Genomic DNA, 54,863 nt, shown 5'->3' with positions numbered 1-54,863 from the left:
CCTGGTTGAACGTGGTGCTTGCCCGGAGCGACGGCGGGCTCACGGTGAACTGGCAGGCTGCCTTCGCTGCCGCTTTCGCCGCTTGCTGCGGTCTCGTCGGCTGGGTCGTCGGCTTCGGGTTCCGTGTCCGCCCGCAGGCACTGGAAGACGAGGCCGATTGAAACGCTAGCGGGCCAGCAGGCGATCTCCCTCGCGGTGCAGGCGCTCGGCGGCGAAGTCGATGAAGCTGCGGATCTTGGCCGCCGCCCGACGGCCTTCGGCGTGGAGCAGGTGGATCGGCATCTCGGCTTCGTCGTGACCGGCCAGGAGTTCCACCAACTGCCCCTCGGCCAGGGCGTCGGCGACCTGGTAGGAGAGGGCACGGGTCACGCCCCAGCCCTCAAGCGCCGCGTCGATGGACGCCTGCATGGTGTTCACCGTCAGGGCCGGGGCCAGCCGCAGGTTTTGCTGATCATTGCCTTTCACAAAGCCCCAGACCGGCGCGTCGTCGACGCTGGCCGGGAAGATGACGCGGTGATCGCGCAGCGCCGCCGGCGCCGCCGGAGTTCCATGACGTTTCAGATAGTCCGGTGCCGCCACCACGACGCGCCGGACCGCGCCGACCCGCCGGGCGATCAGCGAGGAGTCCGGCAGGTCGCCAATGCGCAGCGCCACGTCCAGGCCTTCGTCCAGCAGGCTCACGTTGCGGTCCAGGAACAGCGCGCTTGCGGTGACGGCCGGATAGGCATCCAGAAAGGCGCGCAGGACGGGCGCGACGAAACGCTGGCCGAAGAGCACGGGCGCCGTCACCCGCAGGTGGCCGCTGGGCGCGGCCTGCGATCCCGCCACCGTGCTTTCCGCTTCCTCCAGATCGGCCAGGATGCGCTGGGCATCCTCGCGCAGGCGCTGGCCCGCCTCGGTCAGCGTCACCTTGCGGGTGGTGCGCGTCAGAAGCCGCGCGCCCAGGCGCGCCTCCAGACCGGTGATCAGCCGCGTGACGGCCGGCGGCGAACTGCCGAGGCGGCGTGCCGCCGCGTTGAAAGCCCCTTCCTCGGCCACGGCGACGAAGGCAGCGAGTTCTCGAAAGCGATCCATTATTCCAGCAATCGGAATTATATCTTCTGAATTTGAGATATTATTCTGAACTGAGGCAGATGTCATCTTCTCTGCACGGGCGGCGCCAACACCGTCCGGGAGATCCACGGGCCGCGGCACGGCGGCCTTCGCAAGAGGAGATGCACCATGGCCCGCGCTTTTGCAGAGATCGCTTTCACCGAGGCGGTGCGCGCCGAACAGACGCGCCAGGGCTCGGCCGCGAGCTATGCCAGGTTCCTCGAACCGGCGGCCGAAGGCGGCGACAGCCTGACCGCGCGGGAGGCGGACTTCATCGCCGCCCGCGACGGCTTCTTCCAGGCGACGGTCAGCGAGACCGGTTGGCCCTATGTCCAGTTTCGCGGCGGCCCCGCCGGTTTCCTGAAGGTGCTGGACGAGAAGACGGTTGCCTATGCCGATTTTCGCGGCAACCGGCAGTACCTCAGCGTCGGCAACCTGAAGGGCGACGACCGGGTCTCGCTGATCCTGGTCGACTACCCGAACCGCCGCCGGCTGAAGGTCTGGGGCCATGCCCGGATTGTGGAGCGCGCCGACGACCCGGCGCTGGTCGACAGCCTGCACGACGCCGCCTACCGGGCGAAGCCGGAGCGTGCGGTTGTGATCACGCTCGCCGCCTTCGACTGGAACTGCCCCCAGCACATTCCCCAGCGCTTCACCTTGGAGGAGCTGGAGCCGGTGCTCGCCCCGCTGAAGGAAGAGCTGCGCCGCCTGGAAGCGGAGAACGCCGCGTTACGCGCCGGGACGGGCGCCGTCGCTGAAACGGCCGGCTGACGGCGCCCCGTCGCGCACCCGAACCCATCCCTGAAAACCGAGATGAGAGATTCGAAAGGAGAGACCAATGCTTGACCGAGTCTATGGTTTTGCCAGTGCAACGGCTCTGACGCTCGCACTGACACTTGGATTGGCCGCTGCCTCCGCGGCCGACGACTCTACTTCAGCCACCACTGGACCCGCGGACGGCGTGCAGTTCGGCAAAGTCGTGATCGACGAGGTGGAGATCGCCTATCGCGAGGCCGGCGATCCCTCCAGGCCGACCGTGCTGCTGCTGCACGGCTTCCCGACCTCCTCCCACATGTTCCGCGACCTGATTCCGGTTCTGGGTGAGCGCTATCATGTGCTGGCCCCGGATTACCCGGGCTTCGGGGCCTCGGCCATGCCCTCGGTCGAGAACTTCGATTACAGCTTCGATCGACTGGCCGAGATGATGACCGCCTTCATCGACCGCAAGGGCGTCGGGCGCTACGCCGTCTACCTCATGGATTACGGCGCACCGGTGGGCTACCGCATGTTCGCCGACAATCCTGGGCGCGTCACCGGCTTCATCATCCAGAACGGCAATGCCTACGAAGAGGGGCTGCCGGAGTTCTGGGACCCCATCCGCGCCTACTGGGCCGACCGCTCGACGGAGAACGGCGACGCGCTGCGCGGCTTCCTGACGCTGGAAGCCACCAAGTGGCAGTTCCTCCACGGCACCCAAAACCCGGCGCAGATCAGCCCGGACAACTTCTGGCACGTGCAGTACCTGCTCGACCGGCCGGGCAACCAGGAAATCCAGCTTGCCCTGTTCTACGACTACCGCACGAACGTCGCGCTTTACCCTCAGTGGCAGGCCCTGTTCCGCGCGCATCAGCCGCCGGCCCTGCTGGTCTGGGGCAGGAACGACGAGATCTTCCCGGAAGCGGGGGCCCATCCCTACAAGCGCGACCTCAAGGACATCGAGTTTCATCTGCTCGATACCGGCCACTTCGCGCTGGAGGAGTACGGCGCCTTCATCGCCGAGCGTATGCTGGCCTTCCTCGACTGGGTCGCCCGATGAAGGCTGGACTCCAGCCCCGTAGTCCTCTGAGTGCCGCGTCACATCGCGTGTGACGCGGCACTTTGCTGCTGACGCCTCTGCATCGATTGACTAGCATTGCCGAATGGCTGAGATCGTCAATCTGCGGCAGGCGCGCAAGCGCCTGAAGCGTCAGGAGAAGGCCGAAAAGGCGACGGAGAACCGGACCCGCTTCGGCCGCAGCAAAGCGGAGCGCCGCAAAGCCGAAGCGGAGCGCGACAAGACGGCGCGGGACCTGGACGGCAAGAAACTCGACTGAACGCCGGCGCAAACTGCGAAGCTCTTGCGTCCTTCTGCAGCTCCCGATCATCATACAGCGAAAGATGACTTTGGACTCCCGGGCCGTATGTATCCGAAAGTCCGAGAGCTTTCCGCCGCGACCCTTCCAGGGGATATGAAGGGACCACACCGTCGATGAAGTCTTCGAACAGACAGGCGGCCGGGCCGTTGGTGGCGGCCCTGCTGCTGGCCTTCGCATCGGCCTGCTGGGGCGGCAACATCACCCTCGGCCGGGCGATCGCGACCGAGATCCCGCCGGTCGGGCTCAGTTTCTGGCGCTGGCTGCTGGCTTTCTGTGTGCTGCTGCCCTTCGTCTACGTCCGGCTGCGCGCCGACTGGCCGGCCGTGCGGCGGCACTGGCGCTTTCTGGCCCTGCTCGCTTTCTTCGGGATGGCCGCCTTCCACACCGCCCTCTATCTCTCGGTGAACTTCACCACGGCCACCAATGCGGCGCTGCTGGTGGCTATCTGCCCGGTGCTGGTGCCGGTGCTGTCCTGGGCCATCTACCGCGAGGCGGTGACCCTGCGGCTCGTGGTGGCGACGGTCGTCTCGCTGCTGGGCGTCGTGGTGGTCGTGACCCGCGGCGATGTCGAGCGCGTGCTGGCGATCAGCTTCAACACCGGCGACCTGACCATGCTGATCGCCGTATTCACCTGGTCTGTCTACACCGTGCTGGTGAAACGCCGGCCGCCGGAGCTGCACCCCCAGGTGCTGCTGGCCGTCACGATGCTCTTCGCCATTGCCATGCTGTTTCCAGTCTATCTCTGGGAGACCGCGACGCTGCGGGCGATGCCCGTGTCGACGGCTTCGGCGGTTACGCTCGCCTACGTGGTGGTCTTCGCCTCGCTCCTGGCCTTCCTCGCCTTCAACCGCGGCATCGAGGTTCTCGGTCCCAACATCGGCGGCCTGTTCATGCATCTGGTGCCGGTCTTCGGTGCCGTCTTTGCCTTCACCTTTCTGGGCGAGCGGTTGCAGGCCTTCCATGCGGTGGGGATTGCCGCCATCGTCGCCGGTATCGTCATGGCAAGCTGGCGCCGCCGCGCGCAGGCTCCGTCGCCCTCGGCGGGGGCATGAGGGTTCGCGATATGGGCCGTCAAGACGGCGAAGGCATGACTGCGGAGGACGTGACGGCTTTCTGTGCCGCGATGGCGGCACGGGGCATCGGCATCTGGCTTGACGGCGGCTGGGGTGTCGACGCTCTGCTGGGTCGTCAAACCCGCGCGCACAGCGATCTCGACATCGTCGTGGAGGAAAAGGACCTTCAGGACGTGGTCGGATTTCTGCAGGGGAGCGGCTATCGCGATCTGCCGCGCCCCGATACGCGCCCCTGGAACTTCGCCCTGGGCGACCAAACAGGCCGCATCGTCGACCTTCATGTGGTCGTGCTCGATGACCGGGGCAACGGACGCTACGGCCCGCCGGAAGCGGGCGAGGGGTGCTATCCGGCCGAAGCCCTGGAAGGGCGGGGCGAGGTGAACGGCCGGGCGGTGCGCTGCACGTCGGCGGCGTTCCAGGTCCAGTCCCACAGCGGTTATGCCCTGACCGACAAGGACCACCGCGATGTCACGGCGCTGGCCGAGGCCTTCGATCTCGAACTGCCGGCCGCGTTCCGCGACCGGCCGCGCTAAACCGCGATCACCTTGCCCGGATTCATGAGGTTTTGAGGATCGAGGGCCGTCTTCACCCGGCGCATCATCTCGATTTCGAGGGGCGCCTTGAAGCGTGCGTTCTCCGCCACCTTCATATAGCCGATGCCGTGCTCGGCGGAGATCGAACCGCCCATCTCGACCACCAGGCTGTGCACGGCCTGGTTCACCTCGTCCCAGCGCGCCAGATAGGCTTCCCGGTCGGCATCCTCCGGCTGCGACAGGTTGAAGTGGATGTTGCCGTCGCCCAGGTGGCCGAAGGCCACGGGACGGATGCCGGGCACCATCTCCCCGACGAGGGCCAGGGCGCGCTCCAGGAAGGCCGGCACCTTGGAAACGGGAACCGAAACATCATGCTTGATGGAGCCGCCCTCGAACTTCTGACCTTCGACCAGTCCTTCGCGGATGCGCCAGAAAGCGGTGGCCTGGCGTTCGTTGGCTGCCAGCGCCGCATCGATGACCAGCGACCCCTCATGAGCGTCGGCCAACAGGTCTTCCAGTACGCCTGCAAGTCCACCATCAGACTGGCCGGCAGCCAGTTCCATCAGCACGTACCAGTCATGGCGTTCCGCCAGCGGGTCTTCGATCCCATCCACATGGCGCATGGCAAAGTCGAGGCCGATGCGGGGGATCAGCTCGAAGGCGGTCACCCGGTCGCCGGAGGCGCTGCGGGTACGGGCCAGCAGGTCGATGGCGGCCTCCGGGTCCGGGATCGCGACGAAGGCGACGGCGGTTTCCCGCGGCCGGGGAAAGAGCTTCAGGGTTGCCGCGGTGATGATCCCCAGGGTCCCTTCCGCACCGATGAAGAGATGCTTCAGATCGTAGCCGGTGTTGTCCTTCCGCAGGGCGGTGAGCCCGTCCCAGACGCTGCCGTCCGCCAGCACCACCTCCAGACCCAGCACGAGGTCGCGGGCATTGCCGTAGCGCAGGACGTGAATGCCGCCGGCATTGGTGGAGAGATTGCCGCCGATCTGGCAGGAGCCTTCGGCGCCGAGACTGAGGGGGAACAGCCGGTCGACGCCTTCGGCGGCGGCCTGGACGTCTTGCAGGATGCAGCCGGCCTCTACCGTGATGCTGTAGTCGGTCGGGTCGAGATTGCGCACGCGCGCCATCCGCCCCAGGTTGATCAGGACCGCATCGTCCCCGGCGAAGGGCACCGCACCGGCGACGAGGCCGGTGTTGCCGCCTTGCGGCACCATCGGCACCCCGGCCTCGGCGCAGAGCGCCACGGCCTTGGACACCTCCTCCGTGCTTGCCGGGCGGATCATGAAGGGCGTCTGTCCCTCATAGCGGCCGCGCTGTTCTTTCAGGAAGGGGGCGAGGGCCTCGGCATCGCCGACAACGCCTTTTTCGCCCAGCAGCGCGGTCAGCTTCGCGCGCAGGTCATCATAGTCAGCGGTCTTGGGGCTCGCAGCGTCCATAGCCGGAGTCTAATACCCTCCCGATGTTCTGACCAGCATGTGCGGAACCTAGGTCAGACTGTGCTCTCAAGTATGGCTGCGGGGCGCGGCGGCACGGCGCAGGCGGTCGTTGATGGCAACGCCAAGATCATGGTCGGGAACCGGCATCGCGGCAATCGCCCGGGCCCCGCTCATATCCAGGGTGTGGAGATGGGCGAAGAGGTTGGCTGCGGCCTCGGCAAGATCGCCCGCCTCACTGAGGTTCAAGGTCATCATCGCACCTTGGAGAACCTGGGGCCCGAAGGCCAGCAGGGCCTCGTCGGCCTCCACACTCTCGGCGGCGAGGCGCAGCGGTTTGGCGGGGGCATAGTGACTGAGCAGCATGCCCGGCGCCTTCACCGCCGCGTCATGGCCGGGATCGGCGACCGGCCCCAGAACCGATTCCAGGTCTTCCGCCGTCACCGCGCCCGGGCGCAGGATCGTCGGCTGCGGGACGGAGAGATCCAGCACGGTCGACTCCAGGCCGACGGCGCAGGGTCCGCCGTCCAGGATCACGGCGACACGCGCACCCAGGGACCGGGCCACGTGTTCGGCGCAGGTCGGGCTGATTCGGCCCGAGGCATTTGCGCTGGGGGCGGCCAGGGGCAGTCCGGCCTCGCTCAGCAGGCGCTGGGCGACCGGGTGGGCGGGCACGCGCACCGCCTGGGTCTGCAGGCCGGCGCTGCAGAGTAAAGAGAGGGCGCTTTCCCGACGGCGCGGCAACACCAGCGTCAGGGGGCCGGGCCAGAACTGCCGCGCCACGCTCTCAGCCCTGGTGTCGAAGACAACCTCCCTGGCCGCCCCCTCCGCATCACGGAAATGCACGATCAGGGGATTGAACTGCGGGCGCTTCTTGGCTGCGAAGATGCCGGCGACGGCGCGGTCGCTGGTCGCATCGGCGCCGAGGCCGTAAACCGTCTCGGTCGGAAAGGCGACGAGACCGCCGGCCTGCAGGACTTCTGCGGCCTTCCGGAACCCCGCATCGTCCGCTGCCCTGATGTTCGCGCTGTCCAGCTGCATGGCGGCGCAGTCTAACGACGGGCAGCGCAAAGAAAACCCTCGTTGGATGCAGGGGAGAGCGCGGTTGGAGGAATGAGAACCCAACAGGCGGAGTACTGAAAGGCCCCAAACGACGAGACCGGGGCATTTAGCCCCGGTCCTTTGCTCTCGTCAGTCCAGGATCGGTTCCTACCGCGGTTTGGGGAACCTCCTGTCGAGTCACCGCACAGGCTTTGCGGCGGCTATATCGTCACCGGTTTTCCGGCCACGTGCGTATAGCTTGCGACTCATCGAGTGGTCTGGTCAAGAGCCCAATTGTGGAAAAGTCCAGCCCGAACCTGCCTTGCACCGACGATTTTGCATGTGCAAACTCGATGCAAATCGCTATTCGCGCGGGTGGGCAGCATGGCCGCAAAGATTCTTACCGTGGCGCAGCAAAAAGGCGGCGCCGGCAAGACGACCTTGGCGGCCAATCTTGCGGTTGCGTATGCCCAGGCGAAGATGCGTGTTGCGGTTGCCGACATCGACCCGCAGCAGTCGCTGACCATGTGGAATGCGCTGCGCGCGAAGCTGCACGGCGATACTGCGGGCCTCACCATCAGTTCCGTCGGCGGCTGGAAGCTGGCCGGGGAGATCGACCGCCTGAAGCGCGATCACGACGTGGTCATCGTCGACTCCCCGCCCCATGCGGAAACCGAAGCCAAGATCGCGGTGCGCCACGCCCACCTCGTCATCGTGCCGATTCAGCCCTCGCCGATGGACGTCTGGGCGACGGAGCCGACGCTGGATCTGGCGCAGAAGGAAAGGGCACAGGTGCTGCTGGTGCTCAACCGCGTGCCGCCGCGCGCCAACCTGACCGACGAGATGCTGGCGGAGATCAAGGACTACGGCGCCAAGGTGGCGCGCAGCCGCATCGGCAACCGGGTCGGCTTCGGCGGCGCCATGCTGCAGGGCCAGGGCGTCACGGAGTTCCAGAAAAGCAGCCGCGCCGCCCAGGAAATCCGCGCCCTCTCCAAAGAGGTGCTGAAAGCGGCGACTTAGGAGACTCGCTTCACCCCGCCGCCGGCTCCCCGGAGGCGTAGAAGAAGGGGTTCTCGAAGCCGGGCTTGCCGTAGTCCAGCGGTTCGTCGTCCAGGGTGTAAACCTGCCCGCCGGCGGCCAGCAGCACTGCGTGGCCGGCAGCCGTATCCCACTCCATGGTGCGCCCGAAGCGCGGGTAGAGATCGGCGCGGCCGGATGCGACGAGGCAGAACTTCAGGGAACTGCCGGCGGAGACCGTTTCGGCGACCTTGTAGCTGCTCAGGAAGTTCTCCAGGTCTTCGCCTTGGCCATGACGCCGGCTCGCCACGACGACGGCACCTTCTTCGGGGCGTTTGCGCACACGGATGTCCATCAGCGGCTGGTCGGTGTTCGCGAAGACCGCCCGGCCGGCCCCCTTGCCGCCGGCCTCCGTCTCGCCGCAGATTCCGGCCCAGGTCATTGCCATGGCCGGCGCGTGGACGACGCCGGCCACCGGCTGACCGTCCTCGATGAGGGCGATGTTCACGGTGAACTCGCCGTTGCGCGAGATGAACTCCTTGGTGCCGTCCAGCGGATCGACCAGCCAGAAGCGGTTGCCCTCGATGACCGGTACCTCGCCGCCGGCGACAGCCTCCTCGGCGACCACCGGGATGTCCGGCGTCAGGGTGTTCAGGGCGCCGAGAATGAAGGTCTCCGCCGCCTCGTCCGCCTCGGTCACCGGCGAGGCATCGTCCTTGTGGCGCACTTCGATGTCCTCACCTTCGACGTAGTAGGCGAGGATGATCTTGCCGGCCCGCTCGGCGATCAGCTTCAGGGTGGCGAGGATGTCCTCCTCGTTCATCTCCCCGTTCAAGTCCTCGTTCATCTCCGCGGCCGTTTCCGCCAGGGCGCCGTTTTCCGTGCTCAAACCTTACTCCGCTGCTTGACTTTGCTGGGCGTCCTGGATGGCGCGCCAGACCTTCTCCGGCGTTGCCGGCATGTCAATGTGACGGATGCCGAGGGGCGAAAGTGCGTCAACCAGCGCATTGATGACCGCCGGGCAGGCGCCGATGGCCCCCGCCTCGCCGGCGCCTTTCACGCCCATCGGGTTGGTCTCGCAGGGCATATCCTCCACCATGGTAAGCTCGATGGAGGGCAGATCGTCGGCCCGGGGCATGCAGTAGTCCATGAAGGACCCGGTCAGCAATTGGCCGTTCTCGTCGTAGACGGTGCGCTCCAGCAGCGCCTGGCCGATGCCCTGAACCGTGCCGCCGTGCACCTGGCCGGCAGCCATCATGGGGTTTACCAGGGTTCCGAAGTCGTCAACGACGACATAGCGCTGCAGGCGCACCACGCCGGTCTCCGGATCGACCTCCAGCTCGCAGAGGTGACAGCCGTTGGGGTAGGTCTGCTTGCCGGCGACGATGTGGTGCTGTTCGTCGGGCGTCTCGCGCAGGTCCTCCGGCAGGCTGTCCCCCTGGGTCGCCTTGGCGACGTCGGCCAGGCTCACCCGCCGGTCCGTGCCGGCGACGGTGAAGATGCCTTCCGCGAACTCGATATCCGCTTCGGCGGCCTCCAGCAGGTGGCCGGCGATCTTGCGGCTGCGTTCGATCACCTTGTCCGCCGCGCCGTCCAGAGCCATGCCGCCCATCAGCAGCGAGCGCGAACCGCCGGTGCCGCCGCCTTGCGGCAGATCCCAGGAGTCGCCCTGATGAATCTCGACCTGCTCGGGCTCCAGTCCCAGCTTGTCGGCGAGTAGCTGTGTGTAGGCGGTGAAGTGCCCCTGGCCGTTGGACTGTGTGCCGATCCACAGGGTGACGCCGCCGTCCTCGCGCAGTTTCAGGCGCGCGGTTTCCTCGCCGTTGGAGCCGCAGACCTCGCCGTAGCTCGCCAGGCCCAGGCCGCGCAGCTTGCCGCGGCTGGATGCCTCCCTGCGGCGTTCGGCAAAGCCCGCCCAGTCCGCCGCCGCAATGCCGCGCTCCATGATCTCGGCGAAGTTGCCGCTGTCGTAGGTTTCGCCGAAGGCGGTGGTGAAGGGCAGGGCCTCCGGCGCGATGAAGTTGCGCCGCCGCAGATCGTCGGGGCTGAGCCCCATGTCGCGGGCCGCGGCGTCCATCAGCCGCTCGATCATGTAGGCTGCCTCCGGCCGGCCGGCGCCGCGGTAGGCATCGACCGGAACGGTGTTCGTGAACACACAGGTGACTTCCGTGTAGCCCACAGGAATGGTGTAGAGACCGCTCAGCATCGGGCCGTAGCACCCGGTCGGAATGAAAGGCGCAAAGTTGGACAGGTAGGCGCCCATGTTGGCGGTGGTGGTAACCCGCAGGCCGAGCGCCTTGCCGCTGGAGTCCAGCGCCAGTTCGGCCAGGGTGACGTGGTCGCGGCCCTGGGTGTCGCTGAGGAAGCCTTCGCTGCGCTCGGAAATCCAGCGCACCGGCCGGCCCAGACGCCGCGCCGCAAAGAGCACCAGCACGGTTTCCGGGTAGACGAAGATCTTCATGCCGAACCCGCCGCCGACGTCGGGCGAGATGACGCGCAGCTTCTCCTGCGGCACCTGGAAGATGCCGCTGAGCGGCCCCAGCATGCGGTGGGAGCCCTGATTGCCTGTGTGCAGCGTGAAGGTCCCGCTGGCCGCGTCGTAGTCGCCGATGGTGGCGCGCGGCTCCATCGCGTTGACGACGACGCGGTTGTTGACGAACTCCAGCCGCGTCACGTGGTCGGCCTTGTCGAAGGCCGCGCGCGTGCCCGCCTCGTCGCCCATCTCCCAGACCAGACTGGTGTTGGCGGGGGCCTCCTCCCAGATCTGCGGCTGGCCGGGCGCGGCGGCGGTCCGGGTCTCGGTCACCGCGGGCAACTCGTCGTAGTCGACCATCACCAGTTCGGCGGCATCGCGTGCTTCTGCCACGCTTTCCGCCACCACCAGTACGACCGGATCGCCGACATGGCGCACCCGCCCGCGGGCCAGTGCCGGGTGTGGCGGCATCACGGTCTTGCCGCCGTTCTTGCCGGGCATGGGCACCAGGCAGGGGATGTCGCCGACGCCGTCGGCGCTCAGGTCCTCAGCGGTGAAGACCCCCAGCACGCCGGGCGCCGCCCTGGCGTCGCCGAGATCGATGCCGGTGATCTCTGCATGTGCAAAGGGGCTGCGCACCAAGACGGCGTAGCTCTGCCCCTCCAGTTTGATATCGTCGCTATAACGGCCCTGGCCGGTCAGGAAGCGTACGTCTTCCACCCGGCGCAGGCCCTGGCCAACGCCAAATCGCCCCATGGGTCCTAAGGTCTCCGTGAAGAAGGGATGTCGGAAGAATTACCCGGAATGATAGGCGAGACCGGCGGCGGCGACCAAGAGGAAAGTCATGACAGTTCTGCATGGCTGCTGCCCAGCGTGCCGTTCCGCATTGGCAGGAGATTGTTCGTTGGCCCCTGGTTTAGGCTCCGGGCCCGCATGATAACCGGTCGAAAACAGGAGCGATGCAGATGGAGCAGCGGCTTTCTATGGTGACCCTGGGCGTACGCGATATGGCGCGCGCCCGCGCCTTCTATGAAGAGGGATTGGGCTGGACCCTCGGCGACGGTGTCGAGGGCCGCGTCGCCTTCTATCAGCTGGGCGGCATGCTGCTGGGCCTCTACGGGCTGGAGGCTCTCGCCGAGGACGCAGAGCTGCCGCTGGCCGGCTTGAAGCCCGGCGCCAACTTCGGCGGCACGACGCTGGCCTACAACGTCCGCGACAAAGCCGCAGTGGATGCGACTCTGCAGGAGGCCGAGGCCGCCGGCGCGAAGATCGTCAAGCCGGCGCAGGAGGTTTTCTGGGGCGGCTACTCCGGCTACTTTGCCGACCCCGACGGCCACCTCTGGGAGGTTGCCTTCAATCCCTTTTGGACGCTGAATGACGACGGCAGCGTCACGCTGCCGGCAAAGGCGTGACCGACAAAGACTTGAGATGAGGGGAGCGTGTCGGGCCTATGGCCTTGGAGCATGACGGCCTGCTGACGATGCTGATGCGGGTGAATCGCGCCCGTCTCGGCCTGGCGAGGGACGATGAAGCCGTGGAAGACGTCATCGAGATGCTCTTCAGGCCCTCGGAGAAGCTCGCCATCTACGGCACCCTGGCGCCGGGGGAGGCGAACCACCACCAGATCGCCGGGCTCGGCGGCCGCTGGACGGAAGCGACGCTGCAAGGCGTGCTCGACCGTGTCGGCCAGGGCGAGCACCAGGGCCTGCCGGCGCTGCGCCTGGACCCCAAAGGCCAGGCCGTTTCGGCGAGGCTGCTGGAGAGCCCCAGGCTGCCCGGCGCCTGGGATCGCCTGGACGCCTTCGAAAGCCGGGAAATGCAGCGCCTGTTGGCGCCAGTGCAGCACAACGGCCGCCTGCTCGCCGTCGCCAACGTCTACACCCTCACGAGCGCCATGAAGGTGGTGCTGGCCTGAGCGCCGCGCCTGTCTTCGGGCATGACCCTCGGGTCGTGCCTAAGCAGGGAGCGCGGCGGTCGCGGCTACTGCTTCGACGCCACTCAAAGCATCGCGACAGAGCGGGAAACAATCGCTAAGATTGAATCCGGGATGGAGCGTTGGACGGGGCGGCATGGGCAGGTTTTGGCGTCAGGTTTTTTGGGCATCGCGTTGGAAGAGCCTTTCGGGCCTTGCTTGCGCTTCCATGGCCATCTTGCTTCTGGCTTCGGGTGCGCCCGTCGCCATCGCCGCCGAGCCCGATGCGCGCCTCAAGCAGGCGGCGCAGCACTTCGCCGATCTGGAGGACGACGCGGCCAAGGCGATCCTCGACGAATTGAGCGCTGAAGGACTTGCCGACGCCGATGTCCTGCTCGGCTACCTCTACGCCGATCCGCTTTATGAGGCGCGAGACGACGAGACTGCCATGTCTCACTTCGAGCGCGCTGCTCAGCGAGATCACCCGGAGGCCATCTTTCAGTTAGCCGAATCTGCTTACTGGGCGGGCTACCTCCATCCGCAACGTGGTGCGCCCACGCAAATCCTGGGGCTGGGAAATGGGGAGACCTACGCGCTATTGAAGCGTGCCATCGCGTTGAAGCACGGCGGCGCGGTGTTTCGGCTGGCGCTGCTCTGCATCTTCGAGGACTACGATTGCACCGACGATGAGGTCGAGATGTCGCTGAATGTGCGCTGGACCGCAGTGCGTGGCGGTGTCAGGTATCTAACGGACCCTTTCTCCGCACTGCGATTGCTTGAGAAGGAAGAGGAGTCCTTTGAGCGCTCGCAGAGTTTCCACAATTACCTCGAGGTTGGGCTCTCCTTCGTCAATCCGCTTGTCGCGACAGTTTGGGGAGGCGGATGGCAGCATGTTACTGAGCGTAATCGTTGCCCCAGTGTGCATCATCCCAGTGCGGTCAACCGCATGTTTGCAAAGATGAACGGAGTGAAGCGTTCCTTCTCAGGCAGCTTGTCTTTGGAGGACTGCTATAGCACCGAGGAGTTGGAGGCCCTTGACGACAAGGTCTTCAATATGCTGGACGGCATTGTGACCCTGCATGGAACGTTTCAGGTAAGCCACATCCGTTGGTGCTTCGAGAACCTCAAGGGACGCGCCTCGGCTGCTTGCCTCGCCAACGCTGCTTTCGATCACCAGTTCGCTTGCTCAAAGCTGTCGATGGCTCCATACCTTTACGGCATGGATGTACCTTATGTCGGATCGCCGCGTTATCTGCGTTGCCGTGAGCACATGCTGGGTGCTCGGGGGCGGTAAGAGAAAGCCGAATCTCCGGTCCCGGTACTGTATGTCCGTTGCGGACCGTGCCGGACCCGCTACCTTGGCTGGGTTAGCGATCGCCGCGCTGCCACAGCTTCGTTTGCAGTTGAACGCTGTCTCGGAAGGGAAGCCATGCGAAAGATCTGTTTGGCGCAGGCGGTCCTGGCGACTGTTGCTGTCTCTTTGGCACTTGCCGCTGCGTTACCGGCCCTGGCCGACGGAGTGAAGGACAACGTCTTCGGCGGACGGACCTACTACCACCTGACGCTGGAACTGACGCGCGACAGGCTGGTGGAGATCGGCGCCATCGGCAATCCGGACCTGGAGTATCGCTTCAGCGACGGCGGCCAGTTCGAGGTCTACCTGCAGGGGGACCTGCCGGGCATCGCCGCGCCGGGCTGCCAGGGGGTCACCCTGCGCATGCCCTGGACCGACCCGCGCAGTGACGGGGCGGATGAGAAGATCGCGGGCAAGCGGGCGCTCTTCGACCGCATTCAGAGCCTGATCCGCTGGCATGAGATCGACAGCCTGGACGTGGTCGTCGAACTCAATCCCTACGTGGAGCAGGCGACGGACGGAAGCCTGCGCCTCACCCGGTGTCTCGCTTTCTTCCGCCAGGCCTTCGGCGCCTACGTGGCGCACGACGGGCCCTTGAGCGACAAGTGAGGTCCTTCAGAGCGGTCGACAGACCGTCCTTCGGCAGTCCACCCTTCGAGACGCTTGCTGCGCAAGCTCCTCAGGATGAGGCGTCAAGACAAGTCCTTACCCTGAGGAGCGCCCGGGAGGGGGCGTTTCGAAGGGTGAAGACGATGCCCTCCTAGTCGAAGGCCTCTTCCCAGGACCCCCGGGTCGCCGCCTTGGAGTACTCGGTGGCGCGGTTTTCGAAGAAGTTCACGTGCTCGACGCCGTTGAGGATCGCGTCCAGCCAGGGCAGGGGGTTCTTCTCCGTGCGGTAGATCGGCTGCAGGCCGAGCTGGGTGAGGCGGCGGTCGGCGATGTAGCGGATGTAGGTCTTCACCTCCTCCGCCTCGAGCCCTTCGATGCCGCCCTGTTCGAAGGCGAGATCGATGAAGGCGTCCTCGTGGGTGACGATGGTCTCGCAGGCCCGGTAGAGATCCTTTTCGAAGGCCTCGGTCCAGATTTCCGGATTCTCTTCGATGAAGGTCTTGAACAGCCGGATCGCCGACTGGGTGTGCAGGGTCTCGTCGCGCACCGACCAGGTGACGATCTGGCCCATGCCCTTCATCTTGTTGAAGCGCGGGAAGTTCAGCAGGATCGCGAAGCTGGCGAAGAGCTGCAGGCCCTCGGTGAAGGCGCCGAAGACGGCCAGGGTCTTGGCGATCTCCTCCTTCGTGTCGCAGCCGAACTCGTGCATGTAGTCGTACTTGTCCTTCATCGCCTTGTAATGCAGGAAGGCGGAATATTCGGACTCCGGCATGCCGATGGTGTCCAGCAGGTGCGAGTAGGCGGCGATGTGCACCGTCTCCATGTTGGAGAAGGCGGCCAGCATCATCTGCACCTCGGTCGGCTGGAAGACCCGGCTGTAGTGCTTCATGTAGCAGTTGTTCACTTCCACGTCGGACTGGGTGAAGAAGCGGAAGATCTGGGTCAGCAGGTTGCGCTCGGCGCCCGTCAGGTTGCGGTTCCAGTCCTTCACGTCGTCGGCCAGCGGCACCTCTTCCGGCAGCCAGTGGATGCGCTGCTGCATCAGCCAGGCGTCATAGGCCCAGGGGTAGCGGAAGGGTTTGTAGACCGGGCTGGCGTCGAGCAGGGACATGGCGTCTTGGTTCTCCCACGGCAGGGTTTTTTGGGTGCTGAGGCCGGCGGTCCCCCCGAACCGCCGGCCTCGGGCCTCCGAAGTATCCCCTACACACACTTGAAATCTTCGGAAGGCATTGCTTGGGCGGCCGCCTGCGTCGGAAAAGGCCGGGGCCGCCTGATCGTTTAAGGCGCGCCTACTGGCAGGCGAGGCACTCCTCGTAGTCGGTGGTGCTGGCGGCCGCCAGGGCCGGCGTCTCCTTGGAGGAGATCTTGCCCAGGTGCGGCACGGCTGCGGTGGTGCCGGCACCTTCCGCCGATTCCGCCCGTTGGATCGATTTGGAGCGGCAGTAGTAGAGGCTCTTCACGCCCTTCTTCCAGGCCTGATAGTGGATCTGGTGCAGGTCGCGCTTGTGCACGTCGGCGGGCACGAAGATGTTCAGCGATTGGCCCTGGCAGATGAACTCGGAACGGTCGCCGGCGTGTTCGATCAGCCAGCGCTGGTCCAGCTCGAAAGCCGTCTTGAAAACGTCCTTCTCGTCATCGCTGAGGAAATCCAGGTGCTGGACCGAGCCCTCGTTGACGGTGATCGACGTCCAGACCTCTTCGGTGTTCCGCCCCTTTTCCTCCAGCAGCGCGGTGAGGTGCTTGTTGCGCACGTTGAAGGAGCCGGACAGCGTCTTGTGGGTATAGCTGTTGGCGGCGATCGGCTCGACACCGGGCGAAGCGCCACCGCAGATGATCGAAATCGAGGCCGTGGGCGCGACCGCCATCTTGTTGGAGAAGCGCTCCATGATGCCGAACTCCTCGGCATCCGGGCAGGCGCCGCGCTCCTCGGCCAGCTTGCGCGAGGCGGCGTCTGCGTCCTTGCGGATGGCGGCGAAGATGCGCTTGTTCCAGACCTTCGCCATGACGCCTTCCATGGGAATGCCGTTGGCCTGGAGGAAGGAGTGGAAGCCCATGACGCCCAGGCCGACGGAGCGCTCGCGCATTGCCGAATACTTGGCCCGCTCCATGGAATCCGGCGCGTTGTCGATGAAGTCCTGCAGCACGTTGTCGAGGAAGCGCATCACATCTTCGATCAGCGCTTCGTTGTCCTGCCATTCGAAGTAGGTCTCCAGGTTCATCGACGCCAGGCAGCAGACCGCCGTGCGGTCGACGCCGTGGTGGTCGATGCCGGTCGGCAGCGTGATCTCGCTGCAGAGGTTCGACATCTTTACCGTCAGGCCGGCCAGCTTGTGGTGTTCCGGGATCTGCCGGTTCACGTGGTCGCCATAGATGATGTAGGGCTCGCCGGTCTCGATGCGGGCGGTGAGGATGCGAATCCAGAGATCGCGGGCCTTCACCTTGCGGATCACGGCACTGTCCTTGGGGCTCAGCAGCCCCCATTCCTCGTCCTTTTCGACGGCGCGCATGAAGGCGTCGCTGATCACCACGCCGTGGTGCAGGTTCAGCGCCTTGCGGTTCGGATCGCCGCCGGTGGGCCGGCGCATCTCAACGAACTCCTCGATCTCCGGATGGGAGACGGGGATGTAGCAGGCCGCCGAGCCGCGCCTGAGCGAGCCCTGGCTGATCGCCAGCGTGAGCGAATCCATCACCCGGATGAAGGGGATGATGCCGGAGGTCTTGCCGTTCTGGCCGACCTTCTCGCCGATCGAGCGCAGGTTGCCCCAGTAGCTGCCGATGCCGCCGCCGCGCGCGGCCAGCCACACGTTTTCGTTCCACAGCCCGACGATTCCATCCAGGCTGTCGCCCGCCTCGTTGAGAAAACACGAGATCGGCAGGCCGCGTGTCGTGCCGCCGTTGGACAGCACCGGCGTAGAGGGCATCAGCCAGAGCTTCGAGATATAGTCGTAGAGGCGCTGGGCATGGGCGCTGTCGTCGGCATAGTGGGCGGCGACGCGGGCAAAGAGATCCTGGAAGCTCTCGCCCGGCATCAGATAGCGGTCGGTCAGGGTCGCCTTGCCGAACGCGGTCAGCAGGTCGTCGCGCTCCCGGTGGATGCGCACGTGAATGCCGCGCTCGTTCTGGAACTCGTCGCGAATCTCGCCGTTGCCCAGCAGATCCTCGGGCAGATCGTCGGGCAGATCTTTCGCCGCGCTGCCGGTGTCCGCGCCCCGGGTTCTGGATTCGTCGGGTTGTCTTTCCGTGGCGACTTCTTTATCCACAGTGACCGGCCCGGTTTCGACATCGCTGTCGACGGTTCCGCTGCGCCCGAAAATACCCGATCCATCCATGTTTGGTTCCCCTCAGTCCACAGTTCGATCCACCTGTGGATCACTGTGATATTCAATTGTGGTAACAATATCTGGGGTTGATTCCCAGCGCCCACACCAGATATGGGCCAAATCTAGCCAGCGGTCTTGATTCTGTCATCATGAACAAAATGAGAACATTAATCATAGTAGCGCAGCGGTGTGGCAGAGCAAGGGCATTGCGCCGGTTACCCACAGACAAAGTTTTTGAGAGATGTGCGGACGTTTCCTTCTGACAGCCCCGGTCGAGGCGCTGCAGCGGCTTTTCGGCTTTCCCGAACTGCCGAATCTGACGGTGCGGTTCAATGTCGCGCCCGGGCAGGCGGTGGCGGCGATGCGCCTGGATGCCCAGCGCCGGCGGCAGTTCACCTGGTTGCGCTGGGGCCTTGTGCCCTCCTGGGCCAAGGGGGAGGGGGCGGCTGAAAGCGGCCGCCGGGCGACCCCGCTGATCAATGCCCGCGCCGAGACCGTGGCGGAGAAGCCGTCCTTCCGCGCCGCCTTCCGCCAGCGCCGCTGTGTGGTCTTCGCCGACGGCTTCTATGAATGGCGGCAGGACGGCAACCGCCAGCCCTACTGCGTGCGCCTTGTCGACGCGGCGCCATTTGCCTTTGCCGCGGTCTGGGAGCCGGGGGACCGCGCCGCTGCGGAGGCGGGGACAACTGGAACCTGCGCGCTGATCACCACTCAGGCCAACGACAAGATGGCCGCGGTGCATCATCGCATGCCCGTCATCCTGAGACCGGAGGCCGTTGGCCCCTGGCTCGATCCCGCCAGCGGCCAGGGCGAGCTTTTTCCGTTGCTGCAGCCGCTGCCCGCGGCGGCGGTGACCCTGACGCCGGTCTCAAAGCGCGTGAACGCGGTTCGCGAAGACGACGCCGGACTGCTCGAAGAGGACGTGCTGCCGGAGTCCCCCGCGCAACTGAAGCTGATTTGACGCTGCGCGCTGGGGCACGCGGGGGCGCTTTCTGACTAGCGGTCCGGGGCTGACTAGCGGTCGCGGGACAGCAGGATGTTGTGCCGGGAAAAGTGTTCCATGAACACAGCGACTTCTTGCGGAATCTCAGGCGGGAGCACATCGGTAACGTCCTGCCTTGCGAGGTCGACGAAGCCGGCGACCGCGGCCGCCTGATCCCGGTCCAGCCGCCGGAAGCCCATCGACCAGTCGGGAAAGGCCCGCTCGTCGATCGGACCTGCGATCAGCCGGGTCATGCCCCGATGCCGCGGGTCGGCGGCGATCCGATCATAAAGCGCTTCGACAGTCTGCCGCTCCCCTTCCAGGCACTGCAGGAAGTGGCGGTCGCCATAGAGCAGCATACCCGTGATGCCCGCAGCGGCATTGGCGCGGCGGGCATCCACGAGGATGGCCTCCAGATCGCCGTCGGACATGTCGTGACGGGCCGTGCTCATGTAGAGCAGCCTGTAGAGCGGGGATGCGGTCAAGCTCTTGCCCATGGACTCGTTGGGAGGATAAGCAGCCTGCCCAAAGCTGGTTAATTTAGCATTACCTCAAAGACCGGCAGGCCGCTGCCGCCGACCGGCAGACGGCCTGAAGGTGCAGATCGCCGGATTGGAAGGCGGTCAGGCGGTGTTCTGCTGGCTTTCGAAGAGGCGCTGCACAAGCTCGGGCGTTACCGCCGCCTCGCTCTCGGCCCCGACACTGGTCAGATAGGCGCCGATGGCACCGCGGGTGCGCGGGCCCATCAGTCCGTCGACCACGCCGGCATTGAAGCCAAGCTGGTTGAGGCTGTGCTGCACGAACATGATCGTCGGCTTGTCCGCGAACACGGTTTCCTCGACCGCCTGGAAGGTCGCTGCCCGCGCCTTGCCGCTCTGCAGCTCCTGGGCGGACATGTTGTTGGCGATGGCGGCGCGGATCTCTAGGGCCGTGGCGTGACCTTGCTGGTCGGCGACCGAAAGCCAGGAATAGCCGGAAACCAGGTTCTCCGGCACACCAAGGCCGGCCGCCTGGACCACACCGTAGGAGAAGGCGCCTTCGGTGTGGCCCTGCTCGGCGGCCTTGCCGTACCAGCGCGCAGCCCAGGAGAGGTTCTTGGTCACCCCGCGCCCGTTCGCGTAGCACTCCGCGAGGAGGTACTGGGCGGGGGCGTAGCCCTGCTCGGCGGAATCGCCCAGGTAGCGGACGGCACGGATGAAGTCCTGCTGGACGTCATCGCCGGCATAGTAGGCGGAGCCCAGTACATACTGCGCGCGCGGCTCGCCGCGGGTCGCCGCTGCGTTGATCCACTTGGCGCCTTCGTCCAGATCCTGATCGACGCCGCGGCCGGCGTTGTAGGCTTCGCCCAGTTCATAGGCCGCCGGCCCATGGCCGCGTACGGCCGCTTCGCGAAACCGGACCAGCGCCTCTTCCTCGGCGCCGCCCTCGCGCAGCCGCAGGCCTTCGTCATAGAGCGCGTTCAGCGCCGCGCTGTCCACCAAGGCGCCTTGCTCGCCGGAGGGCAGGGGTGTCTCGTCGTCGAAAATGCTGGAGACGCTCTCGCTGGCACCTTCCAAGGTGTCTTTGACCTCGGTACAGCCAGCGGCGACGGACCCGATAAGAACAACGGCTGCCACGGTCCCGAAGCCGCGGCGTCCTTTGCCGGTCAAGATCATGGAAACTCCCCTCAGGAAAAACGGCTCTCGTGGCCGTCCCGCAATGCGGCGGTGTTTCTGATCGGGCCCGCACCCGACCCCCGGAAGGCGGCCGGCGAGCAAGCCTCTGCGCCGGCCTCCCGCAGGCCGCGGCGATGTGAAAGACCCGGTTTTCATTGCCCGGTCGTCGATGCCCGATCTTAAATGGCGGTTCGTCCGGCGACTTTCATCGGCCGGATCGACAACGACGTCAACCATTACCGCCCCGCGCGCCAGTTCTGACGCGGGTGCCACAGAAATGGCCGGCATGGTCCCCCTTCTTGAACAATGCCCTATGGAAAACAGACTTTTGGGCACCCTCTGCCCCGAATACGTCCTGTTCAATCGACTGCCGCGCGAAACCGCAAGAGGCAAAATAGCGGCATAAAATACATATTGAGTTAGTTATTTAAATATATTTTACTTTGTGGAATGCTGAAATCATAGAGGCTTGCAGCAGGAGAACAGGCACATGCGCTCCACCGGCGCCTTAGATGCAAGGTCGGCCTTCGCCACTCTGGCCGGCGCCCTGAAGCCCGGGCTCCGGGGTCTCGGGGCGGTGATGGCGGTTGCCGGCATCGCGATGCTGGCGCCGGCCGGCGGACCTGTTCAGGCCGGGCAGGCGGCGGGACCGTTGGTCGATGTCGACTGGGTGACGGCCAACGCGGGCCGCGCCGACCTGCGTCTGCTTGACGTCCGCAACCGGATGAGCGGCGGCTCCGCCGAGGTCTTCGCCCGCGGTCACATTCCAGGCTCGGTCTACAGCGACTATCTGCGCGACGGCTGGCGTAAGTCGCAAGCAGGCGTGCCCGGGCAGCTGCCGCCGATCGCTGAATTGGAAGCGTTGATCGGCGGCCTGGGAATCGGCAATGAGGATCACGTGGTGATCGTCGCCGCCGGGGCCAGCGCGCTGGAAATGGGCAGCGCGACCCGCGTCTACTGGACCTTCAAGGTGCTGGGCCACGATGCGGTTTCCATATTGGACGGCGGCTACCGCGCCTACACCGCCGATCCCGCGAACCCGATTGCCACGGGCGCGGCGACGCCGGATCCGACTGTTTTCAAGGCGCAGTTCCGCCCCGAACTGATTGCGGACCGGAACGACGTCGTCGCGGCCCTGCAGGCGGGTACGAGGCTGATCGACAATCGCCCGACACCTCAGTACCTGGGGCAGAGCAGCCATCCTGCGGCGCGCCGTCCGGGAACGATCCCCGGCGCGCTGTCGCTTCCCGAAGGACGCCTGACCGATGGCGCCGGACGCTTCGTCAGCAAGGCCCGGGCCACCGCCCTCGCGCAGGCGGCCGGCATCGACGCTTCGGACGAGGGAACGATCACCTTCTGCAACACCGGCCACTGGGCGTCGCTCGGCTGGTTCGTGCAGAGCGAGATTCTGGGGCAGGAGAACGTCCGCCTTTACGATGGCTCCATGGTCGACTGGACGGCGCAGCCGGACCTGCCGGTGGCTGCCGGTGGCAGGGACGCGCCCTAGGCCGTCGCGGCCCGCATGACGAGGGCCCGCACCTTCGGTACAGACGCGTGGCCGCCGTTTATCTCGGCTGCTCATCTCTGCTCACAATGCCGTGCCCCCGCCTCGACAGGCTTGGTGTTGCGGTTTACTGAAACCGGGTCGCGGCGCCGCGCGGCCGCGACTGGAAACAAAGGTCTCCGGTGTCCGAGGACAGGAAGAGCATGGCGCAGATGACCAGCGCAGGGACCGCCGCAGCCGCCAAGGCGGAGAATATGCGCCAGGTGGATTGGCGGGTGGCGGCGCCGGCGCTGCTGTTGCTTGCCGCCGGCATGGTCACCATCGCGGACGACGCCAGCCAGCGGATGGCCTGGCTCTATCTGCTCGGCGCCGCCCTGGGGTTGGTGCTGTATCACGCCGCGTTCGGCTTCGCCTCCGCCTGGCGGGTCTTCATCGCCGAAGGGCGCGGCGCCGGCCTGCGCGCCCAGATGGTGATGCTGGCGCTCGCGAGCCTTCTGTTTTTCCCGCTGATCGATCAGGGGTCTTTCTTCGGCCAGGCGGTGGGCGGCGGTGCCGTTGCGCCGCTCGGCCTGTCCGTGGCCTTCGGCGCGGCCATTTTCGGGGTCGGAATGCAGCTTGCCGGGGGCTGCGCCTCGGGCACGCTCTACACCGTCGGCGGCGGGTCCACCCGCATGGTCTTCACCCTGATCTTTTTTATGGTCGGTTCGCTGATCGGCAGCATGCATATGCCCTGGTGGATCGACACGCCCAGCCTCGGCAGCATCTCCATTCTCAGGGAGTGGGGTCTGCTCCCGGCGCTTGGCGCGCAGCTCGCGTTTCTGGCCGGCATCGCCGGCCTTACGCTCTGGGTCGAACGGCGGCGGCCCACCGCGGTGCCGCGGGACGGGGCGACACGCGGCTGGCGGCGGTTCGTCTCCGGCCCCTGGCCGCTGCTCTGGGGTGCAGTCCTGCTGGCGCTGCTGAATGCGGTCACCCTGGTTTCCGCGGGCCATCCCTGGACCATCAGCTTCGGCTACACGCTTTGGGCGGGCAAGCTTGCCAGCGCCGCCGGCATCGACCTCTCGGCCTGGGCCTTTTGGACCTGGCCCTTCCCCAGCCGCGCGCTGGCGGGATCGGTCTTCGAGAGCAGCACCTCGGTGATGAACTTCGGGGTGATCGTCGGCGCCCTGCTCGCGGCAGGGCTGGCCGGAAAGTTCAATCCGGCCTGGCGGCTGCCCTGGCGCACAGTGCTGGCCGCGGCTCTGGGCGGCCTGCTCATGGGCTACGGTGCGCGTCTGGCCTATGGCTGCAACGTGGGGGCCTATTTCAGCGGTGTCGCCTCCGGCAGTCTGCACGGTTGGCTGTGGTTCGCCGCCGGCCTGGGCGGCAGCTATCTGGGCAACGCGCTCAGGCCGCTTTTTGGTCTGGACAGCGGCCGAAGGGACCGGGCCCGCGCCCAGATGGCCTGACGCCCGGCCGGATCTAGGAATTTCATCTCCTTACGACCTTTCGTGGCAGTTGCGGGGCCTTTGGTAACCTTAGAGTAAGCTTATAACTCCTTGAAATGTTTGCATCCGTCCCCATATCGACGTCATGAAACAGTCATCTTTCAAGAAGCCGGCGGCAAACGTACCGCAGGAAGCGATTGTCAGGCGCTGTCTGATGTGCCGGGACCGCTTCGAAAGCGCCTGGCATGGCGAGCGCATCTGCAAGCGCTGCAAATCCACCGCTGCCTGGCGCGAAGGCTGAGGATCGCGAAACCTTCAGGACGATACTGCCGTAGATAGAGACATGAAGCCGTCAAAGCCCGTCAGCCCCTATCTCCAGCGCCCGCTGCGCAGCCTGCAGGAAGTCCTGCGGGGCCGGCGTGCCTATCGGCATTCCGGGCAACTCGTCTCCGGCAGCGCGCACCCGCCCGGCGCGCACAACAGCAACGCTCCCGACGCAGTCTACAGGGCCTCCAAATCCGCCTGAGCCGGCTGCGGCTTCACCCTCCCGGTCCGGCAAGGTCACGACCCTAGAGGCATGATCATGCAGGTCGTTGTGCCGTGGGCGAACAGCTTTCCGTCTTCGGATGTCAGGTTCGCTTCCGCAGTGGCGGAACGCCGACCGCGATGCAGCACCTTGCCTGTCGACAGAACCGTGCCGAGGTCTTCCGTCAAGGCGCGCACCAACTGAACCTTGAATTCCATGGTGGTGTAGATCTCACCCGGCTCCAGGGTGCTATGCACGGCGCAGGCCATGGCCGAATCCAGCAGGGTGGCCGAATAACCGCCGTGGACGGTCCCCAGCGGATTGTAGAAGCGTCCGGCCAGGTGACCGCGAAAGACCACCTGCCCGCGGGCGACCGAGAGCAGATGAAAGTCCAGGGTCTCGGCCATGGGCGGGGGCGGATACCGTCCCTCCAGCATGCCCTGGAGCAGCGCGAGGCCGCTGAGCTTGCGAAGGGTGTCGCGGGGAACCAGAGGCGGGGGTGCTGCAGTCTCTTCGTTCATGCCGCCGCTACTCGGCAGCTTCCGCTTTGCGGTCTTCTTCGAAGAGCTCCTCCAGCTCTTCCGCCGCTTCCTTCGCCAGATAGATCATTTTTTCCTCGTCGTTGTGTTCGGCGTGCTGCATGAGCAAACGCCGTTCATCGTGCTCCTGGAAAGTCTTCACCGTACGTTCGGCCTCGCGCTGCGACAGGCCGAGACCCCGGAGCACCGCCTGCGAAAGATCCAGGCTGGCGTGCAGTGTTTCGCGGCGGATGATCCTGACGCCCAGGTCCATCAGTTGATGGGCGTGCTTGCGGTTGCGTGCCCGGGCGTAGATCGTGAGGTTCGGGAAGTGTTCGACGACCGTTTCGGCGGTGCGCAGCGAGGCCTCGACATCGTCGATGGCCAGCACGAAGATCTCCGCCTTGGCCGCCTGGGCTGCACGCAGAAGGTCGAGCCGTGACGCATCGCCGTAGTAGATCTTGCTGCCGAACCGTTTGACGAAGTCGACCTGTTCGGCGCTCACGTCCAGCGCGGTGAAGCCGATCTTGCGGGCCCTGAGGATGCGCGCGACGATCTGCCCAAAGCGTCCGAAGCCGGCGATGATGACCTGGTTCTCTTCCAGGGGCACCGGCTCCGCCGGCCCCTCGCCGCCGCCGCTGCCGCGATGGGCGAAGAGGCGGTTGTTGGCCGCCGCGGCCAAGGGTGTCGCCGCCATGGAGAGCGTCACCACGACGATCAGCAGATCGGAAAGCCCGCTGTCCATGAGCCGGGCGGCCACCGCAATGCCGAAGATCACAAAGGCGAACTCACCGCCCTGGGATATGGCAGCCGCGAGGTTGCGCGCCGAAGACCAGCTGAGGCCGCTCAGACGGCCGAGGGCGATCAGCACCAGGGCCTTGGTCGTCATCAGGAAGATCACCCAACCGGCGATCTCAATCGGCCGCTCGGCGATCAGCGCAACATTCAAGGACATGCCGACGGCGATGAAGAAGAGGCCCAGCAACAGGCCCTTGAAGGGCTCGATGTCGGCCTCCAGTGCATGGCGGTACTCGGAATCGGCCAGCAGCACGCCGGCCAGGAAAGCGCCCAGAGCCATCGACAGGCCGACCGCTTCGACGGCCAGGGCCGTACCCGTCACCGTCAGCAACGCCATGGCGGTAAAGATCTCCCGCACCTTGGTGACTGCGACGATCCTCAGCGCGTAGCGCAGCAGGTATCGCCCTCCCACGACGATGGCGACGAGGACCGCGATGACGATGGCGGCGTCGATCCAGCCGCCCGCGGTCTCGGACCCGGCGTCGTCGGCGGCCAGCAGCGGGATGAGGGCGAGCAGAGGTATGACCGCCAGATCCTGGAACAGCAGGATCGAAAAGGCCGAGCGGCCGTGGCGGGTGGTCAGCTCGTTCTTCTCGGCCAGGCTTTGCAGAGCGAAGGCGGTGGAGGAAAGCGCGAGGCTGAGGCCGATGATGACTGCCGTCTCGAAGCGCTGGCCGTAGAGCAAGGCGGCGATGCCCAGCGGCACGGCGGTGATGACGACCTGCGCAAGGCCGAGGCCGAAGACGGATTTGCGCATGGCCCAGAGGCGGCTCGGCTGCAGTTCCAGCCCGATCACGAAAAGCAGCAGGACGACGCCGAACTCGGCAAAGTGGAGGACCGCATCGACCTCGGCAATGAGGCCGAACCCGCCCGGGCCGATGGCGAGGCCCGCGGCGAGATAACCCAGAATCGCACCGAAACCGAACCGCTTTGCCAGCGGTACGGCGATGACCGCCGCACCCAGAAACACTGCTGCTTGCGAAAGAATTGCCAAGGACCGCTCCACCGACGCCTGAGGTTTTCATCGTTTGCAGGCGAAGGATCTGCGTTGCCCGTGTCCCCGCCCAGCCGATGCAACACGCAGAGGATCATAAGGCGGCAGCGCTGTGGCGCCACCGTCTTGTGCATCTGTACCTTGTGGATCCTTGCGGAAGCTCTGGACAGCGGCGTGGCCGTGCGTCTGTCGAAGGGCTTCCCGGTCTACCGCTCAGTATGCCTGTTTGGCGCCTCTGCGGATAACACTGCGCAGATCGTCCGGCAGCCCCCAGGAATAGCGGGTCAGGATTTCCCGGTAGAGCTGCGCCCACATGGGGCTTTCCGGGTCTTTCAGTCGATCTTCGAACCTGCGCAGTGCATTTCCGATCTCGGCGACATTGCGGTAGTCCGGCAGGATGCGCCGCGCTTCGTCGAAGGCGGCAATGGCTGTTGCGACGTCGTGCTTGACCAAGGCTTCGAAGCCGCGGCGCTCGGCCGCAGCGGCCAGCGTCGTCGGGCTCACCGCGGCGGCGGGCGAGGGCGCCGGTCGCTGCGGAGGCGGTGCCGGGCGGCGCGTTTGCTGGACGCTCTGGACCTCCGCAATCTCCCGGGAAAGATTGCGCTCCAGGGTTTCGAGCTTGGCATCGATGTCGCGGGCGATTTCGGGGTTGCCGCCCTCGCCCCCGCTGGACTGCTGGGCCTCCAGCAGAAGCCGGACATCGGCGATTTCCGCCAGGGCCTGGGATTCGATCTGCTCGACCTTGGCGCCGATCCTGACGCCGAACACGTCGATTTCACGTTCGAAGACCAGAGTCCGCACGTCGTTCTGATAAACCAGCACCACGACGACGGCGACCAGGGGCCACATGAAGGCCCGGAAGTAGTCCAGGACGAGTCGGCCCAGAACGTAATCCGCGGCTGGTTTTCCTGATGTCTCGCTTGCCATGCTCTCCCACTCCGCACGATCATCGCGGCCAATTGATACTCTCTCGTGGCGATGCGGTATCTGCAGTGGCCAAACTCACAACCTGAGATGCGCGGTGAGTCTGCCCATCGAGTCTGCCTGCTTAAACCTGCGAAGTGGAGAGTGCCAAAGCCCGGTGTCCGGCGACGTCTGCCGGACGAAACTGCGGGAATGGGCAGGAATGGGGCAGGAGTGCGATGGTGGGCGATGCTGGGATTGAACCAGCGACCTCTCGCGTGTGAAGCGAGCGCTCTCCCGCTGAGCTAATCGCCCGATTGATGGTTTTGACCCCTTTGGCCGGGGCCACCCGCCCTCGGCGGCGGCTGCGTGGTGTAGGACAGGCACCGCAGGCTGTCAAGACCGCGGAAATCTCCCGTTTTGCCGCACCGATAAGTCAATTCCAGCCACTCTCATTGCAGGGAAGAAACGACCGAGAAATCCCCGATCGACGGGCAAGTTAAGATGCCAGTAATCGGGTCGCTCTACTCCCAGCGCGGAAGCCCTCAGTTCTGCCGGTCTGTCCCAGGTTTCCTCTGGTTTTTGGCGGCTTCCCAGGCCTTCCGAGCTTCCAGTGAAGGCGATAGTCGTCGTGTGATTTCTGCTCAATTCGTCGTAAGTCCGGAATACCGGCTACTGTTCCCCGTCTATCGGGTAGCGGTTCCAGTAAGGTTTTATTAATGCAATGGGGATATGAACCTCGAGCCATTAGCCGAAATCCACTTGGGTTTACAAAGTTTGACGAGGAAATAGCGATGGCTATCACTAGCAAACAGGCTTCCCGGAAGTCTGGTACTAGGGCGGTGCGTAAGACCGCCGCCAAGAAGACCACGGCGCGCCGTAAGACCACGGCTCGCAAGACGGCTGCCCGGAAGTCGACGGCCCGGCGGACTACGGCCCGCAAGACCGCGGCCCGGCGTACGACTGCGCGGAAGACGACCGCTCGCAAGACCACGGCTCGCAAGAGCCCGGCTCGCAAGACGGCCGCCAAGAAGCGCGTTGTGAAGAAGACGACGGCCCGCAAGACGACCGCTCGCAAGACCGCCGCTCGCAAGAGCCCGGCTCGCAAGACGGCCGCCAAGAAGCGCGTCGTTCGGAAGAGCACCGCGCGGAAGACGACCGCTCGCAAGACCGCCGCTCGTAAGAGCCCGGCTCGCAAGACGGCCGCCAAGAAGCGCGTCGTTCGGAAGAGCACCGCGCGGAAGACGACCGCTCGCAAGACCGCCGCTCGTAAGCGTCCGGTCCGCAAGACGGCCGCCAAGAAGCGCGTCGTTCGGAAGAGCACCGCGCGGAAGACGACCGCTCGCAAGACTGCGGCGCGTAAGCGTCCGGTCCGCAAGACGGCCGCCAAGAAGCGCGTCGTTCGGAAGAGCACCGCGCGGAAGACGACCGCTCGCAAGACTGCGGCGCGCAAGCGTCCGGTCCGCAAGACGGCCGCCAAGAAGCGCGTCGTTCGGAAGAGCACCGCGCGGAAGACGACCGCTCGCAAGACTGCGGCGCGTAAGCGTCCGGTCCGCAAGACGGCCGCCAAGAAGCGCGTGGTTCGGAAGAGCACCGCGCGGAAGACGACCGCTCGCAAGACTGCGGCGCGTAAGCGTCCGGTCCGCAAGACGGCCGCCAAGAAGCGCGTCGTTCGGAAGAGCACCGCGCGGAAGACGACCGCTCGCAAGACTGCGGCGCGTAAGCGTCCGGTCCGCAAGACGGCCGCCAAGAAGCGCGTGGTTCGGAAGAGCACTGCGCGGAAGACGACCGCTCGCAAGACTGCGGCGCGTAAGCGTCCGGTCCGCAAGACGGCCGCCAAGAAGCGCGTGGTTCGGAAGAGCACCGCGCGGAAGACGACCGCTCGCAAGACTGCGGCGCGTAAGCGTCCGGTCCGCAAGACGGCCGCCAAGAAGCGCGTCGTTCGGAAGAGCACCGCGCGGAAGACGACCGCTCGCAAGACCGCGGCGCGTAAGCGTCCGGTCCGCAAGACGGCCGCCAAGAAGCGCGTCGTTCGGAAGAGCACCGCGCGGAAGACGACCGCTCGCAAGACCGCGGCGCGCAAGCGTCCGGTCCGCAAGACGGCCGCCAAGAAGCGCGTCGTTCGGAAGAGCACTGCGCGGAAGACGACCGCTCGCAAGACCGCGGCGCGCAAGCGTCCGGTCCGCAAGACGGCCGCCAAGAAGCGCGTCGTTCGGAAGAGCACCGCGCGGAAGACGACCGCTCGCAAGACCGCCGCGCGTAAGCGTCCGGTCCGCAAGACGGCCGCCAAGAAGCGTGTCGTTCGGAAGAGCACCGCGCGGAAGACGACCGCTCGCAAGACCGCCGCTCGTAAGCGTCCGGTCCGCAAGACGGCCGCCAAGAAGCGCGTTGTTCGCAAGAGCACCGCGCGGAAGACGACCGCTCGCAAGACCGCCGCTCGCAAGAGCCCGGCTCGCAAGACGGCCGCTCGCAAATCGACGACCCGCAGGACCACGGCCCGCAAGACGGCGGCGCGCAAGGCACCTTCCCGTAAGGCCCTTGCAACGCGTCGCCTGATCGCGTCTCGCTTGGCTTCTTCGCGTCCGTCGACGGCCAATCGCATGGCAGCGATTGCCAGGGCGACTCGTATGCGTTCCTACCGGAATGGCATGGCGCGCCGCTAACTACTGACGCGATTTCGGCTTTTCTGGTGTAAAGCAGTAGAAGGCGGGTGCCCAGCGGCACCCGCCTTCAGCTTTTTTGGAGGGAGTGCGCAGGTTCGCAAGCGATGCGTCTTCTCAGATCGGCGCCCTGATCAGTTGTCACAGTCGGAAACAGACTGTAATAAGCGGCAACAATTGTTGATTTGCTGAGGAAAAACGGCCTATGGCAGTCTCCGGCCGTTTTCGGGAGGCGGGCGTTGAACGCCCGGGTCCGATTCTCTTGGCCGTTACTTGTTTCCAACCCACTTTGGTTTGCTGCCCCGTCTATGTCTGCCTTTATCTATGCCCACCCGTAAGCTCGCCGTTGTGATCCTGGCCGCCGGCAAAGGCAGCCGCATGAAGTCCGATCTGCCGAAGGTCCTTCATCCGGTCGCCGGCAAGGCCATGCTCTGGCATGTGCAGGCCAGCGTCGCCACCCTCTCGCCGGAGGAGACGGTTGTCGTCATCGCGCCCGGAATGGCCGATGTCGAGGCCGCTGCAGCCCCCAGCCGCTGCGCCGTCCAGCAGCAGGCGCTGGGTACCGGGCACGCCGTGGCCGCGGCGCAGGAGGCGCTAAAGCCGCTGTTGGAGCTGGTGGAAACCGACGTACTGGTGGTTTTCGGCGACACGCCCCTGCTGACACCCGCGACGCTTCAGCGGATGGTCGACGCGCGTGCCGAGCCGGCCGCGCCGGACATCGTCGGTCTGGCGTTTCGCCCTGACGATCCGGCGCAGTACGGGCGGGTGATCCTGGATGACGATCAGAAGATCGAGAAGATCGTCGAATATGCCGACGCCGACTCGGCCCAGCGGCAGATCGGCCTCTGCAACGCCGGCATCGTCATCGGCTCCGGCCGCCGGCTGTTCGACTTGATTGATCGCCTGGACAGCCACAACGCGCAGGGCGAGTACTATCTCACCGATATCTTCGGCCTGGCCCATCAGGAGGGCCGACCGGCCGGTGTGGTGGAGGGGCCGGTGGCGGAGGTGCTGGGCGTCAACTCGCGCCAGGACCTGGCCCTGGCCGAAGCCGCGATGCAGGACCGGCTGCGCCGTCAGGCGATGGTGGGTGGCGCGACCCTGATCGACCCGGCGACGGTCTGGCTCTCGGCCGACACGCGCCTGGGGCGGGACGTGACGGTTCATCCCTCCGTCTTCTTCGGTCCCGGCGTCACCGTGGGCGACAATGTGGAGATCCGCAGCTTCTCCCATCTGGAAGGGGCCAAGGTCGCCGAGGGGGCCGTTCTCGGCCCCTTTGCCCGGCTGCGCCCCGGCGCGCGCGTTGGCGCGGGCGCCCATGTCGGCAACTTCGTCGAGATCAAGAATGCGGAGCTCGGCGCCGGCGCCAAGGCGAACCACCTGAGTTATCTGGGCGATGCCAGCGTCGGGCCGGCGGCCAACATCGGCGCCGGGACCATCACCTGCAACTATGACGGCTTCGCCAAGCATCATACCGCGATCGGCGCGGGGGCCTTCATCGGCTCCAACACGGCGCTCGTCGCCCCGGTCGCGGTGGGGGCGGGGGCTATCGTCGGGGCCGGCAGCACCATCACGCGGGATGTGCCGGGCGATGCCCTGGCGGTCGAGCGCAGCGACCAGGAAATCCGCGAAGGCCGGGCGGCGCGCTTCCGCCAGGAACGCCAGGCGGCCAAGGACGCCAAGCAGGGCTAGGCAGCGATCCGCGGTTTCGCGGAACGCGGGACAGAGAAAGGCAGAGACATCATGTGCGGCATCATCGGCATTATCGGCAACGCTCCGGTCGCGCCCCTGCTGATCGAAGGGCTGAAGCGCCTGGAGTACCGCGGGTACGATTCCGCCGGGGTCGCCACGCTGATGAACGGCTCGATCGACCGCCGCCGCGCCGAGGGCAAGCTGGTGAACCTGGCCGAGTTGCTGGAGCGCGAACCGGTGGAAGGCACCATCGGGATCGGTCACACCCGTTGGGCGACGCACGGAAGGCCGAACGAGACCAACGCCCACCCTCACGCCAACGAGCGTGTCGCCGTGGTCCATAACGGCATCATCGAGAACTTCAAGGACCTGCGTAGCGAACTGCAGTCGGCCGGCCACAGCTTCGAGACCGAGACCGACACCGAGGTGGTCGTCCACCTGGTGCGCGACTACCTGGAAAAGCAGATGAGCCCGCAGGAAGCCGTCGCCGCTACCCTGAAACGGCTGGAGGGCGCCTTTGCGCTGGCCATCGTCTTCGCCGGGCGCCACGACCTGATGATCGGCGCAAGGCGGGGCTCTCCCCTGGCGGTGGGCTACGGCGACGGCGAGATGTTTCTCGGCTCCGATGCGCTCGCCCTGGCGCCCCTGACCGACCAGATCTGCTATCTCGAGGAGGGCGACTGGGTCGAGCTCAGCAAGCATGGCGCCCAGGTGCACGATGCCGAAGACCGCCCGGTGGCCCGCGAGGTCAAGCAGACGGCCTTCTCCGGCGCGATGATCGGCAAGGGCGAGTACCGCCACTTCATGCAGAAGGAGATCTTCGAGCAGCCGGCGGTGATCGGCGATACCCTGCATTCCTTCCTCGACCCGCTGAGGGGCTCCGTGCAACTGCCGGATCTCGATATCGATCTCTCCGCCATCCCGCGGATCACCATTTCGGCTTGCGGCACAGCCTCTTTCGCCGGCCTGGTCGCCAAGTACTGGTTCGAGCAGATTGCCCGCCAGCCGGTGGAGGTGGATATCGCCTCGGAGTTCCGCTATCGCGAAGCGCCGATGCCCGATGGCGGGCTAGGGCTTTTCATCTCCCAGTCCGGCGAGACCATCGATACCCTGGAGGCGCTGCGCTACGCCAAGCGCTGCGGGCAGACCATTCTGTCGCTGGTCAACGTGCCGGAAAGCGCCATCGCCCGGGAATCCGACGCCGTGCTGCAGACCCTGGCCGGGCCGGAGATCGGCGTCGCGTCGACCAAGGCCTTCACCACGCAGCTGACGGTGCTCGCCTGTCTGGCGCTTGCCACGGCGCGCGCCAAGGGCAGCATCGACGCGGCGCGCGAGGCAGCGCTGTCCGAGGCGCTGCTGGAGGTGCCGGCCCGGGTGGCGGAGGTGCTGAACCACGACACGGCCCTTCGCATGATCGCGGCCGACGTCATGGAGGCCCGCGACGTCCTCTACCTGGGGCGCGGAACGCTCTATCCCATCGCCCTGGAAGGCGCCCTGAAGCTGAAGGAGATCAGCTACATCCACGCCGAGGGCTATGCCGCTGGCGAGATGAAGCACGGCCCTATTGCCCTGATCGACGAGGATGTGCCCATCGTCGTCTGCGCCCCCGCCGGGCCGCTGTTCGAGAAGACTGCAGCCAACGTGCAGGAAGTGATTGCCCGCGGTGGCAAGGTGATCCTGATCTCCGATGCGGAAGGTATCGCGCGGGCCGGCGACCAGGCAGCCCATGTTGTGGAACTGCCGGCCGTCGACCCCTTCGTCGCACCCTTGCTCTACACCGTGCCGGTCCAGCTTCTCGCTTATCATACGGCGGTGCTGAAAGGCACGGATGTCGACCAGCCCCGCAATCTCGCCAAGGCGGTGACGGTCGAGTAGCCGCCGGCTGTGCCTAGGTATCAGTAGTTGGTCATGCCGGAAAAGTCGCAGTCGCCGCTGGTGTAGCTGTCCATGACGTAGCAGTAGCGTGTCATCTGCACCATGAAGTAGCCGCTGCAGGAGTTCAGCCGAACCCAGGCGTCGTAGGTGTAGTTCGACGCGGACTTGGCACCCTTGCTGCGGCGGGTGACCTTGACCGACTTCACGTCGCTTTGGGGAACCGACATCTTTTCGAGCGCTGCGTTGATCTGTGCTTCGCAGCGGACCGCATGGGCTTGCTGGGGAGAGGAGAGCAGGGCTGTGGCGGAGGCAAGGCTGAAGAGGCAACCAAGGAAGAGGGCGCGCAGGCTCATGACAACGCTCCGGTGCTGTGAGATCGGAACTTTGCACATGGGGATTGCTGCGAGCCCGCCAAGGCTACGCAACCCAGCTATGCATCGCGTTCAGACGAGCGCCCGGCAGTGTCACGGAACCGACGTATTTCAGCGTAGACGGCGGCCTGCGTATACATCGGCTCGAGGAGCGCCGCCTGGCCGCCGCCCGCTGGTCTGGTCATCTTTCCGCTGTTTGGGTCACCTGTAGTTTGACAGGCCGGACACCGAGCAATCGCCTCTCGTATAGGCTTGGCGGACGAAGGCGGCGGCGCGGTTCATCTCGACAACCACATAGCCGCTGCAGGAATTGAGGCGCACCCAGGCCTCCCCGCCCCGGATATCCGGTCCGGCCCGGTCGTCTTTGCGCCGAAGCAGGACGATGCGGATGGACTGTATGTCCGCTTCCGCGAGGTTCAGCTCAGCCAGGTGCTCGCGCGCCTTGGCTTCGAAGCGGTCCGTGCGGCTGTCGGCGGCGGCGCCTTCCGCACCCAGGAACGCGACGAGCGCGAGCGCAGCAAGCCAGACACCGAGGTTTGTCTTGATCATGAGGGGTGACCTCTTTGCCAATTCGTTCTTGGCTTTTCAGATAGGTCGATACGCGGAAATTCCCAGTCACGGATCGGTAACAAGAGCGTTCTCAGCCGGCATTGAACCGGCGCCTTTTGCGCCGGTGCGGCGGTCAGTATCGGGTTACGCCCTCGATCGCACAGCTGCCGCGGGTGTAGCTCTGGCGCACAAAGCAGCTCCGCGTCATGTCGATGACCAGAAAGCCGCTGCAGGAGGTGAGGCTGACCCAGGCCCGGACACCCAGGAAGTCCGGCCCGCGCTCGGCGGGGTTCAGCATTCTCTCGAAGCGAATGGTGCGCACGGCGTCGCCGCCAAGCTGGAGAGCCTGCAAGGCCTCTTCGGCCTGGGGCGCGCAGGCCAGGGTCATCTGCGCGGAGGCCGTTGCCGGAGCAAGGGCCAGGGTTGGGAGCAGCAGCGCCGCTGCGGCAAGTCGCCGGAACATCATAAGGGCCTCGTCATGCGGCGTGGGTGCTGAATCGTAGGTGGCGAATCGTGGGGCTTGCGCGGCGGCGGCCAGGATACTGACCAGATTGCAGGTGGGGTGGGTTCAGTAATTTGGCAAGCCTTCAACCTGACAGTCGCCACGGGTATAGGCCTGGCGCAGGAAGCAACCCCTGCTCATGTTGAGGACCAGATATCCGCTGCAGGAATGCAGGCGGACCCAGGCATCGACGCCGAAGATGTCCGGCCCGAAATCGTCGGCGATGTTCACCCTTTCCATGATGCGCAGGCTCTTCACGTCGCCCTCCGCCAACGGCAGCTCCCCGAGGTGGTCGCGCACCTCGGCGCTGCACCGCTCGGCAGCGATGCCCTGCTGACCCGCCGGGATAAGCGCCGCTGCAAAGACCCCTGCTGCGGCGGCTGCCAGGGTCCTTCCGGCTCTGCCGCGCGAAGCCTCGCTGCCGGCCTGCGATGTCGTCGGCGTCATCTCACCCTCCCGCGTCGTCATTGGGGCCCCTCGGGCGGCAGCCCTCCGCAGGACCGGACGGCCCCGCCGCCCCCCGCCTGGGAATTGTTCTTTCTCCCCACAGGTCTATACTCCGCGGCAAGACCTGACAATGCCGGGCCTTGCTTTGCCTCGAAACCCGGCCGGACCGGAGGACCCCCCGCCATGACCGCCCAAGCCCAGCCCATCGCCGCCGCCGCTCCCCGGCTTTCCGATCCCAAGCTGTTCCGTGAGCAGTGCTACATCGACGGCCGCTGGGCCGACGCCGATGGCGGCGGTGTTATCGAGGTGAGCAATCCGGCGAACGGCGACGTCCTCGGCTCCGTACCGAAAATGGGCGCGGCGGAAACCCGCCGGGCGATCGAGGCGGCCGAGCGGGCCTGGCCGGCCTGGCGCGGCCTGCTGGCCAAGGAGCGGGCCACCATCCTGCGCCGCTGGTTCGAGCTGATTCTGGAAAACCAGGAGGACCTGGCCCAGTTGATGACCCTGGAGCAGGGCAAGCCGCTGGCCGAATCCCGCGGCGAGGTGGTCTACGGTGCCAGCTTTATCGAATGGTTCGCGGAAGAGGCCAAACGGGTCTACGGCGACACCATTCCCCAGCACCAGGCCGACAAGCGGATCGTGGTCGTCAAACAGCCGGTCGGCGTGGTGGCGGCGATCACCCCATGGAACTTCCCCAACGCCATGATCACCCGCAAATGCGCGCCGGCGCTGGCCGCCGGCTGCCCGGTGGTCATCAAGCCGGCGGCCCAGACCCCCTATTCGGCGCTGGCCCTGGCCGAGTTGGCGGAGCGTGCGGGCATCCCCGCCGGCATCGTCAACATCGTCACCGGCTCGGCCAGGGAAATCGGCGGCGAGATGACCTCCAGCCCCGTTGTGCGAAAGCTGTCCTTCACCGGCTCCACCGAGGTCGGCAAGCTGCTGATACAGCAGTGCGCCTCGACGGTGAAGAAGGTGTCGATGGAATTGGGGGGCAACGCGCCCTTCCTGGTTTTCGACGACGCGGACCTGGACGCGGCCGTTGAAGGTGCGATGATCTCCAAATACCGCAACACCGGCCAGACCTGCGTCTGTGCCAACCGCATCCTGGTACAGGAGGGGGTCTATGACGCCTTTGCCGCCAAGCTGACCGAGGCGGTCAAGACCCTGAAGGTCGGCGCGGGTCAGGAAGACGGCGTCAGCCAGGGCCCGCTCATCGATCAGGCGGCGCTGGAGAAGGTCGAGGAGCATGTCGCCGACGCCACCGCGAAGGGTGCCAAGGTGGTGATCGGCGGTGCGCGCCACGAACGCGGCGGCACTTTCTACCAGCCTACGGTCCTGACCGATGTCACCACCGACATGAAGGTGACGCGCGAGGAGACCTTCGGCCCGGTGGCGCCCCTGTTCCGCTTCAAGACGGAGGAGGAGGGCCTGGCGCTCGCCAACGATACCGAGTTCGGCCTGGCGGCCTACTTCTATGCCCGCGACATCGGCCGCATCTGGCGGGTCAGTGAGGGGCTGGAAAGCGGCATGGTGGGCATCAACACCGGCCTCATCTCCACCGAGGTGGCGCCCTTTGGCGGCGTCAAGGAGTCCGGCATCGGCCGCGAGGGCTCCAAGTACGGCATCGAGGAGTTCCTCGAAACCAAGTACCTCTGCATGGGCGGGGTGTAGGGAAGGCGCCTGCAGCATCAGTCATGTTGGGGCGCGTTCTACGGCACCCCGGTTGCTACTGGAAAACTGAAACGGACAAGCTTCAGCGCTTGCCCCACCCCCCTCCCGACCTCCCCCCTTCAAGGGGGGAGGGGTTTCTGTAGGCACCTCGTGAATCTGCCCCCTCCCCCTTCGATGGGGGAGGGCTGGGGTGGGGGTGACACCCTTTCCGCGCAAGCTCACTGCCAGGTTGAAAACGACAGCAATAGCGCCCCGGCTTTGACCAGCCCTGAGGGCAACAGCAAAAGCGATGGGCCGGTCTCTTCGAGACCGGCCCCTTGTCTATCAAAATCGGGCGAGACCTACTCCGCCGCCTGGCTGGCGCCTCCGGCGTGGCCGTGTTCCCACTCGTAGATGTAGTCGCGGGTCTGCGGCACGGCGGAGACGTTCTTGGTGATCTGGATCTGGAACACCATCAGACCCTGGTGGCGGAAGCCCATCTCGCAGCCGATCAGGTAGGTCTCCCACATGCGGCAGAAACGCTCGTCGTAGAGCTCGGCCACCTTGCCGCGGTTGGCCTGGAAGCGCTGCTCCCAGTGGCGCAGGGTCTCGGCGTAGTGCAGCCGCAGCACCTCCACGTCGGTCACCGTCAGCATGCAGTCCTCGATCACCGGCAGCACTTCGCCCAGGGTCGGCACGTCCGTGCCCGGGAAGATGTACTTGCGGATGAAAGGGTTCACGGGGCCCGGGTCGTTGACCCGGCCCACCGAGTGCAGCACGAAAACGCCGTCGTCGGCCAGCAGGTCGCTCACCTTGCGGAAGAACTCGTGGTAGTTCTTCTTGCCGACATGTTCGAACATGCCGACCGAGACGATGCGGTCGTAGCGGTTGGCATCTTCGCGATAGTCGCGCAGGTGAAACTGGACCCGGTCTTCCAGGCCCGCCTGCTTGGCGCGCTCCTGGCTGAGCTTGTGCTGCTCGGTGCTGAGGGTGACGCCGGTCACCTCGCAGCCGCCGGCGCGGGCGAGGTAGAGGCCGAGGCCGCCCCAGCCGGAGCCGATGTCCAGCAGCTTCAGGCCCGGGCGATTGAGGTAAAGCTTGGCGGCCAGGTGCTGCTTCTTGTCCGCCTGCGCCTGCTCCAGGCTTTCCTCGCCGCTGCGGAAGTAGGCGCAGGAGTACTGGCGGTCGGCATCGAGGAACAGATCGTAGAGTTCGCCCGAGAGATCGTAGTGGTGGGCGACGTTCCGTTGCGCCTTGCCGATGGGATTGTACTGCTTCAGGCGGCGTGTGTGGCGGCCCAGGGCGAAGCCCAGAGAGACCAGCCTGTTGCTCTCCAACTGCTCATAGTTGCGCGCCATCATTGCTATGAAGTCGCGCAGGGTGCCTTCATCGAGGGTGATGTCGCCATCCATGTAGGCTTCACCCAGATAGAGCGGCGGATTGAGGACGAGTTTGTAGTCGAGAAGGCGTTTGTGCAGGCGCATTGTGCAGCGGCGGCCGCTGCCGTCGCCACAATCAAAGGTTCGCCCGCTTGCGTCGATGATGCGCAGATTGCCTTTCTCGACGACCTTCTGCATCAGCTTCTGGAACAGCATCGTTCAACTCCGAATATCTACCCCTCAAAGTGGTTCCTTGTGTTTTCTTGTTTCTTTTGTTGCTTATGTAACAGCATCTTGGCGCGATGATCCGCATCGCGCAACTCCCCGGCCTTCGGGGCCGGACTTCCCCCGGGCCCTGCTGCCGAAGCCTTGCGGGCCCGTAAATGCCTGCCTAGATTGGACTTTAATCATACCGACACAAGTTCCGCCCGTTTCGAAGGACCAGACATGACCGGATACGACTATGACCTTTTTGTTATCGGCGGCGGGTCCGGTGGTGTCAGGGGCGCCCGCATGGCGGCTGCAACCGGGGCGCGTGTCGGCATTGCGGAATCCTACCGCTACGGCGGCACCTGCGTGATCCGCGGCTGCGTGCCCAAAAAGCTGCTGTCCTACGCCAGCCACTTCCACGAGGACTTCGCGGATGCCGCCGGCTTCGGCTGGACGGTGCCCGAGCCCAGCTTCGACTGGGCTGCGCTCATCGCCAACAAGGACAAGGAGATCGACCGGCTGGAGGGCATCTACAAGAAGCTGCTCAACACGGCAGGGGTCGAGATCCACAGCGGCCACGCCCGCCTGCTGGATGCCCACCGGGTGGAGGTGGGGGACCGGGAGTTCTCAGCCGAGACCATCCTGATCGCCACTGGCGGCACGCCGTCCTTTCCGATGGAGCCGGGCTGGGAGCACGGCATCTCCTCCAACGAGGCCTTTCATCTGGAAGACCTGCCCAAGCGGGTGGTGATCGCCGGTGGCGGCTACATCGCCGTGGAGTTCGCCGGCATCTTCAACGGCCTCGGCAGCAAGGTCACGCAGATGTACCGGGGCCCGCAGATCCTGCGCGGCTTCGACGACGACGTGCGCAACACCCTGGCCGCGGAGATGGTGAAGAAGGGTATCGACATCATCGTCGAAACCATCATCGACCGGGTCGAGAAGCGTGAGAATGATTTGCTCCTGCATCTCTCCGACGGTTCGACGCTGGAGACCGACCTGCTGATGGCCGCCACCGGGCGCAAGCCCAATGTGGAGAACCTGGGGCTGGAGGTGGCCGGCGTGGAACTGAACGAGAAGGGCGCCATCAAGGTCGATGCCTACTCCCGCACCACGGCGGAAAACATCTATGCCGTCGGCGACGTCACCGACCGCATCGCGCTCACGCCGGTGGCGATCCAGGAGGCCATGGCCTTCGTCGACACGGTCTACCGCGGCAGGCCCCGCGCCATGGACCACGCCGACGTGCCCTCGGCCGTCTTCAGCCATCCGCCGGTCTCCACCGTCGGGCTGACCGAGTTCGAGGCGCGCGAGAAGTACGGCGCGCTCGACCTCTACCGCTCCACCTTCCGGCCCCTGAAGCACACCCTCTCGGGCCGCGATGAGAAGACCATGATGAAGCTCATCGTCGAGCGTGCCGGGCAGAAGGTGGTGGGCGTCCACATGGTCGGCCTCGACGCGCCGGAGATCGTCCAGGGCATGGCCGTCGCCATCAAGGCCGGCGCGACGAAGCAGATCTTCGACGCCACCGTCGGCATCCACCCGACGGCGGCGGAGGAGTTCGTCACCATGCGCGAACCCCTCCCCGAACCGGAAGCCAAGGCGGCGGAGTAGGGATATGGCAAGGGCTGGTCGCGGAAGTGCCTATCTGGGAGCGGCGGTTTTTGCGGGCGCGGCGGTGATTGCGGCTTTGGCTGCCATGGTCGCGCACGGCGTTCCCCATCCGGACTACGGTCTCTCTGAGACCATCTGGATACGCTCAATCTTGTGCCTCTCGGCCGGTATCTCCGCTGCCCTGTCATTTATCTTGGTCAGGCGCTTTAATTGGCGCTTAAGGTGTGAGCCTTTGTGGGGCCGGGCTCTGGTCGTCTGCGGCTCGACCCTAGCGGTCGCGCATTTGCTTATCGGTGTTGTTTTCAGCTCGATGATTCTGCTGGTGAGGATGACTTTGCCAGAAACACCCTTTTGGGCCAGTGGCGAAATCCTGTATGACCTCATCTTAACCGGATTCTTGGCGGCTGTTTTTGGCTGGTACTTCACGCTGCCTGGTGGCTTCGCGGCAGCGTTGCTCCTTGAGTGGTTGGAAATGCGCCAGTCGCGACCTCCCAGTGGCCGGGCCAAAGCGGTGGAGTAGGGGCCTCTCCCCCTCACCCAGCTTCGCCTAGGCGCGATCTGCGATCTCACCAAGGCTGCGCATTGGACCCATTTAAGTCAGTCACCCGCGGACTTGATCCGCGGGTCCATCCATCAGCCACTCAGTCCGTCCCAAAGATCGGTCCAGTGTGGGTTCTCGTCCTCAATCAGCGCGATCTTCCAGTCGCGCTTCCAGTGCTTGAGGGTCTTCTCCCGCTGGAGAGCCCGCTCGACGTCGGCACATTGCTCGAAATAGACAAGGCGTTTGACGCGGTGCCGCTTTGTAAAGCCGTCGGCAAGACCTTCCCGGTGTTCGTAGACGCGCCGGACCAGATCATTGGTCACGCCGATGTAGAGCGTCCCATGAGGCTGGCTCGCCAAGATGTAGACGTAGTAATCCACGGCCGGAGTTGGCCGCACCATGGATGCGCGGGTCAAGCCCGCGCATGACATGATACTTCAGGACCTCAGCCCGCCCGCTTCCAGGTGGTGCCCTGGGGGCCGTCGTCCAACAGGATGCCGGCGGCCTGCAGGTCGTCGCGGATGCGGTCGGCCTCGGCGAAGTCCCTGGCTTTTCGCGCGGCGGCGCGGGCGGCGATCTGTGCCTCGATGACCTCGGCCGTCAGCCCGCCGTCGGCGCGCGCACCGTGGAACCAGACTTCCGGCTCGGCCCCCAGCAGGCCCAGCACCTGGGCGCCGGCCAGCAGAACCCCGGCCAGCGCCTGGCGTTCCGCGGCATCCGCCGTCTTGTTCAGCCGCCCCGCGACCTCATGCAGTTCGGCCAGGGCCAAGGGCGTGTTGAGGTCGTCGGTCAGGGCCTCCAGCAGCTTCGCCGGCGGTTCCGCAGGCTCAGCCTCGACACCGCGCAGCGCGCCGTAGAGCCGGTCGAGCTGCGCCTTGCACTCGGTGATCTTGTCACGGGTGATGTCGAGCGGCGCGCGGTAGTGGCCGGAGAGCAGGGCGAGGCGGATGGCCTCGCCGCGGAAGCCCTCTTCCAGCAACTGCCGCACGGTGAAGAAATTGCCAAGGGACTTGGACATCTTCTCGCCGTTCACCACCACGTAGCCGTTGTGCATCCACACCCGCGCCATCTCCGCCGTGTCGTGGGCGCAGCGGCTCTGGGCGATCTCGTTCTCATGGTGCGGGAAGACGAGGTCGAGGCCGCCGCCGTGGATGTCGAAGACCTTGCCCAGGTGCTCCAAGGCCATGGCCGAGCATTCGATATGCCAGCCCGGTCGGCCACGGCCCCAGGGGCTGTCCCAGCCCGGCTGCGCGGCGTTGCTGGGTTTCCACAGCACGAAGTCCGCCGGGTCTTTCTTATAAGGCGCCACCTCGACCCGGGCGCCGGCGATGATCTCGTCGCGGTTATGGCCGGAGAGCCTGCCGTAGTCCGCCATGGAGCCGACCGCGAACAGCACGTGGCCCTCGGCGGCGTAGGCATGGCCCTTGTCGATCAGGGTTTCCATCATGGCGATCATCTGGCCGATGTGCTGGGTCGCGCGGGGCTCCACCGTCGGATCCATGGCGCCCAAGGCTGCCATGTCGTCGTGATAGGCCTGGGCGGTGCGCGTCGTCACCTGATCGATGGTCTCGCCGCTCTGCCTGGCGGCGTCGATGATCTTGTCCTCGACGTCGGTGATGTTGCGCGCGTAGGTCACGTGCTCGGCGCCGTAGAGATGGCGCAGCAGGCGGAACAGCACGTCGAAGACCACCACGGGCCGGGCGTTGCCGATGTGGGCGTAGTCGTAGACCGTGGGGCCGCAGACGTACATGCGCACGTTCTGCGGGTCGAGGGGTTCGAAACGCTCCTTGCGGCGCGTCAGCGTGTTGTGAAGCTGCAGGTCCATGATGGGGCTATCCGGATCGTCTGGGGGCGCGGGCCGCTCTCAAAGAGGCCCGCAAGCAAAAGGGCTGCCTCAGGCCGCGGGGGCCGGGCAGTCGCAACATCGCGCACAAGCGCGGAGAACGGTCCAGACGAACATGCGGCGCACTTTAGGGCCGTGGTTGTCAGGGTCAAGGGGTCTTTCGGGGAGCGTCGGGGGCCCATTCGGCTTACGCCGTTTCCCCGGCCAGCCGCGCCGCCGCCCGGTCACGCCCGATCAGCGGCAACAGGGCCTTCAGTTCCGGGCCGTGGTCGAGGCCCGTGAGCGCCTGGCGCAGCGGCAGGAAGAGGGCCTTGCCCTTGGCGCCGGTGGTGGCCTTCACCGCCCCTGTCCAGGCCTGCCAGGTGGTTTCGTCCCAGGGCTCCGGCGGCAGCAGCTCGGCGGCCTGACTTGCAAAGGCTGCGTCGGTGATCACAGGCACCACCGGGCCGCGGCAGATGGTCTGCCAGACGCGCGCCTCGGAGAGTTTGGTCAGGTTGGGGCGCACCGCTTCCCAGAGCGCGGCGTCGAAGCCCTCCGGCAGGCGCGGCGCCGCTGTCTCGAAAGCCATGCCGTGGAGGATGCGGGCATTGAGGTGCTCCAGGTCCTTGGGGTCGAACTTCGGCGTGGCGCGCCCGAAGCGCGAGAGGTCGAAGCCGGCCACCAGGTCGTCCAGGCTTTGCAGCGCCTCGACCGGGTCCGGCGTGCCGAGGCGCGCGAGGTAACAGGTGAGGGTCATGGCCTCCAGGCCCTGCTCGCGCAGGGCGGCGACGGAGAGCGTGCCGAGGCGCTTGGAGAGGGTCTCGCCGCCGGCCCCGGCGATGAGGGAGAGATGGCCGAAGACCGGAACGGTTCCGCCCAGCGCTTCGAAGAGCTGCACCTGCGCTGCCGTATTGGCGACATGGTCCTCGCCGCGCAGGATGTGGGTGACCTCCAGTTCGATGTCGTCGACGACGGAGGTCAGCGTATAGAGCGGCCGCCCGTCCTCGCGGATCAGCACCGGGTCGCTGAGATTGGCGCCCTCGAAGGCGACAGAGCCGCGGATCAGGTCCTCCCAGGCGATGGCGCTGTGGTCCAGCTTGAAGCGCCAGTGGGGCCGGCGCCCCTCTGATTCCAACGCCGCCTTGTCGGCCTCGCTCAGGGTGACGGCGGCGCGGTCGTAGATCGGTGGACGGCCGGCGGAGAGCGCCACCTTGCGCTTCAGGCCCAGTTCCTCGGCCGTCTCGTAGCAGGCGTAGAGGCGACCACTTTCCTTCAGCCGCTCGGCCGCGGCGGTGTAGCGGTCCAGGCGCTGCGACTGCACGGCCTTTTCGTCCCAGAGCAGCCCCAGCCAGCGCAGGTCTTCTTCGATGGCCGCGGCGAACGCCGCCGTCGAACGCTCGCTGTCCGTATCGTCGATCCGCAGCAGGAACCGGCCGCCCTGGGTGCGGGCGTAAAGCCAGTTCACCAGGGCCTGCCGCAGGTTGCCGACATGGATCAGCCCCGTCGGGCTGGGGGCAAAGCGCAGTTTCATGATCGGGCGGTTCGACGGTTCCTGGGAGAGGACTGAAGGCGTCTTGTTATCACTCCGGCTGAGGCGAAACAAAGACCGAATGCGGGGCGCGGAGCAAGGCCGCAGAGGCCTGTCGGAACTGGATGGGGCAGACCGAAAAACATAGCCGATGGGGACGGGTGGAGGGAGAGCCCGGCGGGACCGGCGAGACGAAGCACATAATTAAGCTGTTGAACTCATTTCATTATTCTTTAATCAACCCCAGCGCATTTACTGCAATTGTGGGGTGTATGCAGTGTTACATAAGCAACTGGGCGTAACGTAAATGATTAGAAAGGAGCCAGACATGCTGGCAGCACTCAAGTTTAAAGACCGCCCGGTTACGGCTTTTGATCGACACAGCCTATCGCAGATGATCGACAGCATGCCGGTGGCGGTGATGACGCTCGATCTCTCGGACTTCACCATCAACTATGCGAACAAGGCCTCTATCGAGGCCCTGCGTTCGATCGAGCATGTCCTACCGGTTTCGGCCGAGGCCATCGTCGGTCAGAGCATCGACATCTTTCACAAAGAGCCGAGCCACCAGCGCAACCTGCTGTCCGATCCCGCCAATCTGCCCTGGGAAGCCCGCATCGAGGTCGGAGGAGAATTTCTCGATCTTCAGGTCACTGCGCTCTTCGGCCGCGGCGGCAAATACACTGGCCCGATGCTGACCTGGAAGGTCGTGACGGCGGAGGTGCGCAAACAGCAGGATGTCGATCGGCTGTTCACCATGCTGGACCAACTGCCGATCAACGTGATGATGGCTGAAAGCGGCAGCCTCAAGATCACCTACATGAACAAGACCAGCCTTGAGACTCTGCGGCCCCTGCAGGACGCCTTGCCGGTGCCGGTGGAACAGGTGGTCGGATCTTCCATGGACATCTTCCACAAGGCCCCGGAACGCCCCAGGACGCTGCTTTCCGATCCGGCGAACCTGCCACACAACGCGAAGATTAAGCTGGGGCAGGACATCCTCGATCTGCGGGTCTCGGCGGTGTTCGACGACGCAGGCGGCTACATCGGGCCCATGGTAACCTGGTCGGTGGCGACCGGACTTGAGCGCCTGGCTGACGACTTCGAGAGTGGGGTCGGGGCTGTGGTCGAGACCGTGTCTACGGCGGCCACCGAGATGCAGAGCAGCGCCAGGGCGCTCTCCACGACGGCGGAAGAAACCAACAGCCAGGCAAGCTCTGTTGCAACCGCTGCCGAAGAGCTGACCGCATCGGCACAGGAAATCGCGCGGCAGATCAGCCAGTGTACGTCCATCGCCGGCAAGGCGGTCGGCGAGGCCAAGCGCTCGACCGATCTCGTCAACGGCCTTTCCGAAGGCGCGCAGAAGATCGGCGCCGTGGTCAGCCTGATTCAGGACATCGCAGAGCAGACCAACCTGCTGGCGCTGAACGCCACCATCGAAGCTGCTCGCGCCGGGGAGGCCGGCAAGGGCTTCGCGGTGGTGGCCAACGAGGTGAAGGCGCTGGCCAACCAGACCGCCAAGGCGACCGAGGAGATCGGGTCCCAGGTCTCGCAGATCCAAACGTCGACCGACGGTGCGGTGGGCGCCATCACGGTGATCAGCGATGTCATCGGGGAGATCAACGAGGTGACGACGGCTATTTCGGCCGCGGTCGAAGAACAGCAGGCTGCCACGCAAGACGTCACCGAGAACATCAGTGGGGTTTCCAGCGCCTCCGCCCAGACAGGAAGTGCGGCAGATCAGGTTCTTTCGGCTGCCGAGGAACTCGGCAATCAGGCCAACGACCTGAAGCAGCGCGTCGGCGCCTTCCTGGGCGAAGTCCGGAAGCTTTGAACGCCGCGTCGGAAGGGGGCTTGCTCAGGCAGGCCCCTTGAAGGCGTTGGTGATGGGATAGCGGCGGTCGCGGCCGAAGGCGCGGCGGGTGATCTTCACCCCCGGGCAGGCCTGGCGGCGCTTGTACTCCGCCAGTTCCAGCATCCGCCAGACGCGGTTCACGGTATCGCGGTCGTGGCCGCGGGCGACGATCCCGGCGATGCTTTCCTCGTCCTCGATCAGCGCTTTCAGGATGTCGTCCAGAACGTCGTAGGGCGGCAGGCTGTCCTCGTCCTTCTGGTCCGGCTTCAGCTCGGCGGAGGGCGGCTTGGTGATGATGCGCTCCGGCACCACCCGGCCGGCGGGGCCCATGGCATCGGGCGGCAGCACCTGGTTGCGCCAGCGCGCCAGGGCGAAGACCAGCGTCTTGTAAACGTCCTTCAGGACGTTGTAGCCGCCGACCATGTCGCCGTAGAGGGTGGCATAGCCGACCGAGACCTCGGACTTGTTGCCGGTGGAGAGCACCATGTAGCCGAGCTTGTTGGAGATCGCCATCAGGGTCAGCCCGCGCGAGCGCGCCTGGATGTTCTCCTCGGTCGTGTCGCCGGCGTTGGCTTTGGCCGCGTAGCCGTTGAGGATCGGCTCCAGCATTCCGCCGAAGGCCTGCATGGCGGGCTCGATGGACACCTGGTCCAGTTTTACGCCCAGCAGCCGCGCCGCTTCGTCCGCGTCCTCCAGGCTTTCGCGGCTGGTGTAGGGAGAGGGCATCATCACGCAGTGCACCCGCTCGGGGCCCAGCGCGTCGACGGCGATCGCTGCCGAAAGGGCTGAGTCGATGCCGCCCGAGAGGCCCAGAATAACGCCGGGAAAGCGGTTCTTGTTCACGTAGTCGCGCAGGCCCAGCATCAGCGTGCGGTAGATCGGCTCTATCCCGGCGTCCGCCCGGCCGCCCAGGCCGTTGCCCTCCAGGCCGCTGTCCGGCGCTTCGCGCAGCCCGTTGGCGCAGTGCCAGCCACTATCGCCGCGCTCCCACTGACTGACCTCCACCGCTTCGACGAAGGCGGGCAGGTGGATCGGCAGGCTGTTGTCGGCGTTGAGCGCGAAGGACGCACCGTCGAAGACCAGTTCGTCCTGGCCGCCGACCTGGTTCACATAGATGATCGGCAGGCCGGTTTCGGTCACCCGTTGTACCGCGAGCTGAATGCGCTCCTCGGTCTTCTCCAGTTCGTAGGGCGAGCCGTTGATCACGATCAGGATCTCGGAGCCGGACTCCTCCAGGCACTCGCTGACCTCCGGCGTCCACATGTCCTCGCAGATCATCACGCCCAGGCGCACGCCGCGATAGTTCACGGGGCCGGGCAGCGGCCCGGCGCCGAAGACCCGCTTGTCGTCGAAGACGCCGTAGTTGGGCAGGTCGTACTTGGACCGCAGGGTCACGACCTTGCCCTCGTCCAGGATGTAGGCGGAGTTGAGCACCTTGCCGAAGAGCGGCGGTTTGGCACCGGCATCGCTGCGCGACGGCCCGCCGACGATCATGCCGGGCCCGCCGTCCGCGGTATCCTTCGCCAGTTCCTCGATGGCCGCCCGGGCGGCATCCAGAAACATCGGCTTCAGGACCAGGTCTTCGGTGGGGTAGCCGGTGATCACCATTTCCGAGGCCACCACCAGGTCCGCGCCCTTGGCGGCGGCTTCCATGCGCGCTGCGCGCAGGCGCGCCAGGTTGCCCTGGATGTCACCCATGGTGGGATTGGTCTGCGCGAGTGCGATCTTCAGCCGGTCTGCCATGGATTTTACTTACTCCCCTGCCAGGGAGGCGGCAAGCCCGCCCGGGGAAGCGATGGGTTGACGGGCCAGAGCGGAACCGTTCTAGGCCGGCGCGCAGCGCGCCGCTTCCTGGCGGGCCAGATGGCGGATGCGCTCGACCATGGAAAACAGGCCGTTGGCCCGGTTGGGGCTGAGCTGCTGCTCGAAGCCGAGCTTGCCGATCATGTCCTTGATGTCGACGGCCAGGATCTCTTCCGGGCTGCGCCCGTCGTAGATCGACAGCAGCACCGCGATCAGGCCCTTGACGATATGGGCATCGCTGTCGGCCTTGAAGTGCAGGGTCGGGGGCGTGCCGGGCTGCAGTTCGTCGACGATCCAGACCTGGCTGGTGCAGCCGCGCACCTTGGACTCCTCGGTCTTCAGCGCTTCTTCCATCGGGGGAAGCTTGCGGCCGAGATCGATGAGATAGCGAAAGCGGTCCTCCCAGTCGTCCAGGAAGGAAAAGTTGTCGATCATCTCTTCAACACGCGGATCGCTCATGACACCCCACTCAGTTCGGTCGTCCTCGGCACGCTCCGGCGCGCGCCACCCGAGGCCCCGGCGCAGCCGCGGTTATCGGCGATACGCCCTACTTTCGCAACAGGAACTCGCGGCCGACCTTGACCCGCGGGACGCCGTCATACTCGACAATATCCGCCGTCGCATAGGTCTCAGACCAGCGGTCCGGCAGGTAGGAGCCGGTGCCCACGACATCGACGGGCGCCTTGGCCTCGGCCATCAGGCGGCACTTGGCGGGGCTGAAGCCGGAGGAGGCGACGATCTTCACTTTGTCGAAGCCTTCGGCATTCAGGCATTCACGCATGCGCCAGATGGCCGCAGCCGAAACGCCCGGGCCGACGAGGTAGCGCAGTTCGTCGTCGGTACGGTAGCCGCGCAGGGCGCCGGGGGCGTTGCGCTCCACCACGGCGTAGGATTCCGGCGGGTCGAGCCCCTCGATGAAGCGCCCGCCCGGCGTGTCGATGCGCACGGCCAGGTTGCCGGCGGCGGCGCGGCTGGGAAAGCGGCGGCAGCAGGTGAGGGCATCGGTCACCTCCCGCGCGAAATAGTCGACCAGCACCGTCATCGGCTCGTCCGGAAAGGTCTCGTCGAACATCTCCGCGGCCCGCAGCGTGCTGCCGGCGTAGCCGATGAAGGCATGCGGCATGGTGCCCATGCCGCCCTCGCGCCCGAAGTAGTGGGCGGTGGCGTCCGTGGCGTTGCCGATGAAACCGACGGCGGCGACCTTGCGCCTCGCCCGGTCCGAGCCCACCGAGGCTGCATAGGCCATGGCTTCGGCCATCTCGGCGCCGGCACAGTGCCGGGCGTCCATGGCCAGAAAGGCCGTCTTCGGCAACTCGGCGCACATGCTGTAGGCGTTGTAGGCGGCCAGGCAGGTCGGCCCCAGTTTCTGCAGCAGCAGGGTTTCCAGGTCCGCCAACTGCGACAGCGGGCCGGTCACGTAGAGCAGGGGCTCACCGGCGCCGACCCATTTGCCTTCTGGGTAGCGCAGGTCGATCTCGAAGCTCGTCTCGCGGTTTTTCGCGATCTGACCCAGCCACTCGATCGCCAGGCGCGGCGCCGAGATAACCGGGCGGCGCATGAAGACGGCGTAGGTCGCCTTGATGTCGCCGAAACGTTCCACCGCCTTGCGCGTCTTCTTGAAATAGACGTCCGTCCAGGCGGCGATATCGGCCTCTTCCAACGGCCAACGGTCCATCCTGGCGGTCGCGCGTGGGCTTTCGCCCTCAGGGGATGCGTGGCGGCTGGGACCCTCTGGCATCGCTCGCTCCTTTAAGCCGCTGCCTCCCGGGATAGAGGCGAGAAACAGGCTCAAGAAACCGGAAATCTAGCGCGAAGCGGCCGCAGGACGCCAGCCTCCTGGAGCGATGGCAGCCATGCGTTCTGCGAGGCATCCCGCGGAAATGCCGGTGGGACGGCGGCCTAAGAGGCCGCTGCCACCTTGCCGCGGCGGCCATTGCCGTTCTGGCGGGCGACACGCTCGTCCTTCAGCGCTTCGGAGATCAGGAAGGCCAGTTCCAGGGACTGACTGGCATTCAGGCGCGGATCGCAGTGGGTGTGATAGCGGTCCCCAAGCCGCTCGTCGCTGATCGCCTGGGCGCCGCCGATGCACTCGGTCACGTCCTGTCCGGTCATCTCAAAATGCACGCCGCCGGCATAGCTGCCCTCGGCCCGGTGGACGGCGAAGAAGTTCTTCACCTCGTCCAGGATACGGTCGAAGGGCCGCGTCTTGTATCCGCTGGACGACTTGATGGTGTTGCCGTGCATGGGATCGCAGGACCAGACGACCTTGCGGCCTTCGCGCTGCACCGCACGGATCAGGGCGGGCAGATGGTCGCCGACCTTGTCATGGCCCATGCGGGCGATCAGGGTCAGGCGGCCGGGCTCGTTTTCCGGGTTCAGGACATCGATGACCCGCAGCAGTTCGTCGGGGTCCGACGACGGGCCGCACTTCATGCCGATGGGGTTCTGGATGCCGCGCATGAACTCCACATGCGCTTCCTCGGGGTTGCGCGTGCGGTCGCCGATCCAGACCATGTGCGCCGAGCAGTCGTACCACTGGCCGGTCAGGCTGTCGACGCGGGTCAGCGCCTGCTCGTACCACAGCAGCAGGGCCTCGTGGCTGGTGTAGAAGTCGGTCTCTTTCAGCTTCGGCACGGTCTCCGGAGCGATGCCGCAGGCACGCATGAAGGCCAGGGCCTCGTCGATGCGCTCGGCCAGTTCCTCGTAGCGCTGGGCCTGGGCGCTGTCGGAGACAAACTCCAGATTCCACTGATGCACCTTGTGCAGGTCGGCAAAGCCGCCCTGGGCGAAGGCGCGCAGCAGGTTGAGGGTGGCCGCGGCCTGGTTGTAGGCGCGCAGCAGGCGCTCCGGGTCCGGCTGGCGCGCGTCGGACTCGAAGTCGATGCCGTTGATGATGTCGCCGCGGTAGCTGGGCAGTTCGACCTCGCCCTGCACCTCGGTGGGCGCGGAGCGGGGTTTGGCGAACTGACCGGCGAGACGTCCCACCTTCACGATCGGGCAGGCGGCGCCGAAGGTCATCACCACCGCCATCTGCAGCATCACGCGGAAGGTGTCGCGGATGTTGTTGGGGTGGAACTCGGCGAAGCTCTCCGCGCAATCGCCCCCCTGAAGCAGAAATCCCCGGCCTTCGGCGACATCGCCGAGTTGTTGGCGCAGGCGCCGCGCTTCCCCGGCAAAAACCAGGGGCGGATAGACGGCGAGTTGCTCCTCCACGCGCTCCAGAGCCGCCTTATCGGCGTAGTCGGGCACCTGGCGGATCGGCTTGCTGCGCCAGGACTCGGGCGACCAGGTCGTGGCCATGAGGGGGACCCCTTTTCTTCCTTAAGCAATTCGGACCGCCGGTTTTACGCGCCTTGACCCGGTTTTTCCACAGGAAAAGCGGCCTTTCGGACCGACAAAAAACCCGGTTAACCTTGGAGTCGGGCAGCCCCCCTCGAATCCGCTGCGCTGCCGAACAGGGTTAACCCGGTGCGCCAGGAGGAGCAGATGATCCGTGGAAGCTGCCATTGCGGCGCCGTCCGCTTTGACTATCCCGGCTGCCCAAAGTGGCTGACACGCTGCAACTGCTCTTACTGCCGGCGCGCAGGGGCGCTCTGGGCCTATGCCGAGACCCGGCAGATCACCCTGGATTTCGAGGCCGGGGCGACGATCCGCTACATCTGGGGCGACAAGACCCTGGCGTTCCACAGCTGCCGCACCTGCGGCTGCACGACCCATTGGGAAAACCTGGATTCCAGCCCTGAGGCGCGCATGGCGGTGAACCTGGCCATGGCCGAGCCTGCGGACATCGCCGGTCTCGAAGTGCGCCACTTCGACGGCGCGGAAACCTGGACCTGGCTGGACGAGAGCGGACGCTAGTCCTGCAGTGTGAATTCGATGGTGGAGACCACACGCACGGTCTTGTGGATCTGCTTTGCCTCCTGGGCGCCGGGAATGCTGTCGCGCGGCAGGATCTGGAAGACGCCCTGGTTGGCGCGGCGGATGCCGCCGACGCCGCTGCCGGAATCCGCCGCGAACTGCTCGGCTCCGGCCCGGGCGTTCCGGGTCGCCTCGGCGATCATTGCAGGCTTCAGGTCGTTGAGGCCGGAAAATATGTAGGTCGGGCCGCTGTTCCACTGGTTCTCGTTGGACAGCACCAGACCGGCGGCCACCAGTTCGCTCATGCGCTCGACCGTGGCCGTTACCGCGTCGACGTCGCCGCTGCGCAGGGTCAGCGTCTGGGCGATGATGAAGCGGCTGTCGACCTGACCCTGCTGGTATTGCTGCGCCAGTCGGTCGATCACCTGAAGATCGCGGCTCTCGATTTCCTCCGCTGCAAAGCCTCCGGCGGTCAGGAAATCCCGGACCAGCGTGGCGTCAGCGGCGATCTTGCGCTGCACCTCGGCGAGGTCATTGCCGGTGGCGACGAAGCGCAGGGCCCAGACCGCGAGATCCGCCTTGACCTCCTGTTCCGCCACGCCTTTCACCGTGACATAGCGGTCGGCTTTGCGGCCCTGCAGGAAGCCGTCGCCGACGAACCAGCCGGCGATGGCGAGGCCAACGGCCAGAACCAGGGCGGCAGCGAAACCGAAAACACTGTTGGGCATGGAAAAGACCTTATTGCTGCTTTGTGTGTCAGTCGTTTTGGGTCGGGTCAGTCGTTTTGGGTCGGGTCGGGCGGCATGGGATCGTGGTCGCTCTGTGCCAGCAGCGCCGGCCAGCTGTCGATGGTGGTGCGGATCACACTCCGGGCATCGGCAAAGAGGCGTGGCCGCTCCACGGGCCGGTCGAGGAAATCGAGCCAGGCGAGCAGGTCCAGCAGCCTGGCGGCGGCCACCCAGTGCTTCGGCAGGGCGCCGCCGCCCGCCCTGAAGCCCTTGCCGAGCGCCGCGACGAAGAGCGGGTCTTCTCCCTGGGGGGCGCGCAGCATATGTCCGAGGTCCAGAAGCGGCGTTGCCGCCACCGCGAACTCCCAGTCCAGCACGGCGGCGACGCGCCAGCCCGTGTCCTCCCGTCGCAGCAGGATGTTGCTGGGGTCGTAGTCGCAGTGGGTGAGGCGGGCGGGCCCGGGCGGCCCGTCGAGGACGACCGCGGCTTCCTGGACGAAGCGCAGCAGCTCGTCGGTCAAAGCGGGGGTGAGCCGCTGTGCGACGCGCGGCCTGCCGGTCATTTCGCCGACAAAGGATCGAAACCCTTCAGTGCCGGTTTCAAAACCCTGCGAAACCGCCAGATCGCCGGAGAGAAAGCCGGCCTGCGGGAAAGTCAGCGCGCCGATCCGGGCCAGTGTCTCGCCCACGGCGGCGGCCATCTGGCACCGCTCCAACTGGCTGCGCGCCGCGCTCAGGGCCAGGTCCATGCGCCGCCCTTCGACCCAGTCCAGGATTGCATAGGGATGTCCGGTTACGGCGTTGTCCGGCGCGAAGGCATGTACCTTCGGGACCGGCACCTGGCCCGCGAGGCGCCGGAGGATCGCCACCTCCTTGGCCCCGGCCGCCGGATCGCGCACGAAGAGGCGCAGCAGAACCGGCCCGGCCGGCGTCGCCAGTTCCACCCGCACGTTGGTGTTGGCCTTGCCGCCCTTGGCGGGTGCGACGGACTCGATGGCCACGCCTGGAAAAGCCGGCTGCAGCAGCGCGGCGATGTCGGCTGCGCTGAGATCGATGAGGTCTTCCTGGCGTTCCCAATCGTCACGCATAACCCGGCTTTCACCCATGGCGCGCCGCACCGGTCAATTCCTCGCCGCTGCCGTACCCGCGTCCGGCAGATAGCGATAGCGGCCGGTGATCGGCCACGTAAATAGCACGTCTTCCAACTGCGGCCCCGCGCCAATGTTGTGTACCATCATCGGCCGTCCGCTGGCGGCGATGCGGTCTGTCACGATGCCGATGTGCGGCAGAAACCCTCGGGACCCGCGCAGATTCCAGGCGACCACGTCGCCGGCCTTGTAGTCGTTCGGGTCGTTGCTGGCCGCCAGCATCGCGCCCTGGTGCCGCAGGAAGGTCTCCAGGTTGGGCACCCGGCGGTGATCGATGTTGCTGTCAGGCCGCGTCAGGCCCCAAAGCTTGGGATAGGCATCGAAGGCCCTGCGCATGTCCTCGTGGACCAGTTCCTGAAGGTCGATGCCCAGGGCACGGTATGCGCGAATCACAACGTCGGAGCAGACGCCGCGGTCCGCCGCCACGTCGCCGCCGGGATAGGCGATCCGGCGATAGGCAGGGTCGTAGGTGACGTGAGCCGCGGTGCGGGCGAGGGCCGCCGCGTTCAGCCTCTCCGCAACGCTCTGGGCGGACTGTTGGATCGGCTGCTGGATCGGCTGCTGGGCCGGCTGCTGGGCCAGGGCCGGCGCGCTGCCGGCAATAACCAGGACCAAGCCGAGCAGGCCGGGAAGGGTGTGACCAAAGAAGGCTGTCGACCGCAAGGGTTCCATACGACGGTTGTGCGATCCGGGTTTGGTCATCCGCTCATGTCTCTTGCTGTCCAGCCGTTGGTCGCAGCAAACCGCAGGCAGGTTCACCCGGGCTTACGGCTTTTTTGTGGCGGGGCCGCCGTCATATCCTTCGTGTGCCGGCCATTGCCGGTTGGAGTGCGGCGGCCCGGGACGCTAAGCTGCCGGTCGCCGCGCCGGAGTCCGTTGGATCCGCGAGGCTGAGGGGCAATCGAGTGTTGGGAGGACCATGAATGTTCAAGACCGTTCTCGTGGCCGTTGACGGGTCCGGCCATGCGGCCAATGCGGTGCGTTGTGCGGGCGATATCGCGAAGACCTATGATGCAACGCTGGTCATGCTGGCGGTGGACGGACATCGGCCGCTTGAAGCCCCCCTGGCCGATCTCGCGAAGTCGGAGGACCTGAGCCGGTCCGAGGTCTTTGAACGCATCCTCGCCTCCGCCCGCATTCTGGCCGAGGTCCCCAAAGGGGTGACGGTGGAACAGCGTGTCGGTTACGGCGACCCGGCCGACGAAATCCTCGATGAAGCCGGCCGCAGCGGTGCCGACCTGATCGTTGTCGGCAGCCGCGGCCTGGGGGAATATGCCGAACTGCTGCTCGGCTCCGTTTCCCGCAAGGTGCTGCACCTCGCCAAGGTGC

Annotated in this window: 52 protein-coding genes and 1 tRNA gene (2 of these 53 running past the window's edge); 25 read left to right on the top strand and 28 right to left on the bottom strand. The window is 65.9% G+C overall.

Annotation, left to right across the window (positions count from 1 at the left end; genetic code table 11):
• Positions 1-161, top strand: partial view of a hypothetical protein gene (locus ACO06P_RS05660; RefSeq protein WP_420349031.1) — the final stretch only. It extends 274 nt beyond the left edge of the window; only the last 161 of its 435 coding nucleotides appear in the window; the start codon falls outside the window, past its left edge; its stop codon occupies positions 159-161.
• Positions 162-165: 4 nt separating this feature from the next.
• On the opposite strand, the gene ACO06P_RS05655 is transcribed toward ACO06P_RS05660, so the two are convergent.
• The gene (locus ACO06P_RS05655; RefSeq protein WP_420349030.1) at positions 166-1,074 is read right to left on the bottom strand and encodes a LysR family transcriptional regulator; all 909 of its coding nucleotides are present in this window, start codon (positions 1,072-1,074) and stop codon (positions 166-168) included.
• Between the two features lie 147 nt (positions 1,075-1,221).
• On the opposite strand from ACO06P_RS05655, the gene ACO06P_RS05650 reads away from it, so the two are divergent.
• From ACO06P_RS05650 to ACO06P_RS05630, 5 genes are all read left to right on the top strand, one after another.
• The gene (locus tag ACO06P_RS05650; protein WP_420349029.1) at positions 1,222-1,863 is read left to right on the top strand and encodes a pyridoxamine 5'-phosphate oxidase family protein; all 642 of its coding nucleotides are present in this window, start codon (positions 1,222-1,224) and stop codon (positions 1,861-1,863) included.
• Positions 1,864-1,930: 67 nt separating this feature from the next.
• Positions 1,931-2,908 (top strand): alpha/beta fold hydrolase, encoded by a 978-nt coding sequence (locus tag ACO06P_RS05645; protein ID WP_420349028.1) that lies wholly within the window; start codon positions 1,931-1,933, stop codon positions 2,906-2,908.
• A 103-nt stretch (positions 2,909-3,011) separates the two neighbouring features.
• The gene (locus tag ACO06P_RS05640) at positions 3,012-3,185 is read left to right on the top strand and encodes a DUF4169 family protein (protein ID WP_420349027.1); all 174 of its coding nucleotides are present in this window, start codon (positions 3,012-3,014) and stop codon (positions 3,183-3,185) included.
• Positions 3,186-3,340: 155 nt separating this feature from the next.
• A complete protein-coding gene (locus ACO06P_RS05635; protein ID WP_420349026.1) occupies positions 3,341-4,279 on the top strand; it encodes a DMT family transporter in 939 nt (312 codons plus the stop codon).
• A gap of 11 nt (positions 4,280-4,290) precedes the next feature.
• The gene (locus tag ACO06P_RS05630; protein WP_420349025.1) at positions 4,291-4,833 is read left to right on the top strand and encodes a nucleotidyltransferase domain-containing protein; all 543 of its coding nucleotides are present in this window, start codon (positions 4,291-4,293) and stop codon (positions 4,831-4,833) included.
• Here ACO06P_RS05630 and ACO06P_RS05625 read toward each other — a convergent pair.
• Both ACO06P_RS05625 and ACO06P_RS05620 read right to left on the bottom strand, forming a co-directional pair.
• Positions 4,830-6,272 carry an FAD-binding oxidoreductase gene (locus ACO06P_RS05625; RefSeq protein ID WP_420349024.1) on the bottom strand — a complete coding sequence of 481 codons (1,443 nt, stop codon included), beginning with the start codon at positions 6,270-6,272 and terminating at the stop codon, positions 4,830-4,832. The two genes, ACO06P_RS05630 and ACO06P_RS05625, sit on opposite strands and share 4 nt — an antisense overlap.
• Before the next feature lie 66 nt (positions 6,273-6,338).
• Positions 6,339-7,310 carry an L-threonylcarbamoyladenylate synthase gene (locus ACO06P_RS05620; RefSeq protein WP_420349023.1) on the bottom strand — a complete coding sequence of 324 codons (972 nt, stop codon included), beginning with the start codon at positions 7,308-7,310 and terminating at the stop codon, positions 6,339-6,341.
• 384 nt (positions 7,311-7,694) lie between these two features.
• Between ACO06P_RS05620 and parA the strand changes: the two genes are divergently transcribed.
• A complete protein-coding gene (parA, locus tag ACO06P_RS05615; RefSeq protein WP_420349022.1) occupies positions 7,695-8,330 on the top strand; it encodes a ParA family partition ATPase in 636 nt (211 codons plus the stop codon).
• Positions 8,331-8,340: 10 nt separating this feature from the next.
• Here the strand turns inward: parA and cysQ are convergent, their stop codons facing one another.
• Positions 8,341-9,150, bottom strand: coding sequence for a 3'(2'),5'-bisphosphate nucleotidase CysQ (cysQ, locus tag ACO06P_RS05610; RefSeq protein ID WP_420349704.1), 810 nt, complete (start codon positions 9,148-9,150; stop codon positions 8,341-8,343).
• Between the two features lie 69 nt (positions 9,151-9,219).
• Entirely contained in the window at positions 9,220-11,556 is a 2,337-nt protein-coding gene (locus tag ACO06P_RS05605; RefSeq protein ID WP_420349021.1) for a xanthine dehydrogenase family protein molybdopterin-binding subunit, read from the bottom strand.
• Positions 11,557-11,765: 209 nt separating this feature from the next.
• On the opposite strand from ACO06P_RS05605, the gene ACO06P_RS05600 reads away from it, so the two are divergent.
• The 4 genes from ACO06P_RS05600 (at position 11,766) to ACO06P_RS05585 (ending at position 14,675) form a co-directional block, all read left to right on the top strand.
• The gene (locus ACO06P_RS05600; protein ID WP_420349020.1) at positions 11,766-12,212 is read left to right on the top strand and encodes a VOC family protein; all 447 of its coding nucleotides are present in this window, start codon (positions 11,766-11,768) and stop codon (positions 12,210-12,212) included.
• 38 nt (positions 12,213-12,250) lie between these two features.
• Complete coding sequence (locus ACO06P_RS05595) at positions 12,251-12,715, top strand: gamma-glutamylcyclotransferase (RefSeq protein WP_420349019.1); 465 nt, start codon at positions 12,251-12,253, stop codon at positions 12,713-12,715.
• Between the two features lie 226 nt (positions 12,716-12,941).
• On the top strand, positions 12,942-14,006 hold the full coding sequence (locus tag ACO06P_RS05590; RefSeq protein ID WP_420349018.1) for a hypothetical protein: 1,065 nt from the start codon (positions 12,942-12,944) through the stop codon (positions 14,004-14,006).
• Between the two features lie 135 nt (positions 14,007-14,141).
• Positions 14,142-14,675, top strand: a complete 534-nt coding sequence (locus ACO06P_RS05585) for a hypothetical protein (RefSeq protein WP_420349017.1) — start codon at positions 14,142-14,144, stop codon at positions 14,673-14,675.
• Between the two features lie 151 nt (positions 14,676-14,826).
• On the opposite strand, the gene ACO06P_RS05580 is transcribed toward ACO06P_RS05585, so the two are convergent.
• Both ACO06P_RS05580 and ACO06P_RS05575 read right to left on the bottom strand, forming a co-directional pair.
• On the bottom strand, positions 14,827-15,786 hold the full coding sequence (locus ACO06P_RS05580; RefSeq protein ID WP_421935157.1) for a ribonucleotide-diphosphate reductase subunit beta: 960 nt from the start codon (positions 15,784-15,786) through the stop codon (positions 14,827-14,829).
• Positions 15,787-15,964: 178 nt separating this feature from the next.
• Positions 15,965-18,004, bottom strand: a complete 2,040-nt coding sequence (locus tag ACO06P_RS05575) for a ribonucleoside-diphosphate reductase subunit alpha (RefSeq protein ID WP_420349016.1) — start codon at positions 18,002-18,004, stop codon at positions 15,965-15,967.
• 232 nt (positions 18,005-18,236) lie between these two features.
• Here ACO06P_RS05575 and ACO06P_RS05570 point away from each other — a divergent pair, with 232 nt between their 5' ends.
• On the top strand, positions 18,237-18,956 hold the full coding sequence (locus ACO06P_RS05570; RefSeq protein ID WP_420349015.1) for an SOS response-associated peptidase: 720 nt from the start codon (positions 18,237-18,239) through the stop codon (positions 18,954-18,956).
• 53 nt (positions 18,957-19,009) lie between these two features.
• Here the strand turns inward: ACO06P_RS05570 and ACO06P_RS05565 are convergent, their stop codons facing one another.
• Positions 19,010-19,462, bottom strand: coding sequence for a BLUF domain-containing protein (locus tag ACO06P_RS05565; protein WP_420349014.1), 453 nt, complete (start codon positions 19,460-19,462; stop codon positions 19,010-19,012).
• Between the two features lie 138 nt (positions 19,463-19,600).
• Positions 19,601-20,632 (bottom strand): hypothetical protein, encoded by a 1,032-nt coding sequence (locus ACO06P_RS05560; protein WP_420349013.1) that lies wholly within the window; start codon positions 20,630-20,632, stop codon positions 19,601-19,603.
• 490 nt (positions 20,633-21,122) lie between these two features.
• On the opposite strand from ACO06P_RS05560, the gene ACO06P_RS05555 reads away from it, so the two are divergent.
• The 4 genes from ACO06P_RS05555 to ACO06P_RS05540 all read left to right on the top strand — a co-directional run bounded on the left by ACO06P_RS05555 (position 21,123) and on the right by ACO06P_RS05540 (position 24,089).
• A complete protein-coding gene (locus tag ACO06P_RS05555) occupies positions 21,123-22,139 on the top strand; it encodes a sulfurtransferase (protein WP_420349012.1) in 1,017 nt (338 codons plus the stop codon).
• A gap of 209 nt (positions 22,140-22,348) precedes the next feature.
• Entirely contained in the window at positions 22,349-23,584 is a 1,236-nt protein-coding gene (locus ACO06P_RS05550) for a YeeE/YedE family protein (RefSeq protein WP_420349011.1), read from the top strand.
• 124 nt (positions 23,585-23,708) lie between these two features.
• The gene (locus ACO06P_RS05545; protein ID WP_420349010.1) at positions 23,709-23,864 is read left to right on the top strand and encodes a hypothetical protein; all 156 of its coding nucleotides are present in this window, start codon (positions 23,709-23,711) and stop codon (positions 23,862-23,864) included.
• Between the two features lie 42 nt (positions 23,865-23,906).
• Positions 23,907-24,089 carry a hypothetical protein gene (locus ACO06P_RS05540; RefSeq protein ID WP_420349009.1) on the top strand — a complete coding sequence of 61 codons (183 nt, stop codon included), beginning with the start codon at positions 23,907-23,909 and terminating at the stop codon, positions 24,087-24,089.
• 35 nt (positions 24,090-24,124) lie between these two features.
• Here ACO06P_RS05540 and ACO06P_RS05535 read toward each other — a convergent pair whose 3' ends face one another.
• The 4 genes from ACO06P_RS05535 to ACO06P_RS05520 form a co-directional block, all read right to left on the bottom strand.
• Complete coding sequence (locus tag ACO06P_RS05535; RefSeq protein ID WP_420349008.1) at positions 24,125-24,610, bottom strand: PaaI family thioesterase; 486 nt, start codon at positions 24,608-24,610, stop codon at positions 24,125-24,127.
• Between the two features lie 7 nt (positions 24,611-24,617).
• The gene (locus ACO06P_RS05530; RefSeq protein ID WP_420349007.1) at positions 24,618-26,399 is read right to left on the bottom strand and encodes a monovalent cation:proton antiporter-2 (CPA2) family protein; all 1,782 of its coding nucleotides are present in this window, start codon (positions 26,397-26,399) and stop codon (positions 24,618-24,620) included.
• 213 nt (positions 26,400-26,612) lie between these two features.
• The gene (locus ACO06P_RS05525; protein WP_420349006.1) at positions 26,613-27,326 is read right to left on the bottom strand and encodes a hypothetical protein; all 714 of its coding nucleotides are present in this window, start codon (positions 27,324-27,326) and stop codon (positions 26,613-26,615) included.
• Positions 27,327-27,542: 216 nt separating this feature from the next.
• Positions 27,543-27,617 (bottom strand) — tRNA-Val (locus tag ACO06P_RS05520).
• Positions 27,618-28,021: 404 nt separating this feature from the next.
• Between ACO06P_RS05520 and ACO06P_RS05515 the strand changes: the two genes are divergently transcribed.
• The 3 genes from ACO06P_RS05515 to glmS all read left to right on the top strand — a co-directional run bounded on the left by ACO06P_RS05515 (position 28,022) and on the right by glmS (position 33,529).
• On the top strand, positions 28,022-29,965 hold the full coding sequence (locus ACO06P_RS05515; protein ID WP_420349005.1) for a histone H1-like repetitive region-containing protein: 1,944 nt from the start codon (positions 28,022-28,024) through the stop codon (positions 29,963-29,965).
• A gap of 321 nt (positions 29,966-30,286) precedes the next feature.
• The gene (gene glmU / locus ACO06P_RS05510) at positions 30,287-31,654 is read left to right on the top strand and encodes a bifunctional UDP-N-acetylglucosamine diphosphorylase/glucosamine-1-phosphate N-acetyltransferase GlmU (protein ID WP_420349004.1); all 1,368 of its coding nucleotides are present in this window, start codon (positions 30,287-30,289) and stop codon (positions 31,652-31,654) included.
• 51 nt (positions 31,655-31,705) lie between these two features.
• Complete coding sequence (gene glmS, locus ACO06P_RS05505; RefSeq protein ID WP_420349003.1) at positions 31,706-33,529, top strand: glutamine--fructose-6-phosphate transaminase (isomerizing); 1,824 nt, start codon at positions 31,706-31,708, stop codon at positions 33,527-33,529.
• 20 nt (positions 33,530-33,549) lie between these two features.
• On the opposite strand, the gene ACO06P_RS05500 is transcribed toward glmS, so the two are convergent.
• The 4 genes from ACO06P_RS05500 to ACO06P_RS05485 form a co-directional block, all read right to left on the bottom strand.
• The gene (locus ACO06P_RS05500; RefSeq protein ID WP_420349002.1) at positions 33,550-33,882 is read right to left on the bottom strand and encodes a hypothetical protein; all 333 of its coding nucleotides are present in this window, start codon (positions 33,880-33,882) and stop codon (positions 33,550-33,552) included.
• Between the two features lie 219 nt (positions 33,883-34,101).
• Entirely contained in the window at positions 34,102-34,449 is a 348-nt protein-coding gene (locus ACO06P_RS05495; protein WP_420349001.1) for a hypothetical protein, read from the bottom strand.
• Between the two features lie 133 nt (positions 34,450-34,582).
• On the bottom strand, positions 34,583-34,915 hold the full coding sequence (locus tag ACO06P_RS05490) for a hypothetical protein (RefSeq protein WP_420349000.1): 333 nt from the start codon (positions 34,913-34,915) through the stop codon (positions 34,583-34,585).
• Between the two features lie 102 nt (positions 34,916-35,017).
• Complete coding sequence (locus ACO06P_RS05485; RefSeq protein WP_420348999.1) at positions 35,018-35,398, bottom strand: hypothetical protein; 381 nt, start codon at positions 35,396-35,398, stop codon at positions 35,018-35,020.
• Positions 35,399-35,581: 183 nt separating this feature from the next.
• On the opposite strand from ACO06P_RS05485, the gene gabD reads away from it, so the two are divergent.
• Entirely contained in the window at positions 35,582-37,069 is a 1,488-nt protein-coding gene (gene gabD / locus ACO06P_RS05480) for an NADP-dependent succinate-semialdehyde dehydrogenase (RefSeq protein WP_420348998.1), read from the top strand.
• Positions 37,070-37,410: 341 nt separating this feature from the next.
• On the opposite strand, the gene ACO06P_RS05475 is transcribed toward gabD, so the two are convergent.
• Positions 37,411-38,643, bottom strand: a complete 1,233-nt coding sequence (locus tag ACO06P_RS05475) for a class I SAM-dependent methyltransferase (protein WP_420348997.1) — start codon at positions 38,641-38,643, stop codon at positions 37,411-37,413.
• A 231-nt stretch (positions 38,644-38,874) separates the two neighbouring features.
• Here ACO06P_RS05475 and gor point away from each other — a divergent pair, with 231 nt between their 5' ends.
• Together gor and ACO06P_RS05465 are read left to right on the top strand one after the other, a co-directional pair.
• On the top strand, positions 38,875-40,251 hold the full coding sequence (gene gor / locus ACO06P_RS05470) for a glutathione-disulfide reductase (RefSeq protein WP_420348996.1): 1,377 nt from the start codon (positions 38,875-38,877) through the stop codon (positions 40,249-40,251).
• Positions 40,252-40,255: 4 nt separating this feature from the next.
• Positions 40,256-40,771 carry a hypothetical protein gene (locus ACO06P_RS05465; protein ID WP_420348995.1) on the top strand — a complete coding sequence of 172 codons (516 nt, stop codon included), beginning with the start codon at positions 40,256-40,258 and terminating at the stop codon, positions 40,769-40,771.
• A 113-nt stretch (positions 40,772-40,884) separates the two neighbouring features.
• Here ACO06P_RS05465 and ACO06P_RS05460 read toward each other — a convergent pair whose 3' ends face one another.
• The 3 genes from ACO06P_RS05460 to gltX form a co-directional block, all read right to left on the bottom strand.
• Positions 40,885-41,193, bottom strand: a complete 309-nt coding sequence (locus tag ACO06P_RS05460) for a GIY-YIG nuclease family protein (protein WP_420348994.1) — start codon at positions 41,191-41,193, stop codon at positions 40,885-40,887.
• Positions 41,194-41,237: 44 nt separating this feature from the next.
• Complete coding sequence (gene cysS / locus ACO06P_RS05455; RefSeq protein ID WP_420348993.1) at positions 41,238-42,617, bottom strand: cysteine--tRNA ligase; 1,380 nt, start codon at positions 42,615-42,617, stop codon at positions 41,238-41,240.
• Positions 42,618-42,822: 205 nt separating this feature from the next.
• The gene (gltX, locus tag ACO06P_RS05450; RefSeq protein WP_420348992.1) at positions 42,823-44,145 is read right to left on the bottom strand and encodes a glutamate--tRNA ligase; all 1,323 of its coding nucleotides are present in this window, start codon (positions 44,143-44,145) and stop codon (positions 42,823-42,825) included.
• A 391-nt stretch (positions 44,146-44,536) separates the two neighbouring features.
• Between gltX and ACO06P_RS05445 the strand changes: the two genes are divergently transcribed.
• Entirely contained in the window at positions 44,537-45,976 is a 1,440-nt protein-coding gene (locus ACO06P_RS05445; protein WP_420348991.1) for a methyl-accepting chemotaxis protein, read from the top strand.
• Between the two features lie 24 nt (positions 45,977-46,000).
• Here the strand turns inward: ACO06P_RS05445 and ACO06P_RS05440 are convergent, their stop codons facing one another.
• The 4 genes from ACO06P_RS05440 to ACO06P_RS05425 all read right to left on the bottom strand — a co-directional run bounded on the left by ACO06P_RS05440 (position 46,001) and on the right by ACO06P_RS05425 (position 51,100).
• Positions 46,001-47,740 (bottom strand): NAD+ synthase, encoded by a 1,740-nt coding sequence (locus ACO06P_RS05440; RefSeq protein ID WP_420348990.1) that lies wholly within the window; start codon positions 47,738-47,740, stop codon positions 46,001-46,003.
• Between the two features lie 81 nt (positions 47,741-47,821).
• Positions 47,822-48,259, bottom strand: coding sequence for a SufE family protein (locus ACO06P_RS05435; protein ID WP_420348989.1), 438 nt, complete (start codon positions 48,257-48,259; stop codon positions 47,822-47,824).
• A gap of 88 nt (positions 48,260-48,347) precedes the next feature.
• Positions 48,348-49,475 carry a nicotinate phosphoribosyltransferase gene (locus ACO06P_RS05430; RefSeq protein ID WP_420349703.1) on the bottom strand — a complete coding sequence of 376 codons (1,128 nt, stop codon included), beginning with the start codon at positions 49,473-49,475 and terminating at the stop codon, positions 48,348-48,350.
• Positions 49,476-49,699: 224 nt separating this feature from the next.
• On the bottom strand, positions 49,700-51,100 hold the full coding sequence (locus tag ACO06P_RS05425) for a class II 3-deoxy-7-phosphoheptulonate synthase (protein ID WP_420348988.1): 1,401 nt from the start codon (positions 51,098-51,100) through the stop codon (positions 49,700-49,702).
• A 186-nt stretch (positions 51,101-51,286) separates the two neighbouring features.
• Here ACO06P_RS05425 and ACO06P_RS05420 point away from each other — a divergent pair, with 186 nt between their 5' ends.
• Positions 51,287-51,658 (top strand): GFA family protein, encoded by a 372-nt coding sequence (locus ACO06P_RS05420; protein WP_420348987.1) that lies wholly within the window; start codon positions 51,287-51,289, stop codon positions 51,656-51,658.
• On the opposite strand, the gene ACO06P_RS05415 is transcribed toward ACO06P_RS05420, so the two are convergent.
• Genes ACO06P_RS05415 through ACO06P_RS05405 form a run of 3 tightly spaced genes read right to left on the bottom strand, consistent with a single transcriptional unit; the run spans position 51,655 to position 54,236 of the window.
• Positions 51,655-52,386, bottom strand: a complete 732-nt coding sequence (locus tag ACO06P_RS05415; protein WP_420348986.1) for an SIMPL domain-containing protein — start codon at positions 52,384-52,386, stop codon at positions 51,655-51,657. The genes ACO06P_RS05420 and ACO06P_RS05415 overlap by 4 nt on opposite strands.
• Positions 52,387-52,433: 47 nt before the next feature.
• Complete coding sequence (locus ACO06P_RS05410; protein WP_420348985.1) at positions 52,434-53,474, bottom strand: phosphotransferase family protein; 1,041 nt, start codon at positions 53,472-53,474, stop codon at positions 52,434-52,436.
• 33 nt (positions 53,475-53,507) lie between these two features.
• A complete protein-coding gene (locus ACO06P_RS05405; protein WP_420348984.1) occupies positions 53,508-54,236 on the bottom strand; it encodes a DUF1287 domain-containing protein in 729 nt (242 codons plus the stop codon).
• Positions 54,237-54,457: 221 nt separating this feature from the next.
• Between ACO06P_RS05405 and ACO06P_RS05400 the strand changes: the two genes are divergently transcribed.
• Positions 54,458-54,863 carry the 5' portion of a universal stress protein gene (locus ACO06P_RS05400; protein ID WP_420348983.1) on the top strand. Its footprint extends 35 nt past the window's final position, so 406 of the gene's 441 nt are visible here — the first part of the coding sequence; its start codon is at positions 54,458-54,460; its stop codon lies off the right edge, out of view.

Origin of the sequence: Pelagibius sp. (genome assembly GCF_965227505.1) — a bacterium.
In the GTDB taxonomy this organism is placed as follows: domain Bacteria; phylum Pseudomonadota; class Alphaproteobacteria; order Kiloniellales; family Kiloniellaceae; genus Pelagibius.
The sequence above is the reverse complement of the archived record's forward strand: the minus strand, read 5'-3'. Positions and strand labels throughout refer to the sequence as shown.

Bases quoted from the DNA above. Each gene is read 5' to 3' on its own strand.
- ACO06P_RS05655 (WP_420349030.1), bottom strand. From the start codon at position 1,074: ATGGATCGCTTTCGAGAACTCGCTGCCTTCGTCGCCGTGGCCGAGGAA.
- ACO06P_RS05650 (WP_420349029.1), top strand. From the start codon at position 1,222: ATGGCCCGCGCTTTTGCAGAGATCGCTTTCACCGAGGCGGTGCGCGCC.
- ACO06P_RS05645 (WP_420349028.1), top strand. From the start codon at position 1,931: ATGCTTGACCGAGTCTATGGTTTTGCCAGTGCAACGGCTCTGACGCTC.
- ACO06P_RS05640 (WP_420349027.1), top strand. From the start codon at position 3,012: ATGGCTGAGATCGTCAATCTGCGGCAGGCGCGCAAGCGCCTGAAGCGT.
- ACO06P_RS05635 (WP_420349026.1), top strand. From the start codon at position 3,341: ATGAAGTCTTCGAACAGACAGGCGGCCGGGCCGTTGGTGGCGGCCCTG.
- ACO06P_RS05630 (WP_420349025.1), top strand. From the start codon at position 4,291: ATGGGCCGTCAAGACGGCGAAGGCATGACTGCGGAGGACGTGACGGCT.
- ACO06P_RS05625 (WP_420349024.1), bottom strand. From the start codon at position 6,272: ATGGACGCTGCGAGCCCCAAGACCGCTGACTATGATGACCTGCGCGCG.
- ACO06P_RS05620 (WP_420349023.1), bottom strand. From the start codon at position 7,310: ATGCAGCTGGACAGCGCGAACATCAGGGCAGCGGACGATGCGGGGTTC.
- parA (WP_420349022.1), top strand. From the start codon at position 7,695: ATGGCCGCAAAGATTCTTACCGTGGCGCAGCAAAAAGGCGGCGCCGGC.
- cysQ (WP_420349704.1), bottom strand. From the start codon at position 9,150: ATGAACGAGGAGGACATCCTCGCCACCCTGAAGCTGATCGCCGAGCGG.
- ACO06P_RS05605 (WP_420349021.1), bottom strand. From the start codon at position 11,556: ATGGGGCGATTTGGCGTTGGCCAGGGCCTGCGCCGGGTGGAAGACGTA.
- ACO06P_RS05600 (WP_420349020.1), top strand. From the start codon at position 11,766: ATGGAGCAGCGGCTTTCTATGGTGACCCTGGGCGTACGCGATATGGCG.
- ACO06P_RS05595 (WP_420349019.1), top strand. From the start codon at position 12,251: ATGGCCTTGGAGCATGACGGCCTGCTGACGATGCTGATGCGGGTGAAT.
- ACO06P_RS05590 (WP_420349018.1), top strand. From the start codon at position 12,942: ATGGCCATCTTGCTTCTGGCTTCGGGTGCGCCCGTCGCCATCGCCGCC.
- ACO06P_RS05585 (WP_420349017.1), top strand. From the start codon at position 14,142: ATGCGAAAGATCTGTTTGGCGCAGGCGGTCCTGGCGACTGTTGCTGTC.
- ACO06P_RS05580 (WP_421935157.1), bottom strand. From the start codon at position 15,786: ATGTCCCTGCTCGACGCCAGCCCGGTCTACAAACCCTTCCGCTACCCC.
- ACO06P_RS05575 (WP_420349016.1), bottom strand. From the start codon at position 18,004: ATGGATGGATCGGGTATTTTCGGGCGCAGCGGAACCGTCGACAGCGAT.
- ACO06P_RS05570 (WP_420349015.1), top strand. From the start codon at position 18,237: ATGTGCGGACGTTTCCTTCTGACAGCCCCGGTCGAGGCGCTGCAGCGG.
- ACO06P_RS05560 (WP_420349013.1), bottom strand. From the start codon at position 20,632: ATGATCTTGACCGGCAAAGGACGCCGCGGCTTCGGGACCGTGGCAGCC.
- ACO06P_RS05555 (WP_420349012.1), top strand. From the start codon at position 21,123: ATGCGCTCCACCGGCGCCTTAGATGCAAGGTCGGCCTTCGCCACTCTG.
- ACO06P_RS05550 (WP_420349011.1), top strand. From the start codon at position 22,349: ATGACCAGCGCAGGGACCGCCGCAGCCGCCAAGGCGGAGAATATGCGC.
- ACO06P_RS05545 (WP_420349010.1), top strand. From the start codon at position 23,709: ATGAAACAGTCATCTTTCAAGAAGCCGGCGGCAAACGTACCGCAGGAA.
- ACO06P_RS05540 (WP_420349009.1), top strand. From the start codon at position 23,907: ATGAAGCCGTCAAAGCCCGTCAGCCCCTATCTCCAGCGCCCGCTGCGC.
- ACO06P_RS05535 (WP_420349008.1), bottom strand. From the start codon at position 24,610: ATGAACGAAGAGACTGCAGCACCCCCGCCTCTGGTTCCCCGCGACACC.
- ACO06P_RS05525 (WP_420349006.1), bottom strand. From the start codon at position 27,326: ATGGCAAGCGAGACATCAGGAAAACCAGCCGCGGATTACGTTCTGGGC.
- ACO06P_RS05515 (WP_420349005.1), top strand. From the start codon at position 28,022: ATGCAATGGGGATATGAACCTCGAGCCATTAGCCGAAATCCACTTGGG.
- glmU (WP_420349004.1), top strand. From the start codon at position 30,287: ATGCCCACCCGTAAGCTCGCCGTTGTGATCCTGGCCGCCGGCAAAGGC.
- glmS (WP_420349003.1), top strand. From the start codon at position 31,706: ATGTGCGGCATCATCGGCATTATCGGCAACGCTCCGGTCGCGCCCCTG.
- ACO06P_RS05500 (WP_420349002.1), bottom strand. From the start codon at position 33,882: ATGAGCCTGCGCGCCCTCTTCCTTGGTTGCCTCTTCAGCCTTGCCTCC.
- ACO06P_RS05495 (WP_420349001.1), bottom strand. From the start codon at position 34,449: ATGATCAAGACAAACCTCGGTGTCTGGCTTGCTGCGCTCGCGCTCGTC.
- ACO06P_RS05490 (WP_420349000.1), bottom strand. From the start codon at position 34,915: ATGATGTTCCGGCGACTTGCCGCAGCGGCGCTGCTGCTCCCAACCCTG.
- ACO06P_RS05485 (WP_420348999.1), bottom strand. From the start codon at position 35,398: ATGACGCCGACGACATCGCAGGCCGGCAGCGAGGCTTCGCGCGGCAGA.
- gabD (WP_420348998.1), top strand. From the start codon at position 35,582: ATGACCGCCCAAGCCCAGCCCATCGCCGCCGCCGCTCCCCGGCTTTCC.
- ACO06P_RS05475 (WP_420348997.1), bottom strand. From the start codon at position 38,643: ATGCTGTTCCAGAAGCTGATGCAGAAGGTCGTCGAGAAAGGCAATCTG.
- gor (WP_420348996.1), top strand. From the start codon at position 38,875: ATGACCGGATACGACTATGACCTTTTTGTTATCGGCGGCGGGTCCGGT.
- ACO06P_RS05465 (WP_420348995.1), top strand. From the start codon at position 40,256: ATGGCAAGGGCTGGTCGCGGAAGTGCCTATCTGGGAGCGGCGGTTTTT.
- ACO06P_RS05460 (WP_420348994.1), bottom strand. From the start codon at position 41,193: ATGGTGCGGCCAACTCCGGCCGTGGATTACTACGTCTACATCTTGGCG.
- cysS (WP_420348993.1), bottom strand. From the start codon at position 42,617: ATGGACCTGCAGCTTCACAACACGCTGACGCGCCGCAAGGAGCGTTTC.
- gltX (WP_420348992.1), bottom strand. From the start codon at position 44,145: ATGAAACTGCGCTTTGCCCCCAGCCCGACGGGGCTGATCCATGTCGGC.
- ACO06P_RS05445 (WP_420348991.1), top strand. From the start codon at position 44,537: ATGATCGACAGCATGCCGGTGGCGGTGATGACGCTCGATCTCTCGGAC.
- ACO06P_RS05440 (WP_420348990.1), bottom strand. From the start codon at position 47,740: ATGGCAGACCGGCTGAAGATCGCACTCGCGCAGACCAATCCCACCATG.
- ACO06P_RS05435 (WP_420348989.1), bottom strand. From the start codon at position 48,259: ATGAGCGATCCGCGTGTTGAAGAGATGATCGACAACTTTTCCTTCCTG.
- ACO06P_RS05430 (WP_420349703.1), bottom strand. From the start codon at position 49,475: ATGGACCGTTGGCCGTTGGAAGAGGCCGATATCGCCGCCTGGACGGAC.
- ACO06P_RS05425 (WP_420348988.1), bottom strand. From the start codon at position 51,100: ATGGCCACGACCTGGTCGCCCGAGTCCTGGCGCAGCAAGCCGATCCGC.
- ACO06P_RS05420 (WP_420348987.1), top strand. From the start codon at position 51,287: ATGATCCGTGGAAGCTGCCATTGCGGCGCCGTCCGCTTTGACTATCCC.
- ACO06P_RS05415 (WP_420348986.1), bottom strand. From the start codon at position 52,386: ATGCCCAACAGTGTTTTCGGTTTCGCTGCCGCCCTGGTTCTGGCCGTT.
- ACO06P_RS05410 (WP_420348985.1), bottom strand. From the start codon at position 53,474: ATGCGTGACGATTGGGAACGCCAGGAAGACCTCATCGATCTCAGCGCA.
- ACO06P_RS05405 (WP_420348984.1), bottom strand. From the start codon at position 54,236: ATGACCAAACCCGGATCGCACAACCGTCGTATGGAACCCTTGCGGTCG.